Genomic DNA, 57,671 nt, shown 5'->3' with positions numbered 1-57,671 from the left:
ATGCAATTTCGCAAATGCTTTTTCAATCAGGTAATACCAGAATTCATTTTTATCTTCCATAGCAGAAAAACTAACTCGCGGCAGATCATCGTCAATCAATAAATAACCCATCGTCGATTGATTGATGATTCTGATCGAATAAACACCCGTTGGGTTATAAACCGGCGGATAGATAGCAGAAAATAACACATTATGCCCTTCAGGATGGGATGCAATTGCCCCAACGGTGCTAACAAAGCCGCAATTACCAAGATAAAGCTGGCCCATATCGATCATCTCTATCCCTTTAATAAACATGCCAGGGGATTCAATAAAATCTTTAATACGGCTATGCTTGTCAACTCCCCCACTTTGCCATTGTTCAGGAGGATATGAATCATCGACTAAATAGGCACTCTTTTCTGATAACGCTTTAATTAAGACCAATACCGGATCTTTTGCATATAAAGTGGCTCCCTTAAAGTCAAAAGGTTCACAGGTAGCCAGAATATCATTTAATTCACTTAATTTTACCGCTTTATCAGGATCTCCGCTCAATGCTTCTTGCACTGATTTTTCAGCATATGCATCACGCCCACATGCAATTAAATCCCTATCCGGTGATTTCGGCCATGTATGAACATTACTGACATCAACTGGTTTATCGGAGAAATTAACAACTGACATTTTCAATATCCCTTGATTTTATAATGAATGGACAACCTTATGCTGTTATTTATATTAAATAACCAGCCCAAAGTTTTATACCTAATAGTATGATTAAATAATTATCAAATAAACTTACCTTAGGTGCGGTAAATATTTACTTATCACGTTATTAAAATCAACTTAATTATTAAATAGATGATGGTTTTATTTTATTGATTCAGTATTAATAATTCGAAATAATAATAACCATTTCAATTCAATTAAAAAATCAAAAATATAAAGCCTGCATATAATACACAGGCTTTATATAGATTCTGAAAATAATTACCGCATAGCTTATAAGAATGGCGTGATATTGCCAGCCCCTTCTCGTATTACAACCGGCGTATCCTCAGTTAAATCAATTACGGTGGTAGGCTGTTGCCCTAAATAACCCCCGTGAATAATCAGATCAACCAGTTTTCCCAAATTATCTTTAATTTCTTCAGGATCAGATTCAGCAAAATCATTGCCTGGCAAAATCAGGCTCGTGGACATCAATGGCTCACCCACTTGTTCAAGAAGCGCCAAGGCAATTGGATTAGAGGGAACACGTAACCCGATGGTTTTCCGCTTATCATTCATCAAACGGCGAGGTACCTCTTTCGTCGCACGCAAAATAAACGTGTAATTGCCCGGTGTATTATTCTTAATCAGACGAAAAGCCGAATTATCGACATAAGCATAAGTCGATATTTCTGACAAATCCCGGCACATTAAAGTGAAATTATGATGACTATCTAACTGGCGGATACGGCATATCCGAGTCATCGAATCTTTATCTTCCAGACGGCAACCAATCGCATAACCGGAATCAGTTGGGTAAACAACCACCCCACCCTTTTTAAGCACATCCACACTTTGCCCTATTAAGCGTGGCTGCGGATTATCCGGATGAATATAAAAAAACTGGCTCATAAATTACCTCTTAATTTTATGCAGCCCCTACAGTGACCAGTTACACCATATTGGTACCACATCACCGGGCAACCACAATTTACGCCCTAACTCTATCCATGAACAAGGCTGGTGAAAATCAGAACCCAACGAAGCCATCAAATCATATTCCCGTGATAATTGACCGAGATATTGCCGCTCGTTAGGTGCCTGCTGGCACTGTGCAACTTCCATTGCATCACCACCATGTTGTTTAAACCAGACAATCAGACGCTTCAACCATTTGGTCGATAAATCATATCGTCCCGGATGAGCAATGACTGCTTGACCACCTGATTGATGAATGGCATCAATAGCTTGTTCAATTGTACACCATTGAGGTGGAACGTATCCGATTTTTCCCTTTGCCAGATACTTCTTAAATACTTTCGCTATTGTTGGCTCCCTGCCCATTTCAATTAAATAACGGGCAAAATGGCCCCGTGTTATTTGTCCACCATTCGCTAATCGGCTCGCACCTGCCCAAGCATCGGGAATACCCACCTTTGCCAATTTGTGGCCTATCCTAATTCCTCTCTCTTTTCTGAGTTCAGCTTGCTTACCGAGTAATGTGACGATTGCATTTGACTGAATATCAATGTTCAGACCAACAATATGAATCTCCATATTTTGCCACAGGGTGGATATCTCAACCCCTGATATGAGCTTTAATGGCAAATCATGTTGGTTGATATATTCATGGGCTGGCAAAATAGCGTCCGTTGTATCGTGATCAGTCACGGCCAATACATTAACGCCCATTGCCACCGCCCGTTCAACCAATTCCGCTGGTGAAAGTAAGCCATCCGATGCGGTTGTATGGCTATGAAGATCATAAATTGTTACTAACTCAGTGGCTGAATTTGTCATTATTCTTTTCTCTGCCCAAATAGCTTAAAACGCGTGATGGGATAGCTTAACGGTAAATGGTGGCATTTTACAGAAAAGAACGGTGTTCAGCCCTAAAATATCGGGCTGAACATTGTCATCTTAAGAATAAAAAATTTGACGGATAAGAAAAACGATATCCCTTTTTATTGGTAAAGAAGAATTAATCAGCGTTTTTCTTCACCTCGCCAATAGATTTCAAATAATAGGGCTTACCCGGATTATAGAGTGGCCCCATGTCGATAGTCTCATCATTAGATTTAGCAATATAACCCATCCCTTCTCTGGCTGCATTCGCCAACAAACCACAATCCTGATCGCCTGACCAAGAAAATATACCACCCAGCTTATTCTGCGCGACATATTCCGCTTTCTGCTTCACCGTGCGAGGGGTATCTAACGAGATAAAGTGTCCTTCTGTCTCACTAAATAAGAAATCGGCATCAGCGTTGGTATCCGTCATTAACACAAAGCCATTTTTCCCGGTAGCAAGAGTGTGTTCACTATCCAGATAATTATTAACAATATCAAAGAATTCAGGTGAGCCTTTTTCCATTGTTCCTAATGCATCGCCAGTTTTATTATATTCGCGCGTTTCAAGTTTTGCCCCTTTGCCTGCACGGCCATAGTTAGCATAGCCCAAGTGAATTTTATCCCAAGGTATGCCAAGATCCTGATGTAAATAATTGATAGCAACTTCCGCGGATAAATCAGATGCACCTGATGGATCAGGATCTTTTGGTGAATAGAGATTCGTATGATGACCAATATAAGGCGCCCACCCGGTACCAAAATAGTCGTAACTCATTAAGTAAATATTATCCAGACCATTCTTGACTAATTCCGCAATATTAGAGGTTTCTAATTTCGCTTTTACACCACTACAAGCAATGGAGATCTCTTTTCTATCCTCTCGCCCAAATCGACTATCCAAAGACTCACGCAATTCTTTAATTAACAGAGCGTAATGTTCTCCATCTTTATCACTAATAACATTACCTTCCTCGCCCTGGCTTCCAGGATATTCCCAGTCAATATCGACACAACTGAACATGGGAAAGCGCTCAAAAAAATCAACAATACTGTCAACAAAAACGCGACGCAGTGCCACATCAGCCGCCATCACGGAGAAATAACCGGACATACTCCATCCACCAATACTAAAAGCCAGTTCAAGTTTATGGCCGGCTAAACGCGCTGTTTTTTGCAGTTCACGTAATCCACCTAATAAACCCGAAGCTCTCTTTTGTTGATAATAAGGCAAGAATGTTCCTGGCCCGATATCAGTATTCGCGCTTTCTTTCGGCAATCCCACATTACGGGCAGTCCCTAAATCCCCATAAGGATCAAGAGGAACAATATGGCCTTCAGTAATTTTTATTTCACTCTGGCTATTCCAGCCATCCGCAACTTCTTTAATCTTCTTCCCTTTTACACCAGTATCACCGTAAATACCCAAAAAGCTGAATATTAATTTATCATAGGCAGTCACATTAATAGTGCTTAAATCAAATCCTCTGCCCCGACTACCCGCCCCTTCATCCTTACCATCTAAACGCGCATCATATTGGCACCAATCAGTAATATAAGCAGAAAGTTTCGGTCTGGATTTATCGCTTTCATATTCATTAAACATCGGACGACAAACACGCGTCGCAGTATAAGAAAGATTGCCCGCTGAACCATCAGGTTTAAAATTAACATCCGGTCTTTGATAGGTTTGTTCTGTAATATCATCTGGTTGTAAAACCGGTGAAGGAATATCTTCGGTCGGATCAACACGCCCATCGGTAGGATTTCCGTGTTGTTTTATCTCTTCGTCCGTCGCTTGACGAATATATTTCCAGGCATTATGCGGTGTTCCCTCTTTAGCCGTGGGATCGGGAATATGCCAGCGCTCAACCCAATAAGTATTGGTATAAACACCACCATTAAAAATAACATTATAAACTTGGCCGCCGGCCTGATTTTTCCATGCGGTTAATGGTTCACCAATAATATCACTTATGTCGGACATGGATTTCGATGAGGTATAAGTATATTTGTTTACCATTTATAAACTCCAATGAAATTTATATTTAGCCTCCACATCAGTAGAAGAGGCTAATTTGAATGTTAATGATAACGAGTAAGAACTTTAAATTCAGATGACTGATTCATTTAATTCTTAATGCCCGTCATGCCAAATCTGGGTTTTCCTTGTTCAATAATGCCTTAACAGCTGTGCCAAATGATGCAGACCCTTCCTGCGCGGTATATCGAATATGCAAAATCACATCCGTTAGACTTTCTAAATCCTGCGAGGTATTGGTAAAGTGAAAATTCCAACTCGATCCTACTCCTACCCCCTCAAAGGGTAAGAAACGTTCATCATCGAAATTAAGCGTGAACATCCCGCTGTCATTAATACCCGTGGATAAAGCGATTTGTTGATTGGGCTGTATGCTACGAACCGTATAAGGCGTTTCCGCACGAGTTCCTTCTTTCAACATCTTTTCAACGGTTTTGAGATCCGCTTTGGTCGTATAACTGCTTACACCCGACAAACTTAATTTGGCGCAGATATCTTCATAAGGCCCAATTAACATAGGCAGCGTAACTGAAACAGATTTAATCCGCCGATTAAATAACCCCGGATAATCTGCACCGAATTGTTTTAACTCATCCAAATTAAAGGTGATTGCATTATGTGATTTCAGCGCTTTGAGATTATCTTCCCAAGACTCGCCCAATAAAGATTTAAGCGAAATCGTTTTGATAATTTCCAATTTACGTGAATTTTGCTCAACATAAGTGCGTTCCATACGTTGCAGAGCCAATTTCAAATTTTCACCGACCAATAGCCCTTGGTAGAGATCATTCCAGCTCGCGCCATCAATAAAATTCTGCTCGCCTAGCCCAAGCTCATACTGTAAAGAAGCTTGTGCGGATAAACACAACGATGAAACAGCATCATAAACCTGCAAATAAAGGCTTGAGATTTGGCTAATCATCCAAGTATATAAACTTTCATTAGTAAAACGGCTGGAGAAATACGCCAACAGTGCCTGAGATTGTTGTTGCTGCGCTTCAACTTGCGCCAAACGCTTACGTGCGGCGCTGACCTGCAACTGCTGAATATTAACTTGCTGATCAATAGATTTTACTTCCCATTCAGCCTGTTTATATTGCAGCTCCCACTCCTGCCGACGACGGCGATAAGATTCAGAAACACTGAGGCTTTCAGCTTTAGTACTATCAGACTGATGTTTCAAGGTTGCTATTTCAGCAACAGCATTTAAAGCAGCCCCCCAATGTGAACCCCCAACAGCCAATCCGTAAATATTAGGAACTAAATCCAATGCCGCCGCAGCCGTCCTTGAGACTTGTGAAGCCAACAAAGCAGAAGATGCCTGAGCTTGTAATTCAATAACCTGCTGCTCGGTTGACGAAATATTTTCATCATAAAGACTTTTATAATGTTCGTACCGCTCCTGAGCAGATTGTTTACTCACCTGCAACGCATCAAGACTGGCCTGGTTAATATTGATATCTTGTTGCTGGAGGTCAACAGCAAAACGGTAGAGATCATTATTCTGAACCATCTGAAATGATTCAAAACTCAAATTATCTTTCCGTTCCAACAGGCTTAATAAGGTGCTACCAAATTGTATCAACGTATCGACACCCGATTTCGCCCGCGCCAACATCGGTTCAAAGCGATAATTTGGCACTCTGAAATTCATTCTGCTGGTATTTCTGGCCGCAACAACTCGCTGATAACGCTGATTCATTAATCCACGAGGAGAAATTTTCGAATCATAAAGATCCATGGAAATTTCTTTACCATCCAGCGTTAAATTATGGCGTAAATTGTAAATCCGGTTTTCTATTCTATCCCACAGAGCCGTTAACTCTTCATTAATAGGTTTCATAAAGAGATCATTATCCAGCGCACGAATAGTTTTATCATGAACCACCGGGGCATAAGGCAGAGGATAACTTATCATCTCCAATGCACGTACCGCGCTACTCTTCTTATAGGATGCATCCTCAAGGGTTATTGGCTGCCAGTAACTGGCTAATTGAAGATCGGGACGCGCGCCTAATAATGAACTTGCCGTTGCATAGCTCAAACGAGCCAACGTTCTGGCAGTAGGCTGTAACTTGCGATATTCCATATCGCCCTGATCGATAACATTCTTAACGTAGAAGTTAAAAATAGCTTTACGATAATGAATAGGTTCACTGGCAGAAATTGCATCAGGATCAGACGGCTCTATCAAACTACGTAATCTCTTGGGCTCATCAATGATCGGACGACTATTCCAATAACGTGGCTTATCTTGTTCCAACGCCGGTTCATCATTACTTTCAAAAGGATTAAAAATAAACTTAATCCAGCGACTGGCTTCTTCATAACGCTGTTCGACATTAAACCGCCAAGCCACCATAAATGGCATATGGAAGAATAATTCCCAGAAATAAATACCATTTGCCCCTTTAAGATCGATAGGTTTTGAAACCTTGCCGGTAATCGGCTCTTCATGAATGTTTTGAGTTTCCCAACTGAGAACTTTGTCCAGTTTTTGACTCGCCTTACTAATTAACTCCTTTGCAAAAAGGGTATTTAAACGAATCGCCTTGTCAGAATACCAACTTTCTGGTTGCTCCTCTGACGGCTCTTCTTTTGGAAATTGTAAATATTGGGTTTGTTTCGTCTGTTTAATTTGGATCTTGTCACGAAGTAATTTACCTACACTCAGTTTTTGCTTAATTTTACCGGCAATATCTCCAGTTTCTGATGGCAAACTAAAACCTGTAACAACCGTTATATCATTTCGATCACACCGATTCAGTGTGAAACTTAATTTTGGATCATAATCTTCTGGAGTAAGCACCTTATAATCAAGCCAACACCGTTCACCCTGACTATCTTCCAGCCAAATACAATAAAGGATATTTTTACTTCTGCTAAAATCATATTGATATGTTGAACTGGAATTAAGAGACAAATTTAATGTTCCATCAACATAAACAGGTTTAAAATCAAATTGATCTATTGTACCTAAACTTCCTTCAAATTCTATTGTTCCCGCGATCGGCCACTTCATATTATTATTAACAGGATAAAGAACTAATTGCTTATATTCTTCCGGCCCGCCATTTGAAGTCTCTCGGAAATAGAACCAAACTAAAGCAGCACCATATGCATCCAGATCGGATAGCGTTGAAGTGGATTTGGGCAAATCCGTTGCTGCCATTAATAAGTTGTCACAAACATAAGTGAAAACTTCATCATAATCATAAGCTTCTTTATTCTCATTTTTGCCTTGCAAACGCACAAATGCGACCAACGCTAAACGTTCAACATCTCCGGTACGATCGAGCACCGCAATCAACTCTTTCATTGAGTGGTCAAGTAAATCTTCACGAACGGTAGTCCCGGTACTCCAGGTACCATCAAACGCCAAATGAGCCAAATTAAGTTTGGTGCGATATTTAATACTATTATCTTTATCTTGTTTTTCTTCAGAAACTTCAAACCAACTAATATACAATCGGTTATTTAGAATAATCGGACGAATAATACTGTTATATGCATTCTCTAACGGAACATTAATCAGCTTCCACTCACCCCAAGCGGTAGGATAAAGTTCGTCAGTCTGATTATTACGCTGTTTGGCATCTAAAGTTCGCCAAAAATAACGGTAAGGTTGGGTACGGGTCTTAGCAATGAAATAGATCTTATCATCGGCAATATTAATCCCATCTTCGTAACCAGCAATAACCTCTAAATTACTGACCTCTTCGAAGTTATTCAAATATCCCAATATCGCTTTCTGAGCAACATCATCCGTGAGCTTACCTTGATTAAGCGCACTTTCAAGTTGGAAAAAGAATTCCGTTTTAGTTAAACGTAATGTGGGATCAACATAAACTTCCGGGTAAATAGCCAGTTGTTGATTTGCCGCCCAATAACCATAACGATTAGCAAACTCCTGCCAATTATCGGCCTCTTCCTGAGTCATCGATAACCCTGACTCTAAATTCAAAACAATACGGTTAATATATTGTTGTACCGATTGAGTAACATGCGCGACACGGGCTGTTTTGACTTTGGAAGAAACCTGAGTGTCTAACAATAGAAAATCATACAAGTCATCAACGTTTTTAATTTTTTCACTCTGAGATTGAAAAGCGGTATCATGCGGAACAATTTGACCAAGATAATAGTCAACCAATGCGTCACGCAAATTTTCCTGTAATTTTGCTTCAATTAAATTAGACATTATCATCATCTCCTTGCGCTTTTAATGCGGCCATTACCGCTTCACCGATGCTTTGGAAAGCTTCAAAATCTGAATTAACATCAAGTGCACCAGCACCTAATAAAGGCTCAACGGATAAGTTGGTTTTCACAGAAAATTGTTGTAGCCGTCGTATCCAATCTATTTGAGATAAAGTCATCGCACGTTTTCTTTCTAATCCGCCTTTTTCACAAGCAAGATAAATTTCATCAGTGTCCCAATCTAATATTTCAGCCAGTAATTGCGCACATTTATAATTGTTATCATCCTCTTCTCTCTTCGGTAAAATTTCACTGTTAGCGAAAGTAAAATATTCCTGAATTTTATCTTCATTTTGTTTCGCATTTTCCAGTAAATCTTGATAGCGATTCAACAGGAAAATTTCATCTAACGATAATGATATTTCTGTTGTTTCATCTATGTTTAGTCCAAGCCATTTAGGATTTGTCAGGCGCAATAACAATAGATTATTACTTATGCTCAATGCATTAATTAATTGAGTATAAACTAACAGACTGTAGGTCAAGTCCAGAAACTCTTTTTTAATATCTTCAACTTTGTCTGGCGTATTATCTAACACCATTTTCAATACTGAATAAATACTACTTCCTAACCAACGCAATTGTAGTGGAACAATATCTCTTGATACCCCATATTCACCCGCAACAGCACTAGATAATAGACTCTCTTGTGCGGTTTTAGCTTGCAATGTGATTTGCAAGACAATATTAATTTGATTATTATCTGGAGTTATCTTTTTCTCTTTTACAATATCTTCGATCTTTTTCCTCAGAGACTCCTCGTCTGTTTTTCCCCATATCAACGGGATATCTTTAATTAATCCATTACTCTTATCAAAAACGCCATTTTCATCTGACAGAGTGGTCCACCAATCTGTACCATTTATTTCTTGCCGATTAAAATCAGATTCTTGCAAACGTACATTATCAGTCAAACCGTCAGAAATTCCCTTATAAAAGGTTAACATGCCATTTGTTGGCACCACCGGAAGCTGAGTTTTACCTAATAATAGAGAAAGCTTAATCGGTGTCAGTTTTGTTTTAGCAAGCCAGGAAGTTAAAACCTCCATTTGAGCAATAATATTAAGGATATCATCTTTTTCTCCCAAAGCCGGTATATTTGCCAGATATTCGTTTTTATCCGTCAAAATATCCGCCAGAATTAATCCATCTTCCGCAGAAAAACCAAATAATCGTGGAATAGTCACCAGACGATAAAGTCTGGATACGACATCAAGATTACGCACCAATTTGCCAGCAGAGAGCTTCAACGTGTTCTGAACGATAGGCGCAATGACTTGAAACGTGGATAAAGAAATAGCTAGCCCAGCACACAATTGTTTAACTGTTTTCGCTCCATCTCCTTGATTTTCCGTATAGTTAAATGCTTTCCCATCCAGAATTAAAGGTTGGTCAAAAAGTTTAGACTGATTAAAAAGTTGATCAAAAAATGGAATATTATTGCTGATAGCAAATGGCGTCATTTGATATATCCATCCGGCAAACGCCTCCGGTAATACTTTATATTGCGTCGATAAATGGCGGAATAAACCTAATGCTCTTAATGTATTATTAGAGATAGCCAGATCGGTATTATTAGGTTCAGCTTTTATTGCTGAAGTTACTAATAAATCAAGTTGATGATAAGGTAACGCTAACCAACGCTGTAAACGAATAAAGCGGTTCATTCGATCATGGCGAAAATCAGAAACTGCCTCTATTTCGCGCCCAGAGCCGGTTCTCACAATGCTTAATGCATCTAATTGCCCCGCATTTATATAAACCCCCCCATAATGGTAAGGCGCTGGAAAGTGTTCTGATGTTTGACCACTATCTAAAATAGGGTTAGAAAACATCACATTTGGCGAAACTAAAGGCCGAAAATCACCACTACTAAACAAATGTTCGAGATCTGTCACTTTTGATCCTGTTTGTTGACCAAAAGATAGAATCTGTTTTAATTTCACGCTGTCATCCGCAGAAAGACCATAATTATCTTGGAAAAACTTCTCTGCTTCTGGCAATAATTCTGATTGTTCAGTACCTTGCTTAGCAATGGCAAAACGGTAAGTCATGGTCAGGAAATTAATACCTTCAATATTTACCGAGGCATTATTTTTACTCTCTTTTGGCACCGCGGCATAAACTGTCATTTCACCAAAGAAAGGACCATTATCCAAATTACCAATTGCACTATTATCACTTTCTACATAAGTTAATTTTAACTGTCGACTAAATGGCGATGAATTATTAAAAGGTTCCATCCTTGCTTTTACGCGGTTATAGGTCAGAACATTTTCACCACGAAGTTTAACTTTGATGGTCTCTTTATTTTTATTTTCACAGGTAATGACAATTTCATCATAGGCTTTATCAACATTATCACTCAACAGTGTCGGGCCAGTGATATTCTCATCAGCATGAATAATATAAGCATGTTTTGAAATATCACGTTCAGGCAATACTTCTGTTGTACTTGCGCTGAAATAACTCTTAATAAGTTGTTCACGTGATAAAAAGTTTTGCGCAAATGGACTTTCCTCTTTCAGTAAAGCTATTTGCTCCTGACTTAATTGAGTATAAGCAAGCAGAGCCTGATCACGTTTTTCAGTTAAGATATGCCAGGGAAATTGCTGATCCACTTGCTGAATAACTGTACCTAATTCGGTCTCTTTTTCGGCCAAGCCTTTATTGATTTGCTGAGAAGGTAAATTATAAGGTAATGTAAAGGGAAAGCGGGTCTCTCCTAAAACCTGATTAACCGGTTTATCCGCCTGGCCTGTCTGATCAATATATTCCCTGGCACTTTTCGACAAAACATCATTCACAATAGATATTGCCGTCACCTCTTTGTAAAGATTATCACTATTAAGTAATAAGTCAGGAATATCAGCGCGCCTTTGCTCCAATCCCACGGCATTATTGGAACCATCCAGCTCTATTTGTTGTACAAACTTATAAAGATCAAGCAGGTAATTTACCGGACTGTCAAGGGACTCAATAGCGTTTGGCTGACAGAAGTTATCCCAAGGCTCAGGAAATAAGTTGCTGTAATCAGGTAATTTTTCTTTTTCATCTGGATCACTATTGCTATAAGAAAAATATCTTGCCTGATGATTCGTTTTCCTTAATGTTGTGCCATCGTAATCTCTTAGTTGCCTTTGCCGATAACTTTGTACTAATTGATTAGCCGCACTCACTGCTTTATCAAAGATTACCTCTGCATGTCCCGACAAAGATTCGTTGTGACGTTTAATAAATCGCTGCCTTGATACTTCAACAATATCAAAAATTGAGTGATATCCCAGACGCTGGAGTGTATTGACCAGAGTAACAGTGGAATTATCTTCCTTCTGCTCTGAATCTGATAACATATAACTTTTCGTCAATATTAGCGATGCTGATGATTTTATTTCCGCCACCGCGGATAATAATGGTGATACTTTTGTTACATCCTGTTTTTCACGAGAAATGCTTTTATATTTATCCATTACATTATTCCCAACCTAATTAATCGGCAACACCTGAATAGAACAGTTATAGAGACTATAACCACCTTAAGTAGTGAGATTTTTTAAAGCATAAATTCAATTTAATTTACATTCTTCACACTGCTTCTCTTTCGGTTTATCGTAAGAAGGAAGTTCACCTTCGAAATAAAACGGCTCCATTTCAATCACTTTTTTAATCGCCTTACGACCCAATCCTTCATGAGCCGCATTAGTTAGCAAGCCATTATCTTGATCGCCGGTCCAAATAAATAAACCACCTAAACCTTTTTCTTTAACATAGCGGCCTTTTTCTCTGACTGAGCGTGGCGTATCTAACGACATAAATACTTTGAGATCTTTATTATAAAGATAGTCAGCTTTAGCTACCGGATCATGAAAAACTGAAAAACCATTACGACCTATTTGATTTTCATAATCAACATAGTTATAGATAATATCTGTCCATTCAGTGACGCTGTATTCGAAACTCCCTACCGTGGATGTTCCATCTGTATATGTTCCAACCAGCTGTTCATTATCCTTACTCTCTAACTCCGCAGTTTTGGCATTACGTGTATAACCAGAATAGCCGATATAAATTAATTTCTTATCAATCCCTAAAGAGATAAGATAGTTAACTGCATCATCGACTGAATATTTAGAATATTGATCATCTTCTTTGCGATAAAGATTGGTATGATGAGATATTTTTTTATCGCCTAATGTAAAGAAATCATAAGTCATTAAGTTGATTTCATTGACACCGGCGGCGATTAATTCTGGAATATGTGCTGCTTTGATTTTTTCTATATCGGCAGAAGCAGCAATACTAATTCCTTTTAAATTACTGATATTGGCATTTTTTAAATCCTTAATAAGCTCAGCAAAATACTTATAATCATCTTCACCAAATGGGTTACCTTCCCCCGCAGAACCAGGATATTCCCAATCAAGATCAATATGAGTTAGCATAGGGAATCTGGTGTATAAATCTTTAACCCCCTCAACAAATCGTTGTCGCAGTTTCTCATCACGGCAAACTTTATAAAAAGCACCACTCATTGACCAACCGCCAACGCTGACGGAAATTTCCAGATCCGGATTTTCATCTTTAAGTAAACGTAATCCTCCTAATACCCCTTGGGCTTTATCTTGCTGATATAAATCTATAGGATTGCCCGCCCATTGAGTAAAACCACAATTAAGATAAGCTGCAACATCAGCCCAAGGATCAATTGGAATAGGTTTACCTTCGTGATTCTCAAGAATATCTTGTTCAGCATTCCCCATTTGCCATCCATTTACACCCGCGGCAGCGATGATAGTTGCTTTCTTCTCCCCGGGATCGCCAATAATACCTGCAAAGCTAAAGATAATTCTTTTAAACGGTTTTCCTTTTTCTTTATCACCTTTAAAGCGCATTAAATCAGCACTTCTGCCACCATTCTTTTTAAAAGAATCATCATTTATCGGCGCTAAACGTTCATCATAGATTGACCAATCAGATAAATAACAGAAAACGCCAAAATCATCCTTCTCCTCGTAAGTATTAAAAACAGTTTTAGCAAGTCTTGTTGGTGTATAGGATAATGCGCCATCGGTTGTTTTAGGATCAAAACCATTTAACCGATAAGTTTTCTGCGCCGCACCTTCTTCCGAATCTTTAACTTTATGTGGATCAGTTTCATACACCAATTGGCTATCTGCTTTGGGTTCATTTTCACTCATATCTTACTCCACTAATAGTACAATTATTTTAAACATCAGAGAGTTAAATCATGGCAGTCCATGCCAGAATATCGTTCCCCCTGGCATACCTATAACGTATTAAATACAAAGGATTACATCGCGTTAACTGATAAAGATCTAAATTTTAAATAACACGATATGTTAGAGCCATGAATACTACTTCTCACAGTAATATCGGTTAAACCTCTTTTTTTCATATGCAGATATAAAAATTGATTATCTATTCTCCTCGTTTGCCTATTGACTCAAACAAAATCCAGCCAATCCTGCTCTTTAACCCATTTTGACTATCGCTAAATTCTTTTTTCCATGAAACATGATTTACCTACTTAATATTACTAAATATATATCATAGCTATATCATGAAATAATAATATGAGTTATTTGTGACAGTAAGATAATAATTTCATTAAAATTAAGCACCCTATATTATCCTATCTCTAACTATTGAACACTTTATGTTACACTGTAACAAAACATCACCAAATTAACCTTCAATTTCCTCTAATAATATTAATTTTCATAACCTAAGTTCTATAGGAAATTAACTGCTTATAATGTTGATCATTCCTAAATTCGAGGAATAGTACGGCAATTTAATTATGATCATCAACACTTTTAAGTACCGCTTAATGACTAAGGCGTTACCCGTGACCGCACAAATTAATAAATGCGCCAAAAAATCCTTGACACACTAATGCCGTTCCACTTTACTAGTACGAGAGTGAGAGCGATATTGTCTTGTATACCAATATTAAAGAGGCACTGAAAATGGCTGTATTCATGACGTCTATCCGTTGGTGGCATAACTTCCCAGTAAGGGCGGTATGGTCACGCACATAAATTAACAGTGCCAAATTACCAAAACCCGCCTAACCAGCGGGTTTTTTTATATGCATAACTGATTAACAGGACGAAAAAATGACGGATAAACAACCAAAAATCACAGTAATCGAGCAAGAAACCGCTTACCAACCCGATCCTACTCTACTATTCAATCAACTCTGTGGTGAGCGACCAGCAACTTTATTGCTGGAATCCGCAGAAATTAACAGCAAAAAAAACTTAAAAAGTCTGCTAATTATCGATAGTGCCTTGCGCATCAGTGCCAACGGCAATCAGGTGACTTTTGACGCTTTGACAGAAAATGGCCGAACTTTATTACCTATCTTAGCCAACAAATTTCCCAGCAACGTTCAATCTGAAATGACACATGATGCTCTGCAAGTTACCTTCCCTCCAATCAATCACAATCGGTTAGATGAAGATAATCGTCTGAAAGCTGTATCCGTATTTGATGCACTGCGTGCCCTACTTTCTCTGGAGGAAGAGCCATCACCATACAATTCATCTCCGTTCAATTCATTGCCATACAATACAGAAGCGATATTCGTTGGTGGCCTGTTTTCCTACGACTTGGTGGCCGGATTTGAGCCGTTACCGGCAGTAAAAACCGTTCAACGCTGTCCTGATTTCTGTTTTTATCTCGCAGAAACGTTATTGGTGATCGACCACCAGAATGAAAATTCACGCTTGCAAGTTTCGCTTTTCAGTGATTCTCAAGCAGAAGAGCAGCACCTTAAGCAACGATTGAAAGCATTAGCGGCACTCATTACCGAGCCCATTGAACCAGTACAACAAATCTCTCTGCCAACCATGAAAGTTTCATACAATCGGGATGACAAGACCTATGCAGAAATGGTGGCACAGTTACAACAATACATCCGCCAAGGGGATATTTTTCAGGTCGTGCCATCAAGACGCTTCTTTCTGCCCTGCCCGGCACCGCTTCATGCTTATCAAAAACTTAAGTACCATAATCCAAGTCCTTACATGTTTTTCATGCAGGACAAGGAGTTCTGTCTGTTTGGTGCTTCTCCTGAAAGCGCACTTAAATATGATGCGTCCAATCGCCAGATTGAAATTTACCCGATCGCCGGCACCCGCCCTCGTGGGCGCAATGCTGCCGGCGAGCTGGATGCTGATCTAGACAGCCGAACCGAACTGGAGATGCGAACAGATCATAAGGAATTGGCTGAACACTTGATGCTGGTTGATTTGGCCCGTAATGACCTGGCTCGCATTTGTGAACCGGGCAGCCGTTATGTCTCTGATCTGACAAAAGTCGATCGCTACTCTTTTGTTATGCATCTGGTCTCCCGCGTCGTGGGAACATTACGCCATGATTTAGATATTTTTCATGCTTATCAAGCGTGTATGAATATGGGCACCCTTACCGGCGCACCGAAAGTACGCGCAATGCAACTTATCGCTCACTACGAAAGTGAACGCCGAGGCAGCTACGGCGGTGCTGTCGGTTATTTCACCGGCAAAGGGGATATGGATAATTGTATCGTTATCCGCTCTGCTTATGTAGAAGATGGCATAGCGACTATTCAGGTTGGCGCAGGTATCGTACTGGATTCCGAACCTTTAGCCGAATCCGAAGAGACCCGCAACAAAGCAAGAGCAGTCATTCGTGCAATTATTGAGGCTCATCAGGCAGAGGAGATGTTCTAATGGCAAATATTCTTCTACTCGACAACGTGGATTCATTCACCTATAACCTCGTCGATCAATTACGTCATCATGGTCATCAAGTTGTTATCTATCGTAATACTGTTGCAACTGAAATGATTATGCAGCAATTAAGAATGCTCTCCTCTCCGTTATTGATGCTTTCACCGGGACCGGGTAAACCCTCTGACGCAGGTTGTATGCCTCAATTACTCCAACAAACCATCGGCAAAATCCCTGTGATCGGCATCTGTCTTGGGCATCAAGCCATTATTGAAGCTTATGGTGGAGAAATTTCCGCGGCTGATGAGATCCTACACGGCAAAGCTTCTCTGGCAAAACACGATAATCAAGCTATGTTCGCTAATCTGGAAAACCCGCTACCCGTTGCTCGTTATCACTCTCTCACGGGTAGACGAATTCCATCTGAACTGACTATTTCCGCCCGTTGTGGCGACACGGTTATGGCGGTTCGCCACGATAAACATAAGGTTTGTGGATTTCAATTTCACCCAGAATCGATTCTCACAACTCATGGCGCTAAATTGCTTGAACAAACTCTGGTTTGGGCACTAAATTAAAGGAGAGATGAAAATGCAAGCTATTTTCAACAAATTGTTTAATGCGCAGACACTGACACAACAAGAAAGCCAGCAACTATTTGCCGCCATTATTCAAGGAGAATTAAGTGAACCACAACTCGCTGCCGTACTTATCAGCATGAAATTACGGGGTGAACAACCACAGGAGATTGCCGGTGCAGCCCAAGCATTATTGGCAAATGCCCTGCCATTTCCACGGCCGGATTACACTTTCTGCGATATCGTCGGAACGGGCGGTGATGGTGCGAACAGTATCAATATTTCAACCGCCAGTGCCTTTGTCGCCTCGGCTTGCCATATTAAAATTGCCAAACATGGTAATCGCAGTGTTTCCAGCCGATCAGGTTCTTCTGATTTGCTGGCAGCGTTTGGGATCGCCCTTGACATCAGCGCGGAATGTGCTCGTAGTGCACTGGATGAAATTGGCATCTGTTTCCTATTTGCGCCACATTATCATCTGGGATTCTGTCATTCGATGCCGGTACGTCAACAACTGAAAACCCGGACTATATTTAATATATTAGGTCCTTTGATTAACCCGGCACGTCCGCCATTGGCATTAATTGGCGTCTACAGTCCCGAGCTCGTTGAGCCTATCGCTCGAACCTTACTGGTTCTCGGCTATCAACGGGCAGCGGTTGTACACAGTGGTGGCATGGATGAAGTCGCACTGCATGCACCAACGAAAGTGGCGGAAATTAACGAGGGAGAAATTACCCATTATCAATTAAATGCCGAAGATTTTGGTTTACAACGTCATCCAATGTCCGCATTAAAAGGAGGTTCACCAGTGGATAATCGTGAAATGCTCAGTTTATTGTTACAAGGACGGGGTAAGAAAGCCCATGCAGATGCCGTTGCGGCTAACGTTGCTCTGTTAATGAAAATTCATGGACAGGAAGATTTACGTCATAACACACAACAAGCTCTCGAAACTATTCACAGTGGCCGAGCTTATGAACGAGTTATAGCACTTGCAACAAGGAGTTAATCATGCAAGCTACCATTTTACAGAAAATTGTTAATGATAAAGCCGAATATCTTATTAATCGCAAACAGCAACAACCATTGGAAAGTTTTATTGATGCTGTTGTTGCCAGCAACCGCCATTTTTATCAGGCACTAAACAGTGAACAGACGGTTTTTATTCTGGAATGCAAAAAGGCATCTCCTTCTAAAGGCGTTATTCGTCAGGATTTTGATCCCATTCAAATAGCGAAAATTTATCAGCCCCATGCAACCGCCATCTCTGTATTAACTGATGAAAAATATTTTCAAGGCAACTATGAATTTCTTCGTTTAGTCAGTGATGCTGTTCACCAGCCAGTATTGTGCAAAGATTTTATTATCGATCCTTATCAAGTTTATCTTGCCCGTTATTATCAAGCCGATGCGATTTTGCTGATGCTTTCCGTGCTTGATGATCAGCAATATATTGCGCTGTCTGAACTTGCGCATAGCCTGAATATGGGTGTACTGACTGAAATCAGCTCGGAGGAAGAGCGAGCCAGAGCGGTTGCACTAAAAGCTAAAGTTATTGGTATCAATAACCGTGATCTGAGAGATCTTTCCATCGATTTAAACCGTACCAAACAACTTGCGCCACAGTTACCGGAAGAAACCATTGTTATTAGCGAATCGGGTATCCACCAGCATCAACAAATTCGTGAGCTTAGCCATTATGCTAATGGCTTTCTCATTGGCAGTGCTTTGATGGCCCAACACAATCTGGACTTAGCATTACGTCAACTGATTCTGGGTGAAAATAAAGTCTGTGGATTAACTCGCCCACAAGATGCAAAAGAGGCATTACAGGCAGGTGCTGTGTATGGTGGTTTGATATTTGCTGAACATTCACCTCGCAAGATTGATATCCAACAGGCCCAACAAATTATCAATGCAGCAAATCTCAAATATGTCGGGGTATTTCAAAATCAATCATCGTCATTCATCAATCATACCGCCCGTGCCCTTTCTCTGGCGGCGGTGCAATTACATGGCGCCGAAGGCGAAGTTTATATTGCGGAACTGCGAAAAACACTGCCTGAAAATTGTCAAATCTGGAAAGCAATTGATATGTCGAAAGATGAACTTCACACCAAAGCCGGAAATGTTGACCGTTATTTACTTGATAACGGCAAAGGTGGAACCGGCCAAAGTTTCGATTGGCAATTACTTGAAAAACACTCACTCGCCAACATCATGCTAGCCGGTGGATTGAATGAAGAAAATTGCCAACAAGCAGCAAAATATGGCTGTTGCGGACTTGACTTTAACTCTGGCGTCGAAAGCGCACCCGGCATCAAAAGCAGCCATAAATTAAATAAAGTGTTTCAGCGACTACGCTGTTACCAATAAACAACAATTTTCCGATTAATGACAATTTTCCAATTAATAACAATTTTCCAATTAATAACAATGGACAAATAGAATAATGAGTAAGCTTAACCCCTATTTTGGTGATTTCGGTGGACAATTTGTACCGCAGATCCTTATTCCAGCCCTTGAACAATTAGAAGCCGCATTTATTGCCGCTCAGCAAGATCCCGAATTCCAGCAAGAATTTCAAGATCTACTAAAAAATTATGCAGGCAGGCCAACGGCATTAACTTTATGCCGTAATCTGACGAAAGGCACCAAAACTCGCCTTTATCTGAAACGAGAAGATCTATTACACGGCGGTGCCCATAAAACCAATCAGGTACTTGGTCAGGCACTATTGGCAAAACGCATGGGCAAAAACGAAATTATTGCAGAAACCGGCGCGGGTCAACATGGTGTAGCAACCGCCCTCACCTGCGCACTTTTAAATATGAAATGCCGCATTTATATGGGCGCTAAAGATGTGGAGCGCCAATCCCCTAATGTTTTCCGCATGCGTCTGATGGGAGCCGAAGTTATTCCGGTTCACAGCGGCTCCGCCACCTTAAAAGATGCTTGCAATGAAGCGTTACGTGATTGGTCTGGTAGCTATGATAAAGCCCACTATTTATTAGGGACTGCCGCTGGACCACATCCTTATCCGACGATGGTCCGAGAGTTCCAGCGTATGATCGGCGAAGAAGCCAAATCCCAGATTCTGGCAAAAGAGGGACGTCTGCCCGATGCCGTGTTGGCCTGTGTTGGTGGAGGCTCCAATGCCATTGGCATGTTTGCCGAATTTATTCCCGAAACATCAGTCCGCCTGATTGGTATTGAACCTGCCGGGCACGGTATCGAAACCGGTAAACATGGCGCTCCACTGAAACATGGCAAATTGGGTATCTATTTTGGTATGAAATCGCCAATGATGCAGACAGATGAAGGCCAGATTGAAGAGTCTTATTCTATTTCCGCCGGTCTGGATTTCCCTTCCGTTGGCCCTCAACATGCCTATCTGAACAGCATTGGACGGGCTGACTATGTTTCCATCACCGATGATGAAGCATTAGAAGCATTCAAAGCCCTTTCCCGTGAGGAAGGCATTATTCCAGCCCTCGAATCCTCTCATGCGCTGGCTTATGCTTTGAAAATGATTCATCAGGCTCCTGATAAAGAGCAATTACTGATCGTTAACCTATCCGGTCGCGGTGATAAAGACATATTTACTGTCCACGATATTTTAAAATCCAAGGGGGAAATCTAATGGAACGTTACGAGCAGCTATTTAAACAACTGGAAAGCCGTAAACAAGGTGCTTTTGTCCCCTTTGTCACCCTAGGTGATCCAACCCCGGAATTATCATTGAAAATTATTGATGCACTGATTATCGGTGGTGCTGATGCTCTTGAGTTAAGTATTCCTTTTTCCGATCCGCTGGCTGACGGCCCGACCATTCAGAATGCTAATCTGCGGGCTTTCTCCTCAAATGTGACTCCCACGCTCTGTTTTGAACTATTAACAAAAATTCGGGCAAAATATCCTGATATTCCTATTGGTTTATTAATGTATGCCAACCTGGTTTTTCATCATGGAATAGATGAGTTCTACCGCCGTTGCAAAGATACGGATATCGATTCGGTATTAGTTGCAGATGTTCCCATGCCAGAATCACGGCCATTCCGTACCGCAGCCATGAAACATGGGATTGCCCCCATTTTTATTTGTCCCCCCGACGCGGAAGATGAACTATTACGTGAAATTGCTTCTTATGGCCGCGGATATACCTACTTATTATCAAGAGCAGGAGTGACCGGTATAGAAAGACGAGGTGAAAAACCGTTAAATCATCTAGTCAATAAACTACGGGAATATCATGCTGCACCACCGTTACAGGGATTTGGTATTTCAGAACCTAAGCAGGTAAAAGAAACATTAGCGAGTGGCGCAGCGGGAACCATTTCCGGATCGGCCGTCGTTAAAATTATTGAACAAAATCTTTCTCAGCCAGAAACAATGCTGGGAAAACTGGCTGAATTTGTATCAAAAATGAAGTCTGCCACTCAACTGTAATGTAAAAAATATAGTATAAAAATGGGGCAGAACCTGCCCCATACTTTTATATACCTTTCATAGCAAACAGCCATGTCAAACAAACACAGCTCTTATCAGAAGTGATAACCGGCACTAAACATAAATACCCACGGATCAATCCGGGTATCGATTTTATGATGCTGGTCACCCGCTTTAAATTTCACATCCGTTTCAATATTTACCCACCACACAGAGGCATTTATCATCCAGTTCTGATCTAACTCATAATCCAGACCAACGTGACCGGCAACACCCCAAGAATCTTTCAGATCCAGACTATGCAAATTACCATCTTTAACGGCATCATTACCATTAAACTTTTCATTAAAGAAAGTCGTGTAGTTTAGACCAATACCGACATAGGGGCGAAATTGATTTTCTTTAGAACCGAAATAGTATTGCGCCATTAATGTCGGCGGCAAACTTTTTATTTTAGCAATATTCCCGACACCCGGTAAACTTACTCTGTTCTGGAAAGGTGTCCCTGCCAGTAATTCAACACCAATATTATCGGTAATCATATAACCAAAAGTCAAACCCATCTGGGTATTATTATCCGCACTAAGAGATCCCAAACCTAACACATTATCAGAGCCAGTATTGGGTCTGACTGTTGCACTACCTGCGCGGAAAATAAAGTCACCCGCTTCATGAGCAAAAGCGAATGATGGTGCTAACGTTGCCGCTGCTAATACAAATGCAGAAATTTTTTTCATTATTCATCCCATTCCTGTGATTTAAAGTCAATCAAAATATACTCATATATTAGAAATCATGATCCAAGACAGATCACATCTTTCAAAGAATTTCAGCAAAACCGCATATTTATAATATTATTATTTCAATTTGGAATTATTTTAAATTGATCAAAATCAAAGTTTATTTATTATTAATCAGTTAGAAATTTTTTGTTTATATACCCATTCAGATGTTTTATCTTTCCTCTTATTATATTTCCATTATGTTTTAATAAGGTTAATTTTATGTTTATTTTTATCTTAAAAATATAATGTGAAGAATTTTTTTCTGTCATCAACAATCACAACTATACCTAATAGATTTCGAGTTGCAGCGCGGCGGCAAGTGAACGAATCCCCAGGAGCATAGATAACTATGTGACTGGGGTGAGTGAAAGCAGCCAACAAAGCAGCAGCTTGAAAGATGAAGAATATAACCATTAATTTATCCGCATCATCTCGTTTCTACTATCCACGTTTCCCCATAACAAGGTACAATCACCCCCTATGCATTGTTGTTTAACCTGATAGGAGCTGTCTTCATGCCAATCACGGCGAATACCCTGTACCGTGACAGTTTTAACTTTTTCAAGAATCAACTGTTAAGTACCCTGACCCTGGCCGTTCTGGCGGCTCTGGTTACCACCTTATTGGGGCACCTGTTTATTCCTGACAGCGAACAGATGAAGTTGCTGACAGAAGCAGAATTCACGTTTGCCACCTCAGGCAAGGCCGGTATTCAGGAACTGGTGTCTCAAATGACCCCAGAGCAACAGTCAATGATCATGCGTGCGGGAATCGGAACCATTTTCTCAAGTATGATTGGTAGCGTGCTACTGGTTGGTGGTGTATTGACGCTGGTTGCGGCGGTTTCAGCGGGAAATCGTATCTCTTCATTACAGGCAATTGGTTTATCAGCAAGCCAATTACCGAAACTGTTCCTGTTACTGCTTATCTGCACCCTGCTAATTCAACTTGGCTTGATGCTTATGTTGGTACCAGGCATTATTTTGTCTATCGCACTGGCTTTATCACCCGTGATTATGACTACCGAGCGTCACGGCGTTTTTGCTTCCATGAAAATAAGCTGGAAACTGGCATTTGCCAATATTCGCTTGCTGGTTCCGGCAATTCTTTTATGGCTGACCGCTAAGCTCTTGCTGGCGTTTATTATTGACCGTCTAACATTCATTCACAGTGAGATGGCAGGCATCACTCTTGGTGTATTTAATAACCTCATCTCAGCCATTTTGCTGATTTACCTGTTCCGGTTGTATATGCTGATTACCTCTTCACAACAAAAATCAATATAAAATAGCGATTCAAATATACCTAATAGATTTCGAGTTGCACGCGGCGGCAAGTGAACGAATCCCCAGGAGCATGGATAACGATGTGACTGGGGTGAGTGAAAATAGCCAACAAAGCAGCAGCTTGAAAGATGAAGGGTATAAAACCCCATGGCAATAAAACTATGGGATAAACAGAATAAGCTAGTCATAGCTGGATTAAGCTAAAATGCAAAAAAATTCCCTGTTTTTTCAACAGGGAATTTTATAGAAAGGAGAGCTAATTAAATATCAATTAGCGAATTTCGGTTAGAATCGATAGCCGACACCAACTACCCAAGTACCTACTTTAGTGTCATCCAGTTTTGAATATTCATAGGATGTATCAATAGTCCAATTTGGCATAGGATTAAACTGTAATCCTAAACCATAAGCAACTGATGTCTTATTACTTTTATAGTCACGGTCATGACCCAGAACAGAAACCTCACCCTTAACCTTTCCATGTGCAGCACCAATTAAACCGTATGCACTAACATAGTCATTAAAACGATATATAGGACCCGCCATCAGAGAATAATAATCCAGCTCAGACTTACCTACCTTGCTACTATTAATATATAAATCGTTATCCAAATGGGTATACGTGAATGAACCAATAACACCCAAATTACTATCCAGCTCGTAGCGGTACTTCAAGTTAAAGCCCTTTGGATTACCGTCAAGTGAGTTACTATCAAAAGGGTTACCAGCTAAATTCTTACTATCAAACTTTACATGACTCTGAGCATAACCACCCGAAATCGTACTTTCACCGGCATTTGCCGCAAATGCGAATACAGATAAACCTGCTGCCACCACTGAAGCTACCAATGCTCTTTTCATTGAAAATCCCTAACGTTGTATAAAATATAGAAAAGATTAATTATGGGGCGCAATTATTTATCAGCAACCAATAGAAAACAACTTAATCCCATTTATTGTTAACTTTCCGTTTAACTAAATAAACTAGTGACGCTCCCGCCTTTATCATGAAAATCCTCCCACTGCAATCGACTGTTGTTCGTATTTATAGCTCTTTATTACTATTGGGATAAAAGCAAAAAATTCCCTGTTTTACAACAGGGAATTTGTCTAGAAAACACAGTGATAACTAATAGAGGAATAATCTTTAGATTACATTAAACTAAAACCTCCTTGTTTGTTATGATCTAATCATATTTTTTTATTCAACGAACTTCAAATCAACAACCAACTGTAACTTATTATCCTTTAATGTAATTAGAGTACCATTCGGGCTTACTTTGAATCATGCGTACCGCAAAATAGAGATCGGGCACCACAATTAGATCGTCATCACTACTTCGCAGTTTATTCTGCTTTATCCAACGGGTAAGTTCTGTCCGGCGCCCGGCGAGCACCAATGTGATATCTCTTACTTTCAATTCACTAATCAACTCATCAATAGCAGCAAATACACTGACATCATCATGGGTAAAACTAACAGCCGCATCGACAACCAGCCAACCCGGACGTTTTTGCGTTTTGTTAGCTTTTTGAATTCTGTCAACATGCTGTAGTACCCGCTTTTTAAAATAGCTGACATTGAAATAAGTCAATGGCGAATTAAATCGATACATCATCACGCCATCTATTGGTTTAATATCATTGCCATGATTAATTGAATGAATCATTCCTTGGTCATTTACCCCCAGGAGCTGATCTGTCGGGCGGAATATAATTCGCAAAAACTGTAATAAACCAAGCAGAACAGCGAAACCAACACCGTTAATCAAACCCACCACTAGCACGGCAACCAATGTAAACAGTGATAAAGTAAATGCCTGATGATTTCGTTTCCTCAGTGACCAAATCCGCCATAAATCCAACAGTGACGATGCCGAATAAATCAGTACTACACCAAGAGATGACAACGGGATATAAGCCAGGAAACGGGTCATAAATAACAAAACCAGCAAAATAATAGTCGCTGCGATAACAGAGACCAATTGCGTTTTCCCACCAATCGCGTCATTAACCGCAGTACGACTGCTGGCAGCACTGACGGCAAATCCTTGTGATAAAGCAGAAGCAATGTTCGCAATACCTAAGGCCCTAAGTTCACAATCCGCATCAATCTGATAACTGTTTTTACTGGCAAAGCTACGGGCCGTCATCATAAAACTGACAAAGCTGATAACAGCAAGGTTCAAAGATGGGATAACTAGCTCACGCATAATGCCTGGCTGGAAATCGGGCATTGGCACAACAGGTAATCCTCCGCCGCTGACACTGCCAACAATCTGAATGCCATATTTTTCCAGATCAAATTGCCAGCTTACATAAGTCGCTAATACCATTGCCAACAAAGGCCCCGGCCAAGTTGGACGCAAGAAACGCACAATGAGCAAAATCAATACCGTAGCAACAGACATTGCCAGCGTCGGTAAATGTGTACTCATGAGCTTGGCAGGTAATGCGATCACTCGTTCAATCAATCCCTCCTGCACGCCAGCAAAACCAAAGATTTTAGCTAGCTGATCGACAATGATTGTCAATGCAACACCGTTCATTAATCCTTTCAGGATCGGTTTGGAAAGAAAATCAGCAAATGCACCTAATCGAAAGTGACTGGCGAGAACACACCATATCCCGGTCATTAAAGTCATTACGATCGTAAGCTGCCAGCGTACATCTTCATTATCAAAAACCAATGGCGCGACAGCCGCTGCAATAACGGCACACGTTGCGGCATCTGGCCCGACAATCAACTGTCTTGAAGTACCAAATAATGCATAAGCGAACATGGGTAAAATACATGCATAAAGACCGATAATTGCGCTTATTCCCATCAAGTCGGCATAAGCAATAGCAACTGGCAGAGCAACTGCGGCGACAGAAAGCCCGGCTCTTAAATCATGATTCAACCATTCCTTGCGATAATGAGAAAAATTGCCCAACCCTGGCATCCAACGCTGTAGTTTTTTCCACTGCATCTGGTTTATGCCCTCTTATTTTTCAACGGGTTTTGGCTATAATGCTGTGTTATATGCTCACTGACAACAGGAAGTTAATTACATCGCTCTTTATGGTAAAATTGTGCGAAACAGATCGATAAAAATCTTTATTTATCGATAAATAAAGCCATACTGTTGCCGCTTAGTATATTCAACCACCAAAATCGGATAGAGTCAGCTGCCGGAATTACAATAGGTTCAAACTATGAAACAACTTTTAGACTTTCTACCTTTAGTCGTCTTTTTTGTCGTATACAAAATGTATGACATTTTCTACGCTTCCGGGGCACTGATCGCCGCCACCGGTTTAGCTGTCGCTATAACTTATTTCCTCTACCGGAAAGTAGAGAAAGCTTCCCTGATCACGTTTATCATGGTTACTGTTTTCGGTACTTTAACTTTAGCTTTCCACAGTGATCTATTTATCAAATGGAAAGTGACCGCAATCTATGCCTTATTCGCATTAGCCTTGCTAGGCAGCCAATGGTTTATGAAAAAACCACTGATTCAGAAAATGCTAGGAAAAGAGCTGGTTTTACCCGATTTTGTCTGGAATAAACTCAATACGGCATGGGCTCTGTTTTTTATTGCCTGTGCACTGGCTAATATTTATGTGGCATTCTGGTTACCACAAGATGTCTGGGTTAACTTTAAAGTATTTGGTCTGACTGCCCTGACTCTGGTTTTCACCGTGCTCAGTGTAGTATATATTTACCGTCACCTGCCACGCGAACAGAAGTAACCCTATTCACATGGATATCTGCCTGCTATCGTCTGTAGGCAGGTATTGTTTTTTCATCAAATAAAGTAAAGTTTTCAATGACACAACAACAATTACCTAACGGAGAGTTAGTCCTCCGCACACTGGCTATGCCCGCTGATACCAACGCCAACGGAGATATTTTTGGTGGATGGTTAATGTCACAAATGGATATTGGTGGTGCAATTCTGGCAAAAGAAATCGCGGAAGGCCGTGTTGTCACTGTCAGAGTAGATGGTATTACTTTCCTGAAACCCGTTGCCGTTGGTGATGTCGTCTGCTGCTATGCACATTGTCTCAAAACCGGTAACAGTTCGATTACCATCAATATCGAAGTCTGGGTGAAGAAAGTCGCCTCTGAACCTGTCGGTCAACGCTACCGTGCAACCGAAGCAGTATTCACTTATGTCGCGGTTAATGAAGATAATACCCCGCGTCGGTTACCAGAAGGTAAAACCCACTTTCAACTCGCTAGCAGCACTAGCGAATAAGCCTAATTATTAATGGTTAATGGAAAAAGGAGCGTATCAATAATGCTCCTTTTTTATTTGCATTTCCCCGACCATCAGGATTGAGATATACCCGTAATTTTAAATTCAACGGTTGTGATATAACCCATCGCGGGTATTTTTTCAAAGCGCCATTTTCTCATCGCTTTTTTCACCTCCCTTTCAAAAACATTGGGTGGATTAGCGCCAATCACTTCTACATTTTTTACCCGTCCGTCTTCATCAATATCATATTTGACTTTCACATAACCTTCGGTACCCAATGCCGAAGCTCTGGATGGGTAGACAGGTAACGCTTTACTTAATGCTCTTGGCCCATTCCGCGGTTTAACCACGGGTTTATTCTGATTATTATCAGTACGGTTAGCCAATGCATTCTGATTAAACAACGGCTTTTCCGGTTGTTCAGCTCTCTTTTCAACGGGTTCAGATTGCTTTTTAACAATTTTCTTCTTCACTTCCGGTTTTAGCTTCTTCACCTCTGGTTTTGGAATTACCGGCTCCGGAACAGGTTCCGGCTCTTCTGGCTCTGACTCAGGTTCAGGCGCTGCCGGCTCTGAAACAGGAGCTTCTTCGGCAGCTAACTGAATCATAGCAACAGACATAAGTGCAGCATCAGGCTGCTTTTCCGGTATTGCAGAACAAAAAAGCGCGGCAGCAACAGAAACGTGTAAACAAACTGACAACAATATTGGCCAATGTATCCAGCGCATAAGGGAATTCTTGATTAGCAGCATAATATTCAATCCTCGAATGACTGCTAGTGTAAATGCAAATAGCAATCATATTCAATAAAGATTGTAGGAGAGCGTGAATATAAGGCCAAAAATATTATTTTTTCAATGTATCCATTCGCCATGCTGAACAAACAATAAAGCTCGACGCTGTTTATAACCATTTAATTTACGCAGTGAATAAATACGCAAATTGCGTCTTGATTGCCCTTCCAGCCAACGGCGACGGCGGTTGAGATTCTGGCGTAACATCCGCCACCGCCCTACTTCATTCCGACTACGTTTCATAAAAATCTACCTATAAAAACATCACGCTCATTATAAGCCTTTAAAAAAGATATCCAAGGCGTATCTGGATAGTACTTTTTGTCTCAATAATGCGAAATGACCAATATCAAGTATGATGCTTGCAGTATATTTGCCGATTTTTTGGTAAATTCATCGGGTTAATTAGATCGTTATATCCCGAATCTTGAGGAAACCGTGTTAAACGCCACCAACAGATGTCTGAACAAAACAGGATTGATTGCCGAATATGACAACCTTTTATTCCGTCCTAAGTTGGCTTGCTATTTTCTTTTATTGGCTGATTGTTGCCAGTATCACCTTACGCATTCTGATAAAACGCCGGCCTGTAACTTCCGCTATGACCTGGCTGCTGATTATTTATATCCTACCCTTAGTTGGAATCATCGCTTACCTGTCATTTGGTGAGCTGCATTTGGGGAAACGCAGAGTTGAACAAGCAAAAGCCATGTGGCCTTCAACAACCGTATGGCTCGAAGAATTGCGCAAATCTCGTCATATCTTCGCTACGGAAAATAGCGAAGTCGCGGCACCGCTATTCCAGCTTTGCGAACGACGGCAAGGGCTTGCGGGCGTTAAAGGTAACAAGATCCAACTACTGACAACCTATGACCATTCACTAAAAACCATTATCAAAGATATTGAGAATGCCAAGCACAGCATTGATATGGTGTTTTACATCTGGCAATCCGGCGGCTTAGTTGAACAAGTGACTGATGCGCTTATGGCCGCCGCACACCGAGGAGTTAGATGCCGTATTATGGTGGATTCAGCAGGTAGCTGGTTATATTGCCGTAGCCAATACCCGGATATCATGCGCCAGGCGGGAATTGAATTTGTTGAAGCTTTGCGGGTCAATATATTCCGTTTATTTCTACGCCGAATGGATCTGCGCCAGCATCGTAAAATTATCTTGATAGACGATTATATTTCTTATGCCGGCAGTATGAATATGGTCGATCCACGCTTCTTTAAACAAGATGCCGGTGTTGGGCAATGGATTGACATCATGGTACGAATGGAAGGGCCGGTTACCACAACCATGGGGGTTATTTACGCTTGTGACTGGGAAATGGAAACCGGTCAACGTATCTTTCCGCCATCACCAGATAACAATATCATGCCATTTGAACAGGCCAGTGGGCACACAACTCAGGTTATTGCATCCGGCCCCGGATTCCCTGAGGAATTGATTCAACAATCTTTAATGACGGCTATTTTCTCTGCCCGTAAACAACTGATTTTAACTACCCCTTATTTTGTTCCCAGTGATGACCTGACAAATGCGATTTGCACCGCAGCTTTACGAGGGGTTGAAGTGATTATTATCGTTCCACGCAGAAATAATTTCTTCCTGGTTCGTTGGGCAAGCCGGGCATTTTTTGCTGAACTATTAAACGCCGGTGTTAAGATTTATCAGTTTGAAGATGGATTGCTACATACCAAAAGCGTTTTAGTTGATGGCCAACTCAGCATGGTGGGGTCAGTGAATCTCGATATGCGTAGCCTGTGGCTGAATTTCGAAATTACCGTGGTTATTGATGATGAAAACTTTGGTAATGATCTGACGCTGGTGCAATACGATTATATAGCCCATTCTACATTGCTGGAAACCAATGAGTGGGAACAACGCCCTTTGTGGCATCGGATTATTGAGCGTATTTGTTACTTCTTTAGCCCGCTACTGTGACCAATCCCCTCGTCTTGTAAAGACGGGGGTACCAATCAATGCTTCATCATGCTTTAATTCACTCATCATGACCCACGAATAAATCAATATGGACAACAGATCCCCACAAGCTATGGATTTAGACTTCAATAACCGAATGACAGAAGATGAAACCCTTGAGAAAGCCTATGACATCTTTCTCGAACGGGCTTCGTTCAACCTTGATCCCGCTGATATTCTGCTATTTAGCCTGCAATTCGAAATACGTGGCGGCGCGGAATTACTGCCCCCTTCTGATGGGTGGCTTGAACACGTGGATTTCAATCCACATCCTGATTTCTTTGCCGAAGTCATTATCGGGCTAGCAGAATCTGAAGATGCTGAAATTAATGATATTTTCGCTCGTATTTTGATTTGCCGGGAAAAATCTCACCCGATTTGCCATATTTTGTGGAAAGATTGAAGTCAGTGATTTTGATCTATTCTTTTCTTCTTCAAAGAGTGAGAGCTACTCATTTTCATACGGGTCTGAACCCTAATATATACCTAATAGATTTCGAGTTGCAGCGCGGCGGCAAGTGAATGAATCCCCAGGAGCATAGATAACTATGTGACTGGGGTGAGTGAAAGCTGCCAACAAAGCAGCAGCTTGGAAGATGAAGGGTATAAAACCCAAAAAGTAACTCTCACATTTAATGTCCTACAAAATTTCGCAATAACTACAATCAATCTTAACTACAATGGATCAACCTTCAAACAAGACACGGCATGACGGAAACTCCCCTCCATCAATGGCCGGGTTTTAGCACATTCAGGATCTGCCATTGGGCAACGAGTACGGAAAACACATCCTGATGGCGGGTTGATAGGTGACGGTAATTCACCTTCCAGCAATTCAATGTGTTTATTTCGTTCTTTATCCGGATCAGGCACCGGGACCGCCGACATCAACGCCTTGGTATAAGGGTGCTGTGGATTATGGTAAACCTCATCATAAGTACCCAATTCCACCGCATGCCCAAGGTACATCACCAATACACGGTCAGATATATGCTTAACCACGGCAAGATCATGGGCGATAAAAATCAGCGACAGCCCCATTTCCCGTTGTAATTCCTGCAACAGGTTCACGACCTGAGCCTGAATGGAGACATCAAGTGCAGATACCGGTTCATCACAAATCACCAACTTAGGTTCAAGAATAAGCGCACGGGCAATCCCGATACGTTGACATTGACCGCCAGAGAATTCATGCGGGTAACGGTTAATCAGATTCGGCAATAACCCAACCTTCATCATCATCGCTTTTACCCGCTCTTTAATTTCCAGCTCTTTCATCTTAGGATGATAAGTGCGCAGTGGCTCAGCGATAATATCGCCAATCGTCATTCGCGGATTCAGGGATGCTAATGGGTCTTGGAATATCATCTGGATATCGCTGCGAATATCCCGCCACTGCTTATCATTCATATCCAGCAGGCTTTTTCCCAACCAAGTTACCGAGCCACCGGAAGACTTGACCAATCCGATAATTGCGCGAGCAAAAGTCGATTTACCGCAACCAGATTCGCCAACCACACCAAGAGTTTCCCCTTCATACAACCTCAATGTGACGCCATCAACCGCTTTCAAAGTTTTTGCTGGTTGCCAAAACCATTGTGTGCCATCTTTGATATCAAAGTGGACTTTCAGATCGACGACTTCCAGCAGCACGCGTCTTTTTTCAATCAGATTCATACCAATTCTCCCGGTGCTTTAAAACAAGCTCGCAAACGCCCATTGCCAAATGCCTCTAACTTTGGTTCACAATCTACGCAATGGTCTATTGCAAACTGACAACGTGGCTGGAACGGGCACCCTTTCGGCAACCGTAATAAATTAGGCGGATTCCCCGGGATTGTTGTCAATAACTCTTCATCACCATCAAGACGGGGAACAGCACTAAGAAGGCCAATAGAATAAGGATGAGTTGGTTGATAAAACACTTCGCGGGCCGTGCCATACTCCATTGTTCTCCCCGCGTACATCACCAGGACTTTGTCACAAACACCGGCAATGACTCCCAAATCGTGAGTAATCATAATTATCGCGGTATTAAACTCCTGTTTCAGTTCATTCAGCAGAATCATAATCTGTGCCTGAACCGTAACATCAAGTGCAGTTGTCGGCTCGTCAGCAATCAGCAATTTTGGCCGGCATAACAATGCCATTGCGATCATCACACGCTGACGCATCCCACCAGAAAATTCATGAGGATACATCCGCATTCGCTTAAGTGCTTCTGGCATTTTGACGGCATCCAGCATCCGAATCGATTCAAGGTATGCTTCACTTTTACTCATACGTTTATGCAGCATTAATACTTCCGTGAGCTGGTCACCAATACGCATATAGGGATTGAGAGAAGTCATTGGGTCCTGAAATATCATTGATATTTCTTCCGCTCTCATGCGGTTAAGTTCTTTCTCTTCCAAGTTAAGAATTTCCCTGCCATTAAAAACAGCAGAGCCGCCAATCGTGCCGTTTCTGGCAAGCAATCCCATCAGAGCAAAAGCAGTTTGTGATTTTCCAGAACCAGATTCACCGACGATTCCCAGAGTTTCCCCTGCCCGTAAATCAAAATTCAGTTTGTTCACCGCAGTGACATCCCCATCCGGGGTACTAAAAGTCACGTTCAAATCGTTAACAATTAACAACGGCTCAGAACTTTTCTGGTTTTTAACGCTGTTCATGTTACCTCCTTAACGATCTTTCGGATCGAGGGCATCACGCAAGCCATCGCCGATAAAGTTAAAACAAAACAGGGTCACCACCAGAAAACCGGCAGGAAACATCAGCAACCACGGGGAAACTTCCATCGAATTCGCTCCATCACTTAACAACGCTCCCCAACTGCTTAATGGTTCCTGCGTTCCCAATCCCAGAAAGCTAAGAAACGATTCAAACAGAATCATGCTTGGGACTAATAAAGATGCATAAACCACCACCACACCCAATACATTAGGGACAATGTGGCGTAACACGATGTAACGGGTTGACACCCCACACACCAGCGCCGCTTCAATAAATTCCTTACGTCTCAAGCTCAGTGTCTGACCACGGACAATACGCGCCATATCCAGCCATGACACCATGCCAATCGCAACAAATATCAGCAAAATATTCTGTCCAAAAACAGTCACCAGCAGGATCACAAAGAACATGAAGGGGAATGAATTCAGAATTTCCAACAGGCGCATCATCACTGAGTCTATTTTTCCACCCAGATAACCGGATAATGACCCATACAAAGTTCCAACGACTACTGCAACCAAGGCCGCGGCAATCCCAACCATCAATGAAATACGCCCACCAATAGCAACACGTACCAGTAAATCACGGCCAGAGGAATCGGTACCGAAATAGTGACCTGATTCAAAATCAGGTGACATAGACATCATAGCCCAGTCAGTATCATCGTAAGTAAACTGGGCCAGCATCGGTGCCAGGATCACAAACAAAGTAATCAAAGATAACAAGCACAAACTGGCAATCGCTGCCCGGTTGTGAATAAAACGACGTCGTGCATCCTGCCACAAACTGCGGCCTTCAATTTCCAGTTGCTCAGAGAAATTTTCCAGAGCTTCGCTGTTTTGTTTATTGACTATCATTGCGCGCTCCAGTCTTAATAACGGATCTTTGGATCGATGACGGCATACAACACATCAACAATCGCATTGAACAGAATAGTCAGGCCACCAACCAAAATAGTCAGGCTTAATACCAATGAATAGTCACGGTTCAACGCCCCATTAACAAATAACTGCCCTATTCCCGGTAAACCAAAGATTGTTTCAATCACCATTGAACCGGTGATGATACCGACAAAAGCAGGCCCCATATAAGAGATGACCGGCAGCAAAGCGGGCTTTAAGGCATGGCGGAATATAATGATGCGTAACGGCAACCCTTTAGCACGTGCAGTACGGATAAAATTAGAGTGCAGCACTTCTATCATCGAACCACGGGTGATACGCGAGATACTGGCGATATAGGCCAAAGACAGTGCTACCATGGGTAAGATCATAAATTTTGGCGCTCCGCCATTCCAGCCCCCTCCCGGCAGCCATTTAAGATGAATAGCGAACACCAGCACCAACAGCGGCGCCACAACAAAGCTTGGGATAACAACCCCCGTCATGGCGAACCCCATAACCGTATAATCCCACTTCGTGTTTTGGTTAAGTGCGGCAATAACCCCGGCGCTGACCCCCAGCACAACCGCCATAATAAATGCCGACGCACCCAATTTAGCCGACACCGGAAATGCCGTTGCGACCAGATCATTAACTGTGTAGTCCTTATATTTAAAAGAAGGCCCAAAATCCCCTTTGGAAAGCTGGATTAAGTAATCAAAATATTGTTTATACATGGGATCATTCAGATGATATTTCGCTTCAATATTTGCCATCACTTCTGGTGGCAATTTCCGCTCACCGGTAAATGGGCTACCTGGCGCCAGCCGCATCATGAAAAACGAAATAGTGATGAGAATAAAAAGTGTCGGGATCGCCTCTAAACAACGGCGTAAAATAAACTTAAGCATTGCCCGTTCCTATGTGTTGGCCCTTAACCCTGGCCTTAAAATAATTTGATACTAAAGCAGCCCTTTCCGGGCTGCTTTACAACGATTAGTGTTTGATAATATAAAAATCTTTGGTGTGTAAATTATCCAAAGGATCTTTCCCTGTATAGCCACCAACATAGGGCTTCACTAACCGGGTATTCACATAGTAATAAAGGGGGACAATAGCCGAATCTTTATCTAACCGCGCTTCTGCTTTTTGGTAAACAGCCGCACGCTCATCATCTGTTTTTACTTGTAGAGATTCTTTCACCAGTTTATCGAACTCATCACTCTTATAATGAGCCGTGTTATTACTACTATAAGAAAGCATTGCATTCAGGAATGAAGAAGGTTCGTTGTAATCGGCACACCAGCCAGCACGGGCTACGTCATAATTACCCTGATGTCGAGTATCCAGGAAAGTTTTCCACTCTTGGTTTTCCAAACGGACATCAGCACCTAAATTTTTCTTCCAAACAGAAGATACCGCGATTGCAATTTTTTTATGCAGATCAGAGGTGTTATAAAGCAAATTAAACTTCAATGGATTATCTTTAGTATAACCCGCTTCGGCCAGTAATTTTTTGGCTTCCTGGTTACGTTTTTCCTGGTTCCAATCAGTAAACCATGCTGGTTTTATTTCTTTAAAACCATCAATAAACGGCGGTGTAAAACCGTAAGCAGGGATATCACCCTGTGCTTTGACTTTATTGGTCACAATGTCTTGGTCCATCGCCAATTTCAATGCAGTACGGACACGAGGATCATTAAATGGCGGCTTTTCATTATTAATTTCGTAATAATAAGTACATAGATGTGGGTTAATATGCAGCTCGTTCGGGATCTCTTTTTTCAGTTTCTGGAATAGCTCAATTGGCAAATTAGTATAACTCATGTCAATTTCGCCACTACGATAACGGTTTACATCCGTCACTTCTGAGGAAATTGGCAGGAAAGTCACCTGATCAATAACCGTATTTTTGTTATCCCAGTATGTTGGGCTACGTTCCATCACAATACGTTCGTTGACCACCCAGTTTTTCAGTTTGTAAGCGCCATTACCGACAAAATTCTGCGGTTGAGTCCATTTTTCGTTATATTTTTCCACCGTAGCCCGATGAACCGGTGACATTGAAGAGTGAGCCAAAAGTCTTGGCAGATAAGGAACCGCTTCGCTCAATGTAAGCTGCAATGTATAGTCATCCAGCGCCTTTACACCCAGAGTATCTGGTTTCTTTTTACCACCGATGATGTCATCAATATTGGTGATATGGGCATACTGGAGGTAACTTTCATAGGGAGAAGCAGTATTGGGATCAGCCAGACGCCGCCAACTGTAAACAAAATCGTGAGCAGTGACAGGATCACCATTAGACCACTTAGAATCTTTACGCATATGGAATGTCCAGACAGTGAAGTCTTTATTTTCCCAACTGGCCGCAGAACCTGGCAAGATTTCGCCATTCGGACCAACGATGACGACACCTTCAAACAAATCACGTGCCAAATGTGATTCTGGCACGCCTTCAATCTTATGCGGGTCCAGCGATTGCGGTTCAGAGCCGTTATTACGGACTAAAACCTGTTTATCCGCTAATTGAACACCATCAGGCACTTTCGCAGCCAAGACCTGACTTGCCATTACCATACTCAGTGCAGCGCTGATGCTGACAGTAAGTAGTCTCTTTCTCGTTGTGTTTATCATCTTTTTCTACTCCAATTTTATCCCGTCAGATTCGTTATCAACCGACGGCCCAGAAATAAGGGGTGGATTACCACCTGCATACAAAAGGAACGATTTTGTTTGCAGGGTCTCAGTAACTCTTTCGAATAAAGCGACTGTCTAATTTTTTATCATATACAGTCGCTTAATATCCATATAATCCAATGGGTCTTTCCCTGAAAACCCTCCCACTGATGGGCTAACAAGCCTTACACTCACCCGGTAATAAACGGGAATCAGCGCCGAGTCTTTATCCAATTGAGACTCGGCTTGTTGGTATAATTTTTTACGCTCAATAGCATCCTTAGCGATTAATGCCTGTTCCAGATAGCTATCAAAATTTTTATTCTGATAGAAAGTCGTGTTATTACTGCTATCTGACAGAAACATATTTAAAAACGCGGTAGGTTCATTGTAATCCGCACACCAGGTTGCTCTGGTCACCTCATAATTCCCCTGATGGCGGCTTTCAAGCGAGGTTTTCCATTCCTGATTCTGCAAAATCACATCCGCTCCCAGATTCTTTTTCCACATGGAAGCGGCAGCGATAGCCTGTTGTTTATTTTGCTCTGACGTGTTGTATAACAAGGTGAATCTCAATGGATTCGCCTGATTGAAACCGGCCTGGGCTAACAATGCTCTGGCTCGTTTATTGCGCTGCTCCTGTGTCCAGCCAGCCCACTCTGGTTTAGCAAAATCACCACCTCCGATAAATGTTGGCGTAAAACCATAGGCCGGTATTTGCCCCTGCCCCATAATTTTCCCCGCAATAATATCCCGGTCGAGAGTTAACTTGACGGCCTCACGGACTCTTACATCAGTAAACGGGGGTTTATTATTGTTAATTTCGTAATAGAACGTACAGAGATAAGGGCTAACGCGCATCTGATCAGGGATCTCTTTTTTCATTTTCCGATACAGATCCGGAGGGATAGCGCTGTTGGTGATATTTATTTCCCCACTACGGTAGCGGTTAACACCGCTGGTTTCGGATTGAAGGGGTAAAAGCGTCGCTTGCTCAATAATTGTTTTACCGTTATTCCAGTATTGTGGATTACGTTCAATCACAATCCGCTCATTGACCACCCACTCTTTCAGCCGATACGCCCCATTACCCACATAATTTTCTGGCAAAGTCCATTTATTACCCAATTTTTCGACCAGATCCTTTTTCACTGGTTTCATTGCCGTATGACTGAGCATATTGATGAAATAAGGCACGGGATGTGTCAAAGTCACCTGCAAACGATGATCATCCAGCGCTTTAACCCCCAACTGGTCAGGTGATTTTTTACCTTTCAGAACATCACTAATATTTTCAACGTAAGCATATTGAAGATAGCTGGCATAAGGTGAACCCACTTTTGGGTCAGCTAACCGTTGCCAACTATAGACAAAATCATGTGCCGTGACAGGCGTTCCATCACTCCATTTAGCATTATCACGTAGATAAAAAGTCCATACCTTGTAATCCTGATTTTCCCAATGGGTCGCAACGCCTGGCACAACTTCTCCCTCGGAGCCTGTACTCACCAACCCTTCCAGGAGATTAAGAATAATGTTGGATTCTGGTACACCTTCGACTTTATGTGGATCAAGCGAAGCAACTTCTGCGCCATTATTAATAATAATCTGCTGTTTATCCGCAAGTTTCACACCATCTGGAAGTTCAGCGGCAGGCACGGCTGTAACAGGAAACACTGATAATAAAAATATACAGGAAATAAACTTATGTAATTTTAATTGTTTGATCTTCATTTTTTACCTCCAGTTTGATGGACCCGTTCATTCCACATATCCCATCAAGTCCGGTATCTTCACATTATTTAGCCCAAAGTAACGGATTAAATATTAAAGGTAACTTATCATATCAATTGTTAAAATATCGCTCTCATATTGCAAAAATCATCCTTACAAACAACTTAGTACGACTTATTACATTAATTGATAAAATATCCCAAAATTTATTATAAGCAATTGATACATATAGAATTATCAACTTAAAACTTCACTAAAATAGTAAACAAAGCTAGACCAAAGATGAAAATAAACATAATTTTAACAAATTGCAATCAATGCAAATTAAAAACCTACATTCATCACAAAACAGTGGTGGAAGCAACCAGTTACACATTGAACTAACAGGAAAGAATAATTTAGAAAAATATTGGGTTATTTGTATAAAATTCAGGAAGTACCGGTAAAAGAAGTAAGAAAAGCCTATGAAATAGGCTTTATAATAAAAATGATAAGAATATCATAATTTGTAATTTCACTTGAAAGAAAGCTAACACCTTTTATCGTAAATCATATCAAAGCAACCCTGGGAATAGCGCTCTGATCCCTGTCACAATCAGTTCAATTCCCAAAGACATCAATAGCAGTCCCATAATTCGGGTGATAACGTTAATGCCTGTTTGCCCAAGATATTTGACGACTAAAGGTGCAGCTCGAAATAATAACCAACAGCAAAAAGCAAACAACGCGCTGGTAAGCACCAACCCAATAAAATTCTGCCATCCCTGATAACGAGAACTCCAGACAATACAAGAACTGATTGCACCGGGACCTGCCATTAACGGCAATGCCAGCGGCACAACACCAACACTTTCTCTAATGGCTGTTTCTGATTTTTCCTGCTTATTCTGTTTATCCTCGCCAAGTTTACCGTTAATCATCGACATCGCGATGGTCACAACCAAAATCCCACCGGCAATACGAAAAGAATCAATGGAAATGCCAAACATACGCAGTATCGAGTCACCTAACAGCAAAGATGTCCATAAAATGATGGCAACAGAAGTATTGGCAATAAAGTTAGTTCTATTACGAACCGATTGAGCTTGGTAGTGAGTCATACTGATAAAAACTGGCAAAATACCAACAGGATTGACCAGTGCAAACAGCCCAACAAAAAACTTAATGTAACCAGGCAGATCCAGCAGTAAGTCACCCACAAAAAACCTCTATTGAGTTACGCTGTGTTATTAAAAATATTCTCATGATCGCTCTCCCTAAAATAATAGAAAACTTAATTTTTTCTTCACTTTATACTGGCAAAGTTCGATTTTCCATCGACCACAACGCATTTTTTAATTTAAAATATCTTATATAACAAGTTGTTAACCCGATATTTCCATTAGATTAAAAATTCAACCTCTTAACGCTATTTACAGCCCAATCAATAATAATTATCACTGACCCAAGCTGAAAGGAGTCAGCTTTGGAATTTATGTGATTAAGATCAATATATATTTAATACCAAATGATAACCTGTAGTTACCAAAAAATCACCAAGCTAAATAGTCTAAAAAATACTTATTCATTGATATTAAAAGATTTTTAATATTTTTCAGGAGTACTTCTTTATGACTGTAACTCATGTTACTGAACTGAACGAACTGGTTGCCAGGGTAAAAAAAGCACAACGTGAATTTGCTAACTTTTCTCAGGAGCAAGTTGACAAAATCTTCCGCGCTGCGGCCCTTGCAGCGGCAGATGCACGTATCCCTTTAGCAAAATTAGCCGTGGCAGAATCCGGTATGGGCATTGTCGAAGACAAAGTAATCAAAAACCACTTTGCTTCCGAATATATCTATAACGCTTATAAAGATGATAAAACCTGCGGCATTTTGTCTGAAGACAAAACATTCGGCACCATCACTATCGCTGAACCTATCGGCTTAATCTGCGGTATCGTGCCAACCACCAACCCAACATCCACCGCTATTTTTAAAGCGCTCATCAGCCTAAAAACCCGTAACGGCATTATTCTCTCACCCCATCCACGCGCCAAAAAAGCAACCACCAAAGCAGCAGAATTGGTTCTGAGGGCTGCGGTCGCGGCTGGTGCGCCAAAAGATATTATTGGCTGGATTGATGAACCCTCCGTTGAACTTTCCAATGCATTAATGCACCACCAGGACATCAATCTAATCCTGGCGACCGGTGGTCCAGGCATGGTAAAAGCGGCATACAGCTCTGGTAAGCCCGCAATCGGCGTCGGTGCCGGTAACACTCCGGTTGTCATTGATGAATCAGCTGATATTAAACGTGCTGTTGCATCTATTCTGATGTCCAAAACCTTTGACAACGGCGTCATCTGCGCTTCAGAACAATCCGTTATCGTGGTGGATACCGTTTATGATCAGGTGCGTAAACGTTTCTTTACTCATGGCGGTTATCTGTTACAAGGCAAGGAACTGAAAGCGGTTCAAGATATCATTCTGAAAAACGGCAGTCTAAATGCGGAAATTGTTGGTCAATCTGCAACAAAAATTGCTGAAATGGCCGGCATTAATGTTCCTGAAAGGACCAAGATCTTGATTGGAGAAGTGAGTTTGATTGATGAAACAGAGCCCTTTGCTCATGAAAAACTGTCTCCATTGCTCGCTATGTATCGTGGTAATAGCTTTGAAGATGCCGTAGAAAAGGCAGAAAAATTAGTTGAAATGGGCGGAATTGGTCACACTTCCTGCTTGTACACCGATCAGGACAATCAAGCGGCACGAATCAAGTATTTCGGCGATAAAATGAAAACAGCCCGTATTCTAGTGAATACCCCTGCGTCTCAGGGCGGTATCGGTGATCTCTACAACTTCAAACTTGCTCCATCTCTGACACTAGGTTGCGGCTCTTGGGGAGGAAATTCCATCTCTGAAAATGTAGGGCCCAAACATCTCATCAATACCAAAACCGTGGCGAAAAGAGCAGAAAATATGCTGTGGCATAAACTTCCGAAATCAATTTACTTCCGTCGCGGCTCCCTGCCCGTGGCATTAGCAGAAGTTGCAACCGATGGTGCAAAACGCGCTTTTATCGTAACAGACCGTTTCTTATTTAATCATGGTTATGCTGATCAAGTCACTGATGTGCTGAAATCCCACGGGATAGAAACAGAAGTTTTCTTTGAAGTTGAAGCAGACCCGACCCTAAGCACTGTTCGTAAGGGTGCGGAACAAATGCACTCATTCAAACCGGACATCATTATTGCCCTGGGGGGCGGATCCCCAATGGATGCGGCCAAAATTATGTGGGTGATGTATGAACACCCTGAAACTCATTTCGAAGAGCTAGCTCTACGGTTTATGGATATCCGTAAACGCATCTATAGATTCCCCAAAATGGGGGTTAAAGCGAAAATGGTAGCCATTACCACAACTTCCGGCACAGGTTCTGAAGTGACACCATTTGCGGTTGTCACTGATGATGCAACCGGTCAGAAATATCCACTGGCTGATTATGAATTGACGCCTAATATCGCTATCGTTGATGCCAATCTAGTCATGGATATGCCGAAATCACTCTGTGCTTTTGGTGGACTGGATGCCATCACCCACGCTTTGGAAGCTTATGTATCAGTCCTGGCAAACGAATACTCTGACGGACAAGCACTGCAAGCGCTAAAACTACTGAAAGAGTTCCTCCCAACCAGCTATCATGAAGGGGCCACTAACCCAGTTGCCCGCGAACGGGTTCATAATGCGGCAACTATTGCCGGGATTGCATTTGCTAATGCCTTCTTGGGGGTATGTCACTCCATGGCGCATAAACTGGGTTCTGAGTTCCATATCCCGCATGGCCTGGCTAACGCATTGCTGATTTGTAACGTTATTCGCTATAACGCTAATGATAATCCAACCAAACAGACTGCATTCAGTCAATATGATCGCCCACAGGCCCGCCGTCGTTACGCTGAAATTGCCGATCATCTCGGTTTATCTGCTACTGGTGACCATACTGTCACAAAAATTGAAAAACTGTTAACCTGGCTGAAAGAGCTCAAGTCTGAGCTAGGTATCCCGACATCTATCCGTGAAGCGGGCGTTCAAGAAGCTGACTTCCTGGCAAAAGTTGATAAGTTATCCGAAGATGCCTTCGATGACCAATGTACCGGTGCTAACCCACGCTACCCGCTGATTTCCGAGCTGAAACAATTGCTGTTGGATTCATACTATGGACGCGAATTCACAGAAACTGTTACGACAGAAGAAAGCCGGTAAGAACAAATTTATTAATTGATTAAATACCACTTAAGGGTGCTGATATCAGCGCCCTTTAACTTAACGCTGCCCTATTCTTAATACAAACTCTCAAACAGAGCATCCGACCGCTTCACGGAAAGTCTATCCATTACACGCTATCCTTTCTGTTTTTCCTCGCCTCACTAATAGCATCCATATAGTGCTTACGGCAAACAGACATATACTTTTCATTGCCACCGATATCAACTTGTTCGCCATCATAAATAGCCGCACCTTCGCTATCAAAACGTAATGCACGGTTCGCTTTACGTCCACAATAGCAAATAGTTTTCAATTCAACTAACTTATCAGCCCACGCCAGAAGATACTGGCTACCACTGAAAAGCTCGCCTCTGAAATCAGTTCTCAGCCCATAACAAAGAACCGGAATATCATCGTAGTCGGTCACCTTACATATCTGTTCAATCTGTGCTTTCGTGAGAAAATGGCACTCATCAATAAGCACGCAATGCACTTTTTCCTGCTTATTTTCATTTCTGATCAACTCGCCAATATCTGTCTGTTGACTAAACAAAAGTGCATCAGAAGATAATCCAATCCGAGAATTGACTTTTCCATTTTCAAACCGGGTGTCAATTTCCGCGGTAAACACCAGCGTTCTCATCCCTCTCTCATTATAGTTATAAGAGGATTGCAACAAGGATGTCGATTTTCCAGCATTCATTGCGGAGTAATAAAAATAAAGTTGAGCCATCAACCCTGCCCCTTAACAAAATTTATAAAGCCATATAGTCAGATGAGTTTACCATAAACTTTAGTCGTGATTATCCATCTCAGTAAGCCGCACCGGTTGATATACCGAAATATTTAGCTTAGTGATGTCTTAATGATTCATGGCCACCATCACATCAGCCGAGTAATAAAGCACATTTGAATGACAAATGCTCATGTTTAAATTAAGAAATGAAAGCCAGACTGATTTGTTGCATATCGTATGCAAATTAATAATGTGCGTGATTTACTTCCAGAAAACGGTAACAGTAAATCAGCGATAACTCATGGATTAGTCATAAGTTTTTTTTAACTTAGTATTATTCTGCTTTAGCAGGTATGATAAGAAACAGTTAAAATTACTTACCGATTTAGTATATACCTGGTTTATAAATTAGAGAGATTATCATGTCCCCTCTTTGTTAAAGGTACCCTGAACATGTTATTGGGGAATGACAATCGAAATAGCTGTATAAAAAGCGCTATATAACTTTTGTAAAGAAATTACGTTTAAAAAAAAAGAGCTATTTTATCCGAATATGAGAAATTGACTATTGCAGAAAATAAAATAGCATTCTATTATTATATCCACATCAGCCATCATCATTAATAATTTGAGACCAGGACAATGAGCGATTTAAAAACCCTAAATAACATCCGTACTTTACGAGCCCAAGCAAGAGAATGTCAACTTGAGTTCTTAGATGAAATACTTGAAAAACTGATCGTCGTTGTTGAAGAACGTCGTGAAGAAGAAAGTCAGGTACAAGCTGAATTAGAGGAACGTACACGTAAATTGGAAGAAGTTCGCAAAATGATTCTTGACCAAGGAATTGATCCAAGCGAATTGCTTCAGACAATGAGCTCCGGCAAATCTGCTGGTAAAGCAAAACGTCCCGCACGTCCAGCTAAATACCAATATGTTGATACAAACGGTGAAACTAAAACTTGGACTGGCCAAGGACGTACACCTGCTGTTATCAAAAAAGCAATTGAAGACGAAGGAAAAACGCTGGATAGTTTCTTACTCTAATTCATTGTTTTTCAAGTTAATTTAATTAAAAACACCCTTTTAAAATAGAAGGGTGTTTTTATTATTAAACAACTTAGCTGACAAAAGAATTAACGTCTATCGTATAAACGAGTATAAGTATCCTTGAGAAGAATTTAGTCAAGTTGCCCGTTTTTTGTATCATTTCTTTATGATAAAGCAAGGCTAGTTACTCACTTAGCCAATGCCTAGGTAAATTAATAATCAAACAGACACAACTATTTACTTCTCTCTGGTCACGGTCGTTGATTCAATAGATAAGGAGCCAATGGCTCCTTATCTTATTTAGACTTATGATAGAAACTTAAATACCACTCTACAAACTGCTTCACACCCTGCTTCACCGGTGTATTTGGGGCAAACCCTATTTTTTGGAAAATGTCACTTGAATCAGCACAGGTCAACAGAACATCACCATCTTGCATGGGCATAAAATTTTTCCTGGCCTGAATGCCTAATGATTCTTCTATTGCTTCAATAAAATCACCTAATCTAGTTGGTTGACCATTACCAATATTATAAATACAGTAAGGGGCAGAGCTGGCAGATATTTGCCCATCTTCAACCATCCAGCTCTCATTCGATGTGGGAATGATGTCTTGCAATCTGATTATTGATTCAACGATATCATCTATATACGTAAAATCTCTAACCATATTACCGTAGTTATAAACATCAATCGGCTGCCCTGATAACATAGCCTTGGTGAACTTAAATAAAGCCATATCAGGACGTCCCCACGGACCATATACTGTAAAGAAGCGCAAGCCTGTCGTTGGCAACTGATAAAGATGAGAGTAACTATGAGACATTAATTCATCTGACTTTTTCGTTGCCGCATATAGTGAAACGGGATGATCAACCGAATCGTTTGTCGAAAACGGTTGCTTTCTATTTAATCCATAAACAGAACTAGAAGAAGAATATAATAAATGCTCAACATTATTGTGACGGCAACCTTCCAGAATATTGAGATGCCCTATTATATTCGAATCAATGTAAGCCATTGGGTTTTGCAACGAATAACGAACACCCGCCTGAGCCCCCAGATGGACAACCCGTTGAAATTGGTGTCGCGAAAAAAGATCGGGAATGGCTATTCTGTCAGCTAAATCTAGCTTTTCAAATTTAAAACCTAGCTTATCAAATAATAGATCTAACCGTGCTTGTTTGAGACTCACATCATAATAGTCATTAAGGTTGTCGATACCCACAACCTCATGCCCCATTTGCAATAATCTCTGGCTCACATGAAAGCCAATAAAACCAGCAGCACCTGTGACTAAGAATTTCATTGTATTACTCAGATAACCGGATTAATGGATGCCCCACGACCAATCCCATAATAAGTAAAACCCCGGGATTGCAAGCGTTCAGGATCATAGAGATTCCGGCCATCAAAGATAACCGGCGTTTTGAGAGACTCTTTGATGACATCAAAATCTGGCGCACGAAAACTTTGCCATTCAGTACAAATGATCAAGGCATCAGCTCCCTTAAGCGCTGCTTCTTTAGTCCCCATCAATAATAAATCATCACGCTGACCATAAATACGCTGAGCTTCCTGCATCGCTTCAGGATCGTAAGCCTGTATTTTGGCTCCTGCCCGCCATAATGCTTCCATCAAAACACAGCTTGATGCTTCACGCATATCATCGGTATTCGGTTTGAACGATAATCCCCAGACAGAAAATGTCTTACCGGATAAATTTTCACCGAAATGGCGCGTGACAAAAGAAGGCAATTTATGCTTTTGCAGTTCATTCACCTGCTCCACAGCACGAAGAATTTTAGGCTGATAACCAATTTGCTCTGCGGTGCGAATTAACGCCTGCACATCTTTCGGGAAACATGAGCCGCCATAACCACAGCCCGGATAGATAAAATGATAGCCAATACGGGAATCAGAACCCATTCCTTGACGAACATGCTCAATATCAGCACCAAGCATTTCAGCTAAATTAGATATCTCATTCATAAAACTGATTTTCGTTGCCAACATACAGTTAGCAGCATACTTCGTCAGTTCCGCGCTACGGATATCCATCACAATCATACGATCATGATTACGGTTAAAGGGTTCGTACAATTCATACATTAGGTCAACGACTCTTTCGTTGTCACACCCAATAATAATCCGCTCAGGGCGCATACAATCTGCAACAGCCGCTCCCTCTTTAAGGAACTCAGGGTTAGAAACCACATCAAATGGAATATCAATATTACGTTGACACAGAGTCTCATTAACAACGGCATTAACTTTATCCGCGGTACCAACAGGAACCGTAGATTTATCGATAATCACCTTATAGCTATCCATATATTCCGCAATAGTACGGGCAACCGCTGTCACATACTTCAAATCTGCTGAACCATCTTCATCAGGAGGAGTACCGACAGCAATAAATTGCAATTTACCGTGTGCAACGCCGGCCTTTGCATCCGTACTAAAATTCAGACGGCCTTCTTCATAATTTTTTTTCACCAGTGGAGCTAAACCAGGTTCAAAAATGGGAATTTGACCATTTTTCAAATTTTCAACTTTATTTGCATCTATATCAATACAAAGAACATTATGACCGACTTCAGCTAAAACCGCCGCTTGAACCAAGCCAACATAACCAATACCAAATACCGTAACTTTCATATAACACCTAAATTTCCGTAAAATTATTCTTTAATCCGATCCTGCAAAGCCACTAACCAATCAGTAAATTCTTTGCCCAAAGCATGATGTTTCATACCATACCGGACAAATGCCTGCATATAACCAAGCTTATTACCGCAATCATGGCTCACACCCTGCAAATGATAGGCTTCCACGGATTCCTGTTCTATTAACATGGCAATTGCATCAGTAAGTTGAATTTCATCACCGGCACCGGGTGCTGTTTTTGCTAATAATGGCCAAATTTTCTCGGACAACACATAACGGCCAACAATAGAAAGATTTGATGGTGCCTCTTTCGGTTTAGGTTTTTCAACCACGCGCTTAATTGGTTTGCTGTCACCGGGTTGAAGATTTTCTCCCTGGCAATCGACAATACCATAACTAGAAACTTCTTCATGAGGTACAGGTTCTACTAATATTTGACTAGCACCCGTTTCATTATACCGAACCAACATTTCGCTCAGATTATATTTAGTCAGATCTGTACTGTATTCATCGAGAATAACATCCGGCAGTATCACCGCAAAAGGTTCATCACCGATTAAAGGCTTGGCACATAACACCGCATGCCCTAATCCTTTAGCAATTCCCTGACGAGTTTGCATAATGGTGACATGATTTGGACAAATAGATTGAACTTCATCCAATAACTGACGCTTCACCCTTTGCTCAAGGATAGCTTCCAGCTCAAAACTGGTATCAAAATGGTTTTCAATTGAATTTTTTGATGAATGAGTTACCAAGATAATTTCATTAATGCCAGCGGCAATACATTCATTAACAACATACTGAATAAGAGGTTTATCCACTAAAGGCAACATCTCTTTAGGAATTGCTTTCGTAGCAGGTAGCATCCTCGTTCCCAAGCCCGCGACGGGAATAACGGCTTTCTTTACTCTTTTTTCTACTGATAGTTTTTCTACTGATAGTTTTTCTACTGATGGTTTTTCTACTGATGTCATTAATCTTTCTCCCGATGTTTTTTGGCTGAAACAAATCCGTCTTCAACTCAAAATCAGTGCCGATTCTTTAATAAGGTGATTATTTTGTGTCAATAAACCGTGCACGCGAACAGCACGCGGAAACCCGATGCATACAAAAGTTCACTACTTCGTTCACCCTTATGACCACTCAAGAAGTTATCACTTTTATCTGAGCGGTGCTAAATCCGCTCTTTGTAGTAAAGAGCGGCAAATAAAATAGCCTAATTAGATAGATTCCAAGCATAATAGGCAGAGTATACCAGCTAATTCTCTTCGATAAACATCACCATTCTGTTTAATTACATTACCGTGACTTGATGTTTAAAATCCGTTTTAAACAAAATTCCACCTTGGTAATATTCACCCAGAATACATTGAAGAAAGCATCAGATTTATTTGACTATTTGTATTCCAAATCCGACATTGCCATTCAGCACCATGAGAACAAACTTGGTTCGAACAAATCGTTCTCAATGTCCCAAGAGGAACACCACTGTCTAATTGAATTTGGCGATTACCCGACTTAATACTGGCATGTAACCCTGCGGAAATGAGCAGAACCGTTTTACTGATTGTATGATAATACCCAAGCAGCAATGGAAATTGCCCTTGTAACCCCGCACCTTCCAGTAAGTTATTAATTCTATTTAAAATACCTGCCATATTGGGTAAACGCCGGGAATGGTGGATGATATGCTCTTGTAACAAACTGTTAAATATGACTCTAAGTAATAATGCTGAAATCACACCATACTCTTTTGAACGGCTAATATCTAGACAATAAAAAGCCAATTCATTGTCAGATAACGCCGCCATATCGAGAATTAATCCTGGTTTATCAATTATATTTAATTTTCGGTAATTGACTTTACAGTGGGCAATCACTTGAGAAACTGGGGGTTGTAACTGCTTAAGCATATTTAATGCTTCATCTGAATTATGCTTTAGAGTTAACCAATCTTTATTCAAGTTATTCTGTTCAATCGCACCAGACATAAAGACCGTAGGATGTAAATAGGCCAACACCGATTTTTTTATCTCATTAAGATCTGAAACAGGTTTTAATAAAACATCTTTTGCTCCCAAACGAAGCACTTCATCAATTTCAGCCATCTTGTTAGTCGCTGAAATAATAATAACTGGAATGCTAATACCCTCATTCATCAATTTCGCAATAAATTCAATGCCATTCATAACCGGCATGTCTAAATCACATAAAATAAGTTCAACATGAGCTTCGCGTCCTAGCACCTGTAGTGCAACAGCGCCATTAGAGGCGACTAATACCTTAGCGCCCAACGTTCGCAAATACCCTGCCAGCAAAGAACAAAAAACAGCTTCATCCTCCACAATCAGAATTTTTTTGCCTGCCAATGCCTTTTCCATAAATACGCTCCCTTACCTTAATATTGCGACCTTCACCTTTTCTTAGGTACTATCACTCATATTAGTTCAATTAAGTGATTATCATTTGTTCTCTTACGTTTCTTTGCAATAGAAAACCCGTAAAAATGGTATTTCACCCTTTACAATTGGAGTTATTTTGACAGAGCTATGTCCTTGTGGTAGCGGAATAGATTTTGCGGATTGCTGTTCCCCTTATCTCCAAAACATAAAATTTGCCCAAACTGCCGAATCACTGATGCGTTCCCGATACAGTGCCTATGTAAAGCACAACGCCGATTACCTAATTACCAGTTGGCATCCTGACTGCCAGGCTGAAAAGTGGCGTTTAGATATAGAACAGAGTTTTATTGTTACCCAGTGGCTTGGATTAAATGTCATTACAACTGAAAAAGGCGAAAATGATAACGAAGCCTATGTTGAATTTTCAGCTTGCTTTCTTGATCAGAAATCCCAAGATAAACAACTTATTCATGAGCGTTCACGTTTTCTTCGTATAGACCAGCGTTGGTACTATATTGATGGTGTGAAACCTATTGATGGTGTGAAACCTATTGATGGTATGAAACCTCAAATTGGCCGTAATAGCCCCTGCCCATGTGGTTCGGGTAAAAAATACAAAAAATGTTGTGGTTAAGGCCCGCAAACAGAAAACGCAAAATATTTAAGGATAATCCCATTCATGCAACACCAACATATACAAAAGAAAATTCTACGCACTATTTGCCCTGATGCCAAAGGACTGATCGCCAAAATTACTAATATTTGCTACAAACACCAACTGAATATAGTTCAGAATAATGAATTCGTCGATCATCGTACTGGCCGCTTTTTTATGCGTACTGAGCTTGAAGGAATTTTCAATGATGAGACATTTCTTGCTGATTTAGATGATGCACTTCCGGTGGGTTCTCAACGGGAATTAAATAGTGCGGGGCGTCGGCGTATTGTCATTATGGTAACAAAAGAAGCGCATTGTCTTGGGGATTTGCTCATGAAAAGCGCTTATGATGGGCTTGATGTTGAAATTGCGGCGGTTATCGGCAACCATGCAACATTACAATCGTTGGTTGAACAATTTGGCATTCCTTTCCATTTAATCAGTCACGAAGGTTTAACCCGTGAACAACACGATGAAAAACTGATTGCACAGATTGACCAATACAAACCTGACTACGTGGTATTAGCTAAATACATGCGAGTATTGACACCAGAATTTGTCCAGCATTATCCAAATCAGATTATTAACATTCACCACTCCTTTTTACCTGCATTTATCGGGGCACGTCCTTATCATCAGGCTTATGAAAGAGGGGTAAAAATCATCGGAGCAACAGCGCATTATGTGAATGATAATCTGGATGAAGGCCCAATTATTACTCAGAAGGTCATTAACATAGACCATACATACACGGCTGAAGATATGATGAGAGCGGGCCGGGATGTTGAAAAAAATGTTCTGAGCCATGCTTTATATTGGGTTCTTGCTCAGCGGGTTTTTGTTTATGGTAACCGTACTGTAATTCTTTAAAGCTGAATTAATTGGGGCAGCAAAACAGCACACGGTAACTTATTTTCAAATATATGCTTTACAGCGGCGATTCATTTGATGTGATTCTGGCCGCTGTAAGCAATAGTAGTACCAGAAAAAATGCCGTATTCTTTCCCCTCGTTGCTCAACACGAACTTAAGTAACCAAAATCTTTTAATACTTACTATACCCAATAGATTTCGAGCCACAGCGCGGCGGCAAGTGAACGAATCCCCAGGAGCATAGCTAACGATGTGACTGGGGTGAGTGAAAGCAGCCAACAAAGCAGCAGCTTGAAAGATGAAGGGTATATATAAGTGAGGGTCTTCCTTGATCATAGTGAGAATGGTATGGTTCGCCACAGATCATCCACCCACTTTATTACAAGGATCCCTCCCGCATGCAGCTATCTATTCAAACTTTATCGGTCTTTACATCTTTTGCTTTCCTCATTGCTCCGTTTTTCACTCAAGCACATGACAGCAATACTGCTGGTATTAACGTTGAAAAATTGCTTGAGACTGAAAAGTCTTGGGATGGCGTATCTTATCAGGGATACCCCCAAGGCACTCCTCAGCTTTCAGTTCTCAAAATTACTATTGATCCAAATACCAGCCTTGACTGGCATGAACACCCGATACCTAATGCAGCTTATGTGCTGGACGGGGTGTTAACGGCAGAGAAAAAATCCAGTGGCGAAAAACGTCTTTTAAAAGCAGGAGAGGCGTTATCCGAAATGGTTGACAGCGCTCATCGCGGTTACACAGGCAAAGAAGGTGTTACCCTCTTGGTCTTCTACGCAGGGCAAAAAGGGGTCCCTCTTTCTAAACCTGTTGAGTAAAAAACTACTCAGGAGGGGAGTGCCCCTCCTATATTTTTAAGGAACGCAGTGACGAGTCATCCTTCCCCCGCCACCAGCAAACAGACCACTTATTTGCTCACAACAGGATCAATAAGGATAAAAAAACAGCATGCGGTAACGTATTTTTAAATATATGCTTTACAGCGGCGGCTCATTTGATATGATTCCGCCCGCTGTAATCAACAGTGATACGTTTCAAAATCTGGTGGGGTTCCCGAGCGGCCAAAGGGAGCAGACTGTAAATCTGCCGTCACAGACTTCGAAGGTTCGAATCCTTCCCCCACCACCATAAATAGTCCTCAAGCCTTAGAAACAAACTCAACAAAGACAAATTCCTCGTTTGGGGGAAGGTCGAGAACCTTCGTCAAGGTTCGAGTTGAGCGCAGCGAAACAACAATGCGGCGCTTGCGACGCGTTGGCCCGTAGGGCGAGGAACTCAGTGACGAGTCATCCTTCCCCCACCACCATAAATATTCTTCAAACCTTATGACAAGTCGGTTTTACCTCATCGCAAAAAATGCTTCTTAGCATCCGATATACCTTTTTCCTCGAAAAATAACCTACCATTCTCCCAAAAACCGAGTCTGAATCTACCCACCTCTAAATTTCCTATTCTTAAACAGATCCGAGATTAACTAACATCCTTAAAAGAATTCGACGAAACTCGCTTACCCAACCTTAACATCCCCACAATGACATTCTCTATCACACCTTTATGTGAAACTTAACATTTCTCAAAAATCAACAATAAACAATATAAATCAAATAATTACAATAAAAACCGCCTTCAAGCAGTGGGCATTGGAATGTGATAACCATCCTGTATTTGTGAAATAATGTGTGAAATAATGTGTGAAATAATGATAAAAGAATAACAAATTATAACAACAACACCAGGGAACCATCATGAACCAATCAATACAAAAAATAGGGATTATAGGATTGGGGGCTATGGGGATGGGAATTGCCCGCGCGTTAATACGCGCGGGTATTCCTACATATGGATTTGATTTAAACCCAAAAGCCTGTGACCAACTTCTGCAAGCAGGCGCTAAAGTGGCGACAAACAACGCAGCAAATTGGGCATCAGAGCTGGATGCTATCTTACTCGTTGTCGTCAATGGTGCTCAAATAGAAAGCATACTGTTTGAAGGCGAAACACCGCTGGTCAGCCGACTAAAAGCCGGTACGATCATTGTACTTCACAGTACCGTTGCCGCAGAACAAGCTAAAGACTTCGCCCAACGTCTTAACAAATACAACCTCAACATGCTGGACGCGCCTATTTCAGGGGGCGCACTAAAAGCTGAACAAGGCCAGCTCACCGTTATGGCTTCCGGTGAACCAGCATTATTTGAACAACTAAAACCCGTATTTGATGCCACCACCGAACGCCTTTACCATGTCGGAAGTGAAATTGGTCAAGGATCTATCGTCAAAACAATTCATCAATTACTTGCCGGTATACATATTGCCGCAGCTGCGGAAAGTATGGCATTGGCAGCCAAAGCTGGTATTTCCTTAGAGTTGATGTACGATATTGTAACCCACGCAGCCGGTAACTCTTGGATGTTTGAAAACCGCGTCCCCCATATTCTGGCAGGGGATTACACCGCCAAATCCTCCGTAGACATTTTTGTCAAAGATCTAGGTTTAGTCTTAGAAACAGGTAAGGATCTGAAATTCCCATTACCATTATCAGCCACTGCACATCAAATGTTCCTTGCTGCCAGTAATGAAGGTTTCGGCCAATGGGATGACAGCGCGATTATCAAAACATTTAAAGGTATCACTTTGCCGGAGAAAAAATAATGACCATTAAATTGGGCGTTATCGCCGATGACTTTACCGGCGCAACCGATATCGCCGGTTTTATGGTGCAAAGCGGCTGGCGAGTCGTCCAGCTACTGAATCCACCTGATGAAAATACCGCCATTCCACAGGATATTGATGCTATTGTTATCAGCCTGAAAAGCCGCTCCTGCCCGATAGACGAAGCCGTGAATAACGCGGTGAAATCCTGCCACTGGTTACGTCAGAAAGCAGGTTGTCCGCAAATATTCTTCAAATACTGCTCAACTTTTGACTCTACCAGCAAAGGCAATATTGGGCCGGTCACTGATGCGCTGATGGATGAACTACAAACAGACATCACGCTGATCTCCCCTGCCCTTCCCGTTAACGGGCGAACAGTTGTACATGGGCATCTATTTGTCAACGGTCAACTCCTTAATGAAAGTGGCATGCAGCACCATCCGGTGACACCCATGACAGATGCCAATCTACCGCGCCTGATAGAACAACAAGCTCAAGGGAAAGCAGATCTGGTGGATCTGGTATGTGTACATCAGGGCGAGCAGGCAATCCGCATCAGACTAAATCATTTACAACAACAAAACATACGCTACGCAGTAACAGATACCCTCTTCATGAATGACCTCCTGCCTATTGCCAGAGCGGCATCAGAGCTGAAATTAATCACTGGTGGTTCCGGTCTTGGTGCTGCCCTTGCCAGCATAGACACCGGTAAACCATTGATATCATGCCAACTGGAAGGGGCAACCCCACCCGCCGAGAATAGACGCACCGTGATCCTTTCTGGCAGTTGTTCCGTCATGACCAACAAACAAATTGCTCTATATCAGACACTGGCCCCAGCGAAGGCTCTGAATATTGACTCATGCATGAATGATCCACAATATGCCGAAAAGCTGGTTGCGTGGGTTATTCAGCAATCCGAAAACTATCTGGCACCGATGCTATATGCGACTCAACCCCCAGAAATATTACAGAAAATCCAACAACAATATGGTGCAACTACTGCCAGTGAAGCAATAGAAAACACCTTCGCCAGCGTTGTAACAGGACTACGTCAGCTAGGATTCAATACCTTTATTGTCGCAGGCGGCGAAACTGCCGGTAAGATAGTACAAAGTCTGGACATCCAACAATTCAGTATCGGTGCACCAATTACTCCCGGCGTACCTTGGGTACACGATCGACAACACAATTATTGGCTGGCATTGAAATCAGGTAACTTCGGCAATATCGATTTCTTCCTGCATGTACAGGAGATGTTTCATGAGTGAACAAGCACTACGGACAGAGTTAGTCGAATGGGCTCGTTCAATGTTCTACCGGGGTTATAGCAGTGGTGGTGCAGGTAACATCAGCGCCAAACTGGAAGATGGCACGATTATCATCACGCCGACCAACTCCAGTTTTGGCGACTTGCAAGCGGATCGCCTGAGTAAGCTAGATGCAGAGGGTAATTGGTTATCCGGTGACAAACCCACAAAAGAAGTTTCCATGCATTTGGCAATGTACCACAACCGTCCCGAATGCCATGCGGTGGTCCATCTACATTCCCCTTGGTTAACTGCCCTTTCCTGCCTACCTAATCTGGACAGAAGTAACTGTCTACCACCCATTACGCCCTACTATGTGATGCGAGTTGGAAAACTGCCTCTGGTCAAATATCTACCACCAGGAGATGAAAGAATCGGTGAAGAAATTGCGAAGCTGGCCGCAAAACACAACGCAATCCTCCTATCGAACCACGGACCTGTTGTCGGCGGCAAAACTTTACGGCAAGCTTTTTTCAATGCGGAGGAATTGGAAGATACCGCCCGGCTCTATTTAACGTTACGGCCACATGGTTTCACCACATTAAATGAAGAGCAAGTACAAGAACTTGAAACTCGTTACCCCAAGAATTGAGTAAATAAACAAGGAATTCATCATGGCTAAATTCGCGGCAAACTTGAGCATGATGTTCAATGATGTCCCTTTCACCGAACGTTTTGCCCGGGCAGCCAAAGCTGGATTTAAAGGCGTTGAATATCTGTTTCCTTATGAAATGGCTGCTGAAGCGCTGGCTACCCTATTAAAGCAGCATCAATTAACCCAGGTTCTGTTCAACATGCCCGCCGGAAACTGGGCGGCGGGAGAAAGAGGGATAGCCTCTCTTCCTGGCCGTGAAAAAGAATTTGCCGAAAGTGTACAAACCGCGCTGAAATATGCACTGGCGCTAAACTGCAAGCAAGTTCATGCCATGGCGGGAAAACTGGACCTACAATTTATGCCAACACTACAACGCGAGTGTTATATCAGAAACATTCAACATGCCGCTGATGCGATGGCAGAACATAACATCAACGTATTAATTGAACCAATTAATACTCGTGATATGCCAAATTACTTCCTGACAACTCAGTATCAAGCGGAAACATTACTCCAAGCAATTGACCGTCAAAATGTTTTTATCCAGTTAGATCTTTACCATTGTCAAATCATGGAAGGGGATTTGCTACGCACCATTGAGCGTCTATGGGGAAAATTCAGTCACATCCAAATTGCCTCCGTGCCCGAACGCCATGAACCCGATAACGGCGAAGTGAACTATCCGTGGCTATTTAATAAACTGGATGAAATGGGCTATCAAGGGTGGTTTGGCTGTGAATACCACCCGGCTGGTTACACCGAAGATGGTCTGGATTGGTTGACCAAAGCACGGAAATAATCAGGAGAAGATATGCTTCCATCAGAGCGTAGAGACTTTATTTATCGCTATGTGCATGAGTATCAGACAATTTCTATCAATACACTGGTTAAACTGATGAACGTCTCACATATGACAGTACGGCGGGATATTCACACTCTGGAAGAAGAAGGAAAAGTCGTTAGTGTCAGTGGCGGTGTGCAACTTAGTGATGTTTTACGTCAGGAACTGCCTTGGAATGAAAAAGCCCGGCTTAATCATCGTCATAAGCGGAAAATTGGTCAATATGCAGTATCTATGGTTGAAGATGGACAAGTGGTCTACCTTGATGCTGGCACCACCACGTTTGAAATTGCCAGAGTCCTGGCTGAACGTTTTAACCTCACTATCATCACGAACGATTTTTCCATTACCCAATACCTGATGAACAAACCCCAACTAAATCTGTTCCATACCGGGGGACAGGTAGATAAGAGAAATTATTCCTGTGTTGGCCCTATCGCCGCCATGCTGCTTCGCAATCTGAATGTGGATATTGCCTTTATTAGCACCAGCTCATGGGATCTGGAACATGGTGTCTCCACGCCACATGAAGAAAAAGTGTTAGTCAAACAGGCCGTATTGGAAATCGCCCGCCGCCGTGTTTTGGTGTCCGATAGCAGTAAATATGGCAAATACGGCATGTTTCGGGTCTGCCCGCTTTCAAGTTTGGATGATATTGTCTGTGACAGCCAGCTTCCGCCGAAAGTGCAGCAACAATTACGAGAACATAATCTGATATTACATACCGTCAGCGTATAAGGATAAGAACCCTACCCTAAAGCAAATAGTCCAAGGCTATTGAACAAGGAGAGTCGCAATGAAAGTAATAATTACTGGTGGAGCAGGTTTTCTAGGCCAGCAACTAGCCAGCGCTTTACTCAACAACAAT

General features: G+C 41.5%; 46 protein-coding genes, 1 tRNA gene, 1 other RNA gene and 1 other annotated feature (2 of these 49 cut by a window edge). Of the genes, 24 read left to right on the top strand and 24 right to left on the bottom strand.

What is annotated here, in order from left to right:
- From D3222_RS09940 to D3222_RS09910, 7 genes are all read right to left on the bottom strand, one after another.
- Positions 1-666 carry the 5' portion of a C2 family cysteine protease gene (locus D3222_RS09940; RefSeq protein ID WP_232832463.1) on the bottom strand. 483 nt of this gene lie to the left of the window's left edge, so 666 of the gene's 1,149 nt are visible here — the first part of the coding sequence; its start codon is at positions 664-666; its stop codon lies beyond the left edge, outside the window.
- A gap of 318 nt (positions 667-984) precedes the next feature.
- On the bottom strand, positions 985-1,605 hold the full coding sequence (locus D3222_RS09935) for an L-threonylcarbamoyladenylate synthase (RefSeq protein ID WP_118986013.1): 621 nt from the start codon (positions 1,603-1,605) through the stop codon (positions 985-987).
- Positions 1,606-1,632: 27 nt separating this feature from the next.
- Positions 1,633-2,493: an RNase RNM gene (gene rnm, locus D3222_RS09930; protein WP_118986012.1), complete on the bottom strand. Its 861-nt coding sequence runs from the start codon at positions 2,491-2,493 to the stop codon at positions 1,633-1,635.
- A gap of 181 nt (positions 2,494-2,674) precedes the next feature.
- A complete protein-coding gene (locus D3222_RS09925; protein WP_118986011.1) occupies positions 2,675-4,564 on the bottom strand; it encodes a glycosyl hydrolase family 18 protein in 1,890 nt (629 codons plus the stop codon).
- A 124-nt stretch (positions 4,565-4,688) separates the two neighbouring features.
- Positions 4,689-8,783 carry a neuraminidase-like domain-containing protein gene (locus tag D3222_RS09920; RefSeq protein WP_118986010.1) on the bottom strand — a complete coding sequence of 1,365 codons (4,095 nt, stop codon included), beginning with the start codon at positions 8,781-8,783 and terminating at the stop codon, positions 4,689-4,691.
- On the bottom strand, positions 8,776-12,312 hold the full coding sequence (locus D3222_RS09915; protein ID WP_118986009.1) for a Tc toxin subunit A: 3,537 nt from the start codon (positions 12,310-12,312) through the stop codon (positions 8,776-8,778). The genes D3222_RS09920 and D3222_RS09915 overlap by 8 nt, the downstream gene beginning before the upstream one ends.
- Positions 12,313-12,408: 96 nt before the next feature.
- Positions 12,409-14,040, bottom strand: a complete 1,632-nt coding sequence (locus D3222_RS09910; RefSeq protein WP_118986008.1) for a glycoside hydrolase family 18 protein — start codon at positions 14,038-14,040, stop codon at positions 12,409-12,411.
- Positions 14,041-14,853: 813 nt separating this feature from the next.
- Positions 14,854-14,954 (top strand) — a sequence feature (Trp leader region).
- Positions 14,955-14,982: 28 nt separating this feature from the next.
- Here D3222_RS09910 and D3222_RS09905 point away from each other — a divergent pair.
- The 6 genes from D3222_RS09905 (at position 14,983) to trpA (ending at position 21,611) form a co-directional block, all read left to right on the top strand.
- Complete coding sequence (locus tag D3222_RS09905) at positions 14,983-16,581, top strand: anthranilate synthase component 1 (RefSeq protein WP_118986007.1); 1,599 nt, start codon at positions 14,983-14,985, stop codon at positions 16,579-16,581.
- Positions 16,581-17,159 carry a glutamine amidotransferase-related protein gene (locus D3222_RS09900; RefSeq protein WP_112875890.1) on the top strand — a complete coding sequence of 193 codons (579 nt, stop codon included), beginning with the start codon at positions 16,581-16,583 and terminating at the stop codon, positions 17,157-17,159. The genes D3222_RS09905 and D3222_RS09900 overlap by 1 nt, the downstream gene beginning before the upstream one ends.
- 13 nt (positions 17,160-17,172) lie before the next feature.
- On the top strand, positions 17,173-18,171 hold the full coding sequence (gene trpD, locus D3222_RS09895; RefSeq protein WP_118986006.1) for an anthranilate phosphoribosyltransferase: 999 nt from the start codon (positions 17,173-17,175) through the stop codon (positions 18,169-18,171).
- A gap of 2 nt (positions 18,172-18,173) precedes the next feature.
- Positions 18,174-19,538 (top strand): bifunctional indole-3-glycerol-phosphate synthase TrpC/phosphoribosylanthranilate isomerase TrpF, encoded by a 1,365-nt coding sequence (trpCF, locus tag D3222_RS09890; RefSeq protein ID WP_118986005.1) that lies wholly within the window; start codon positions 18,174-18,176, stop codon positions 19,536-19,538.
- A 76-nt stretch (positions 19,539-19,614) separates the two neighbouring features.
- Positions 19,615-20,805: a tryptophan synthase subunit beta gene (trpB, locus tag D3222_RS09885; RefSeq protein WP_118986004.1), complete on the top strand. Its 1,191-nt coding sequence runs from the start codon at positions 19,615-19,617 to the stop codon at positions 20,803-20,805.
- The gene (gene trpA / locus D3222_RS09880) at positions 20,805-21,611 is read left to right on the top strand and encodes a tryptophan synthase subunit alpha (RefSeq protein ID WP_118986003.1); all 807 of its coding nucleotides are present in this window, start codon (positions 20,805-20,807) and stop codon (positions 21,609-21,611) included. Before trpB ends, trpA begins: the two co-directional genes overlap by 1 nt.
- 95 nt (positions 21,612-21,706) lie before the next feature.
- Here trpA and ompW read toward each other — a convergent pair whose 3' ends face one another.
- On the bottom strand, positions 21,707-22,348 hold the full coding sequence (gene ompW, locus D3222_RS09875) for an outer membrane protein OmpW (RefSeq protein ID WP_112875886.1): 642 nt from the start codon (positions 22,346-22,348) through the stop codon (positions 21,707-21,709).
- Between the two features lie 563 nt (positions 22,349-22,911).
- On the opposite strand from ompW, the gene D3222_RS09865 reads away from it, so the two are divergent.
- Positions 22,912-23,682, top strand: coding sequence for a YciC family protein (locus D3222_RS09865; protein WP_118986001.1), 771 nt, complete (start codon positions 22,912-22,914; stop codon positions 23,680-23,682).
- 285 nt (positions 23,683-23,967) lie between these two features.
- Here the strand turns inward: D3222_RS09865 and D3222_RS09860 are convergent, their stop codons facing one another.
- Positions 23,968-24,543: an Ail/Lom family outer membrane beta-barrel protein gene (locus tag D3222_RS09860; RefSeq protein WP_118986000.1), complete on the bottom strand. Its 576-nt coding sequence runs from the start codon at positions 24,541-24,543 to the stop codon at positions 23,968-23,970.
- A gap of 380 nt (positions 24,544-24,923) precedes the next feature.
- Positions 24,924-26,654, bottom strand: coding sequence for a SulP family inorganic anion transporter (locus D3222_RS09855; protein ID WP_118985999.1), 1,731 nt, complete (start codon positions 26,652-26,654; stop codon positions 24,924-24,926).
- Positions 26,655-26,880: 226 nt separating this feature from the next.
- Here D3222_RS09855 and D3222_RS09850 point away from each other — a divergent pair, with 226 nt between their 5' ends.
- Both D3222_RS09850 and yciA read left to right on the top strand, forming a co-directional pair.
- Positions 26,881-27,417 carry a septation protein A gene (locus tag D3222_RS09850; protein ID WP_118985998.1) on the top strand — a complete coding sequence of 179 codons (537 nt, stop codon included), beginning with the start codon at positions 26,881-26,883 and terminating at the stop codon, positions 27,415-27,417.
- A 77-nt stretch (positions 27,418-27,494) separates the two neighbouring features.
- A complete protein-coding gene (yciA, locus tag D3222_RS09845) occupies positions 27,495-27,926 on the top strand; it encodes an acyl-CoA thioester hydrolase YciA (protein ID WP_118985997.1) in 432 nt (143 codons plus the stop codon).
- A 74-nt stretch (positions 27,927-28,000) separates the two neighbouring features.
- On the opposite strand, the gene tonB is transcribed toward yciA, so the two are convergent.
- Together tonB and D3222_RS09835 are read right to left on the bottom strand one after the other, a co-directional pair.
- Complete coding sequence (gene tonB / locus D3222_RS09840) at positions 28,001-28,681, bottom strand: TonB system transport protein TonB (protein WP_118985996.1); 681 nt, start codon at positions 28,679-28,681, stop codon at positions 28,001-28,003.
- A 102-nt stretch (positions 28,682-28,783) separates the two neighbouring features.
- The gene (locus tag D3222_RS09835; RefSeq protein WP_118985995.1) at positions 28,784-28,966 is read right to left on the bottom strand and encodes a YciY family protein; all 183 of its coding nucleotides are present in this window, start codon (positions 28,964-28,966) and stop codon (positions 28,784-28,786) included.
- Between the two features lie 247 nt (positions 28,967-29,213).
- Here D3222_RS09835 and cls point away from each other — a divergent pair, with 247 nt between their 5' ends.
- Together cls and D3222_RS09825 are read left to right on the top strand one after the other, a co-directional pair.
- Complete coding sequence (cls, locus tag D3222_RS09830) at positions 29,214-30,674, top strand: cardiolipin synthase (RefSeq protein ID WP_118985994.1); 1,461 nt, start codon at positions 29,214-29,216, stop codon at positions 30,672-30,674.
- A gap of 112 nt (positions 30,675-30,786) precedes the next feature.
- Positions 30,787-31,116: an HI1450 family dsDNA-mimic protein gene (locus D3222_RS09825; protein ID WP_118986015.1), complete on the top strand. Its 330-nt coding sequence runs from the start codon at positions 30,787-30,789 to the stop codon at positions 31,114-31,116.
- 272 nt (positions 31,117-31,388) lie between these two features.
- Here the strand turns inward: D3222_RS09825 and oppF are convergent, their stop codons facing one another.
- From oppF to D3222_RS09790, 7 genes are all read right to left on the bottom strand, one after another.
- The gene (gene oppF, locus D3222_RS09820; protein WP_118985993.1) at positions 31,389-32,390 is read right to left on the bottom strand and encodes a murein tripeptide/oligopeptide ABC transporter ATP binding protein OppF; all 1,002 of its coding nucleotides are present in this window, start codon (positions 32,388-32,390) and stop codon (positions 31,389-31,391) included.
- Positions 32,387-33,385, bottom strand: a complete 999-nt coding sequence (locus D3222_RS09815; RefSeq protein ID WP_118985992.1) for an ABC transporter ATP-binding protein — start codon at positions 33,383-33,385, stop codon at positions 32,387-32,389. The genes oppF and D3222_RS09815 overlap by 4 nt, the downstream gene beginning before the upstream one ends.
- A 9-nt stretch (positions 33,386-33,394) precedes the next feature.
- Positions 33,395-34,303 (bottom strand): oligopeptide ABC transporter permease OppC, encoded by a 909-nt coding sequence (gene oppC / locus D3222_RS09810; RefSeq protein WP_118985991.1) that lies wholly within the window; start codon positions 34,301-34,303, stop codon positions 33,395-33,397.
- A 14-nt stretch (positions 34,304-34,317) separates the two neighbouring features.
- On the bottom strand, positions 34,318-35,238 hold the full coding sequence (gene oppB, locus D3222_RS09805) for an oligopeptide ABC transporter permease OppB (RefSeq protein ID WP_118985990.1): 921 nt from the start codon (positions 35,236-35,238) through the stop codon (positions 34,318-34,320).
- Positions 35,239-35,323: 85 nt separating this feature from the next.
- Entirely contained in the window at positions 35,324-36,964 is a 1,641-nt protein-coding gene (gene oppA, locus D3222_RS09800; protein ID WP_118985989.1) for an oligopeptide ABC transporter substrate-binding protein OppA, read from the bottom strand.
- Positions 36,965-37,102: 138 nt separating this feature from the next.
- On the bottom strand, positions 37,103-38,740 hold the full coding sequence (locus tag D3222_RS09795; protein WP_118985988.1) for an ABC transporter substrate-binding protein: 1,638 nt from the start codon (positions 38,738-38,740) through the stop codon (positions 37,103-37,105).
- Between the two features lie 554 nt (positions 38,741-39,294).
- Complete coding sequence (locus tag D3222_RS09790; protein WP_118985987.1) at positions 39,295-39,939, bottom strand: YchE family NAAT transporter; 645 nt, start codon at positions 39,937-39,939, stop codon at positions 39,295-39,297.
- Positions 39,940-40,350: 411 nt separating this feature from the next.
- Here D3222_RS09790 and adhE point away from each other — a divergent pair, with 411 nt between their 5' ends.
- Positions 40,351-42,984, top strand: a complete 2,634-nt coding sequence (adhE, locus tag D3222_RS09785; RefSeq protein ID WP_118985986.1) for a bifunctional acetaldehyde-CoA/alcohol dehydrogenase — start codon at positions 40,351-40,353, stop codon at positions 42,982-42,984.
- Between the two features lie 130 nt (positions 42,985-43,114).
- Here the strand turns inward: adhE and D3222_RS09780 are convergent, their stop codons facing one another.
- A complete protein-coding gene (locus D3222_RS09780) occupies positions 43,115-43,720 on the bottom strand; it encodes a thymidine kinase (RefSeq protein WP_118985985.1) in 606 nt (201 codons plus the stop codon).
- A 645-nt stretch (positions 43,721-44,365) separates the two neighbouring features.
- On the opposite strand from D3222_RS09780, the gene hns reads away from it, so the two are divergent.
- Entirely contained in the window at positions 44,366-44,770 is a 405-nt protein-coding gene (gene hns, locus D3222_RS09775; RefSeq protein ID WP_118985984.1) for a histone-like nucleoid-structuring protein H-NS, read from the top strand.
- Positions 44,771-45,069: 299 nt separating this feature from the next.
- On the opposite strand, the gene D3222_RS09770 is transcribed toward hns, so the two are convergent.
- The 4 genes from D3222_RS09770 to rssB all read right to left on the bottom strand — a co-directional run bounded on the left by D3222_RS09770 (position 45,070) and on the right by rssB (position 49,828).
- Positions 45,070-46,083 (bottom strand): NAD-dependent epimerase, encoded by a 1,014-nt coding sequence (locus D3222_RS09770; RefSeq protein ID WP_118985983.1) that lies wholly within the window; start codon positions 46,081-46,083, stop codon positions 45,070-45,072.
- Positions 46,084-46,091: 8 nt separating this feature from the next.
- Positions 46,092-47,435, bottom strand: coding sequence for a UDP-glucose dehydrogenase family protein (locus D3222_RS09765; protein WP_118985982.1), 1,344 nt, complete (start codon positions 47,433-47,435; stop codon positions 46,092-46,094).
- Between the two features lie 23 nt (positions 47,436-47,458).
- Positions 47,459-48,421 carry a UTP--glucose-1-phosphate uridylyltransferase GalU gene (gene galU / locus D3222_RS09760; RefSeq protein WP_118985981.1) on the bottom strand — a complete coding sequence of 321 codons (963 nt, stop codon included), beginning with the start codon at positions 48,419-48,421 and terminating at the stop codon, positions 47,459-47,461.
- Positions 48,422-48,802: 381 nt separating this feature from the next.
- A complete protein-coding gene (gene rssB, locus D3222_RS09755) occupies positions 48,803-49,828 on the bottom strand; it encodes a two-component system response regulator RssB (RefSeq protein ID WP_118985980.1) in 1,026 nt (341 codons plus the stop codon).
- A 157-nt stretch (positions 49,829-49,985) separates the two neighbouring features.
- Between rssB and D3222_RS09750 the strand changes: the two genes are divergently transcribed.
- The 11 genes from D3222_RS09750 to denD all read left to right on the top strand — a co-directional run.
- A complete protein-coding gene (locus D3222_RS09750) occupies positions 49,986-50,483 on the top strand; it encodes a YchJ family protein (RefSeq protein WP_118985979.1) in 498 nt (165 codons plus the stop codon).
- 45 nt (positions 50,484-50,528) lie between these two features.
- A complete protein-coding gene (gene purU, locus D3222_RS09745; protein WP_118985978.1) occupies positions 50,529-51,377 on the top strand; it encodes a formyltetrahydrofolate deformylase in 849 nt (282 codons plus the stop codon).
- A gap of 400 nt (positions 51,378-51,777) precedes the next feature.
- Entirely contained in the window at positions 51,778-52,218 is a 441-nt protein-coding gene (locus tag D3222_RS09735) for a cupin domain-containing protein (RefSeq protein ID WP_118985976.1), read from the top strand.
- A 225-nt stretch (positions 52,219-52,443) separates the two neighbouring features.
- Positions 52,444-52,528, top strand: a tRNA-Tyr gene (locus tag D3222_RS09730).
- A gap of 41 nt (positions 52,529-52,569) precedes the next feature.
- A non-coding RNA gene (locus tag D3222_RS09725) (RtT sRNA) lies at positions 52,570-52,706 on the top strand.
- 439 nt (positions 52,707-53,145) lie between these two features.
- On the top strand, positions 53,146-54,051 hold the full coding sequence (gene ltnD, locus D3222_RS09720; RefSeq protein ID WP_118985975.1) for an L-threonate dehydrogenase: 906 nt from the start codon (positions 53,146-53,148) through the stop codon (positions 54,049-54,051).
- Entirely contained in the window at positions 54,051-55,328 is a 1,278-nt protein-coding gene (gene otnK / locus D3222_RS09715; RefSeq protein ID WP_118985974.1) for a 3-oxo-tetronate kinase, read from the top strand. The genes ltnD and otnK overlap by 1 nt, the downstream gene beginning before the upstream one ends.
- Positions 55,321-55,959 (top strand): 3-oxo-tetronate 4-phosphate decarboxylase, encoded by a 639-nt coding sequence (gene otnC, locus D3222_RS09710; protein ID WP_118985973.1) that lies wholly within the window; start codon positions 55,321-55,323, stop codon positions 55,957-55,959. Before otnK ends, otnC begins: the two co-directional genes overlap by 8 nt.
- A 22-nt stretch (positions 55,960-55,981) precedes the next feature.
- The gene (gene otnI, locus D3222_RS09705; protein ID WP_118985972.1) at positions 55,982-56,761 is read left to right on the top strand and encodes a 2-oxo-tetronate isomerase; all 780 of its coding nucleotides are present in this window, start codon (positions 55,982-55,984) and stop codon (positions 56,759-56,761) included.
- 12 nt (positions 56,762-56,773) lie between these two features.
- Positions 56,774-57,541 (top strand): DeoR/GlpR family DNA-binding transcription regulator, encoded by a 768-nt coding sequence (locus D3222_RS09700; protein ID WP_118985971.1) that lies wholly within the window; start codon positions 56,774-56,776, stop codon positions 57,539-57,541.
- Between the two features lie 58 nt (positions 57,542-57,599).
- A protein-coding gene (gene denD / locus D3222_RS09695) for a D-erythronate dehydrogenase (protein WP_118985970.1) crosses the window boundary here: on the top strand, positions 57,600-57,671 show its beginning. It continues 894 nt past the right edge of the window; the window shows 72 of its 966 coding nt (coding positions 1-72); the start codon lies at positions 57,600-57,602; its stop codon lies off the right edge, out of view.

Source organism: Photorhabdus sp. CRCIA-P01 (assembly GCF_003545805.1).
GTDB lineage: Bacteria > Pseudomonadota > Gammaproteobacteria > Enterobacterales > Enterobacteriaceae > Photorhabdus > Photorhabdus antumapuensis.
The sequence above is the reverse complement of the archived record's forward strand: the minus strand, read 5'-3'. Positions and strand labels throughout refer to the sequence as shown.

Excerpts from the sequence above, each read along its gene's own strand:
- D3222_RS09935 (WP_118986013.1), bottom strand. The coding sequence starts at position 1,605 with ATGAGCCAGTTTTTTTATATTCATCCGGATAATCCGCAGCCACGCTTA.
- rnm (WP_118986012.1), bottom strand. The coding sequence starts at position 2,493 with ATGACAAATTCAGCCACTGAGTTAGTAACAATTTATGATCTTCATAGC.
- D3222_RS09925 (WP_118986011.1), bottom strand. The coding sequence starts at position 4,564 with ATGGTAAACAAATATACTTATACCTCATCGAAATCCATGTCCGACATA.
- D3222_RS09920 (WP_118986010.1), bottom strand. The coding sequence starts at position 8,783 with ATGTCTAATTTAATTGAAGCAAAATTACAGGAAAATTTGCGTGACGCA.
- D3222_RS09915 (WP_118986009.1), bottom strand. The coding sequence starts at position 12,312 with ATGGATAAATATAAAAGCATTTCTCGTGAAAAACAGGATGTAACAAAA.
- D3222_RS09910 (WP_118986008.1), bottom strand. The coding sequence starts at position 14,040 with ATGAGTGAAAATGAACCCAAAGCAGATAGCCAATTGGTGTATGAAACT.
- D3222_RS09905 (WP_118986007.1), top strand. The coding sequence starts at position 14,983 with ATGACGGATAAACAACCAAAAATCACAGTAATCGAGCAAGAAACCGCT.
- D3222_RS09900 (WP_112875890.1), top strand. The coding sequence starts at position 16,581 with ATGGCAAATATTCTTCTACTCGACAACGTGGATTCATTCACCTATAAC.
- trpD (WP_118986006.1), top strand. The coding sequence starts at position 17,173 with ATGCAAGCTATTTTCAACAAATTGTTTAATGCGCAGACACTGACACAA.
- trpCF (WP_118986005.1), top strand. The coding sequence starts at position 18,174 with ATGCAAGCTACCATTTTACAGAAAATTGTTAATGATAAAGCCGAATAT.
- trpB (WP_118986004.1), top strand. The coding sequence starts at position 19,615 with ATGAGTAAGCTTAACCCCTATTTTGGTGATTTCGGTGGACAATTTGTA.
- trpA (WP_118986003.1), top strand. The coding sequence starts at position 20,805 with ATGGAACGTTACGAGCAGCTATTTAAACAACTGGAAAGCCGTAAACAA.
- ompW (WP_112875886.1), bottom strand. The coding sequence starts at position 22,348 with ATGAAAAAAATTTCTGCATTTGTATTAGCAGCGGCAACGTTAGCACCA.
- D3222_RS09865 (WP_118986001.1), top strand. The coding sequence starts at position 22,912 with ATGCCAATCACGGCGAATACCCTGTACCGTGACAGTTTTAACTTTTTC.
- D3222_RS09860 (WP_118986000.1), bottom strand. The coding sequence starts at position 24,543 with ATGAAAAGAGCATTGGTAGCTTCAGTGGTGGCAGCAGGTTTATCTGTA.
- D3222_RS09855 (WP_118985999.1), bottom strand. The coding sequence starts at position 26,654 with ATGCAGTGGAAAAAACTACAGCGTTGGATGCCAGGGTTGGGCAATTTT.
- D3222_RS09850 (WP_118985998.1), top strand. The coding sequence starts at position 26,881 with ATGAAACAACTTTTAGACTTTCTACCTTTAGTCGTCTTTTTTGTCGTA.
- yciA (WP_118985997.1), top strand. The coding sequence starts at position 27,495 with ATGACACAACAACAATTACCTAACGGAGAGTTAGTCCTCCGCACACTG.
- tonB (WP_118985996.1), bottom strand. The coding sequence starts at position 28,681 with ATGCTGCTAATCAAGAATTCCCTTATGCGCTGGATACATTGGCCAATA.
- D3222_RS09835 (WP_118985995.1), bottom strand. The coding sequence starts at position 28,966 with ATGAAACGTAGTCGGAATGAAGTAGGGCGGTGGCGGATGTTACGCCAG.
- cls (WP_118985994.1), top strand. The coding sequence starts at position 29,214 with ATGACAACCTTTTATTCCGTCCTAAGTTGGCTTGCTATTTTCTTTTAT.
- D3222_RS09825 (WP_118986015.1), top strand. The coding sequence starts at position 30,787 with ATGGATTTAGACTTCAATAACCGAATGACAGAAGATGAAACCCTTGAG.
- oppF (WP_118985993.1), bottom strand. The coding sequence starts at position 32,390 with ATGAATCTGATTGAAAAAAGACGCGTGCTGCTGGAAGTCGTCGATCTG.
- D3222_RS09815 (WP_118985992.1), bottom strand. The coding sequence starts at position 33,385 with ATGAACAGCGTTAAAAACCAGAAAAGTTCTGAGCCGTTGTTAATTGTT.
- oppC (WP_118985991.1), bottom strand. The coding sequence starts at position 34,303 with ATGATAGTCAATAAACAAAACAGCGAAGCTCTGGAAAATTTCTCTGAG.
- oppB (WP_118985990.1), bottom strand. The coding sequence starts at position 35,238 with ATGCTTAAGTTTATTTTACGCCGTTGTTTAGAGGCGATCCCGACACTT.
- oppA (WP_118985989.1), bottom strand. The coding sequence starts at position 36,964 with ATGATAAACACAACGAGAAAGAGACTACTTACTGTCAGCATCAGCGCT.
- D3222_RS09795 (WP_118985988.1), bottom strand. The coding sequence starts at position 38,740 with ATGAAGATCAAACAATTAAAATTACATAAGTTTATTTCCTGTATATTT.
- adhE (WP_118985986.1), top strand. The coding sequence starts at position 40,351 with ATGACTGTAACTCATGTTACTGAACTGAACGAACTGGTTGCCAGGGTA.
- D3222_RS09780 (WP_118985985.1), bottom strand. The coding sequence starts at position 43,720 with ATGGCTCAACTTTATTTTTATTACTCCGCAATGAATGCTGGAAAATCG.
- hns (WP_118985984.1), top strand. The coding sequence starts at position 44,366 with ATGAGCGATTTAAAAACCCTAAATAACATCCGTACTTTACGAGCCCAA.
- D3222_RS09770 (WP_118985983.1), bottom strand. The coding sequence starts at position 46,083 with ATGAAATTCTTAGTCACAGGTGCTGCTGGTTTTATTGGCTTTCATGTG.
- D3222_RS09765 (WP_118985982.1), bottom strand. The coding sequence starts at position 47,435 with ATGAAAGTTACGGTATTTGGTATTGGTTATGTTGGCTTGGTTCAAGCG.
- galU (WP_118985981.1), bottom strand. The coding sequence starts at position 48,421 with ATGACATCAGTAGAAAAACCATCAGTAGAAAAACTATCAGTAGAAAAA.
- rssB (WP_118985980.1), bottom strand. The coding sequence starts at position 49,828 with ATGGAAAAGGCATTGGCAGGCAAAAAAATTCTGATTGTGGAGGATGAA.
- purU (WP_118985978.1), top strand. The coding sequence starts at position 50,529 with ATGCAACACCAACATATACAAAAGAAAATTCTACGCACTATTTGCCCT.
- D3222_RS09735 (WP_118985976.1), top strand. The coding sequence starts at position 51,778 with ATGCAGCTATCTATTCAAACTTTATCGGTCTTTACATCTTTTGCTTTC.
- ltnD (WP_118985975.1), top strand. The coding sequence starts at position 53,146 with ATGAACCAATCAATACAAAAAATAGGGATTATAGGATTGGGGGCTATG.
- otnK (WP_118985974.1), top strand. The coding sequence starts at position 54,051 with ATGACCATTAAATTGGGCGTTATCGCCGATGACTTTACCGGCGCAACC.
- otnC (WP_118985973.1), top strand. The coding sequence starts at position 55,321 with ATGAGTGAACAAGCACTACGGACAGAGTTAGTCGAATGGGCTCGTTCA.
- otnI (WP_118985972.1), top strand. The coding sequence starts at position 55,982 with ATGGCTAAATTCGCGGCAAACTTGAGCATGATGTTCAATGATGTCCCT.
- D3222_RS09700 (WP_118985971.1), top strand. The coding sequence starts at position 56,774 with ATGCTTCCATCAGAGCGTAGAGACTTTATTTATCGCTATGTGCATGAG.